This is a genomic window from Myxococcus eversor (assembly GCF_010894455.1).
GTDB lineage: Bacteria > Myxococcota > Myxococcia > Myxococcales > Myxococcaceae > Myxococcus > Myxococcus eversor.
This window is the reverse complement of record NZ_JAAIXY010000011.1, coordinates 288,357-346,027: the sequence shown is the minus strand read 5'-3', so window position 1 is coordinate 346,027 and position 57,671 is coordinate 288,357. Positions and strand designations below refer to the sequence as shown.

The window sequence follows — 57,671 nt, the reverse complement described above, 5'->3', positions numbered from 1 at the left end:
CGTCCGCCAGGCCCAGCGACTCACGACGCGGCTGTGCGAACAACTGGGCGCTCCGCTCGTGTGGAGCATCAACGGCGCCAATGGCGTCGAACGCGGCAACCCGATGGGCCACGGCTACATCTCCTTCGGCGGGAACGATGCGGCCATGGCGGTGTGGAAGAGCCTGGGCGAGGACGACGTGCTGCTCGTCCTCGGCGCCAGCCCGGATGAGTACACCGTGAATCTGGAGAAGTATCAGGCCGGGCAGACCTTCGTGCTCACCTCCGTGGAGGACGGGTACGGGCAACACCATGGAAGCTTCGCCCACCGCGCGCGCCATGGCTTCCGTCAATGGGTGACCCCCCTGGAGAGCGCGCTTCACGCTCTCGTCGAGCACCTGGAGCGCCATCCTGTACGCACGCTGAGGAGTCGCCCCGCCCCTCGCAACCTCAACACCTCCGAGCGCAAGCCCCCTCGCCCCGGCTTCGTGGACATGCGCCAGTTCTTCAACCAGCTCGACTCGCTGTGGGCCCCCGGTACGCTCGGCTTCGATGACGTCTGTCTTTCCTACAAGGATCGCCAGTACGTCACCCAGCGCCCCCATCCGAATGCACGCTTCTTCTCGCTCTACCGGGGCTCCGCGATGGGCAATGTCCTGGGCCTGGGCATCGGCGCCAAGCTGGCCTCTCCCGAGAGCCATGTCGTGGCCTTCACTGGTGATGGCTGCTTCCGCCTCTTCGCCGGATGTCTGTCCGAGGCGAGCGACCTGGACCTCCTGCTGTTCGTACTCGACAACGCGAGCTACGGCATCGTCGAGCAGGCCCTGCCCACCGTCCTCCCTGGCCTGGAGCCCTCCCGCCGCCACACCCGGCTCACGGCGATGGACTTTGGAGACATCGCTCGCGCGTGCGGCTGGTCGGCGTTCGACCTGAAGCCAGACCTCGCGAACCTCGGGGAGCTCCTCCGCCTGCATCAGGGGCAGCACGGCAAGTCCATCCTCGTCACGGTGCCCGTGGATACCGAGCAGCTCCTCGGACTCAATCCCCGCGCCAACAACCTCTGAGGTTCAGCCCTCCACCCCAAGGAGAACACCCGATGAGAGAACCGCGACTCGTCCTGCCCGTCCTCAAGATGATCGATGCGTCCTACCAACGACAGCGAGGCAAACCCCTGGGCAGCGGCTTCTGTCCTCCCCCTCTGGAAAAGGCACCGCAAGAGGCACGCTTGGAGTGGGTCCACGACCAGGCCCCCTTCATGCTGCTCGCCCAGGATGTGAGCGCGGACCCCGTCTTCATCTACACCAACGCCTCCGCCTCCCATCACTTCGGCTACACCCCCGAGGAGTTCCTCTCCCTGCCCTCCCGGCTCAGCGCCACCGCCGAAGGCCAGGAGGACCGCAACGCCGCGGTGAACGAGGTGCTCACGAAGGGCGCTCGCATCGGCTATGGCGGCGTCCGCATCACCAAGGCGGGAAAGCTCTTCCGCCTTCGCGACGGGGAGCTGTTCCTGCTGCACGACAAGGACGATGCGCGCATCGGCATGGGCGCCCTCGTCTGGCCCACCCCTTACTAGAGGAGCCCAGCAGTCCCGCGGCCCGAACAGGCCCCCCCAGCATTCAGCGACTTGAAGACCGTGGCGGATGCGCCCTCATCGCTCGCCGAGGGCGCATCCGCCAAAGAGCCTCTCCCGAAGCGCAGAGGCTCTTTGCCCTTCACTACCGCCGCGAGCCCCGATGAGAAGACGGCTCGCAACGACCTCGCCCGAATTCATTTCACCTGCACTCGAATGCGGCTCAATCAGGGACACTACCCAGTCCGCCCAATTCAACTGGGCGACCTGATTACGCCAAGAGCTACAAGGGATACCACTCCGCCATGAACCCGCCAGAGGTCACTTCGTTGAATCTGTCCATGCTGTCGTAGCTGATTGTAATTACCACACTCTCGGGAGGGGGACTTCCGGGACAACTGCCCGTACCGTACATGCGTCGTGTTCCCGTATATGTTCCTGTTGTGCTGTTGTAGGTGAGGCCGGTGAACTTTGTGTCGCCAACGAGCCAGCAGCCGTCACCTCCACTCACCATCTTCCCCGTGCCGTCTGCGTAGATCGTGATGCATCCCCAACTGCCGGCGCACCATGTCCCGATGAGCGGGTCCCCAGGAGAGAGAACGGCATCGGACCGATGTCCTATCAAGTCATCTGGATTGTCACTCAACTCACCGCCGCCACACGCGGTTGCGAGGCATACCAGGAACAGTGCGCGCATCCATTGCTTTGCCATGAGAAGTCCGTCCCGATGAGCTAGCCAGCCCGAATTGGCGGCCAACCAAGCCTCTCATTGCGCGGCGACTTTGGCAATGCGAACCACGTATTGCGATTACATATGACGAGGGTGAAGTATTTCACGCCCACAGAATGATAGACACGCATCTATCGCGCTCTGGAGTTCCGCAGGACAAGGCAATCTGCGGGCACCTTCATCTCTTGAGGTCCAGACACAGCCACCGGGTGGTGGCGTTGCGCGAGGCACGCGCGCCCCGGCGGATACCGCCCTACCTTTGCCCTCGGATTGAGCGCCTCGCTCTCAGGTTTCTGCGCACATAGAACCGAAGGGGAGAAAGGGGGGGGGCCCTGCTCCCGCTCCCCACTCATCCCGTGCCGGCGTGCTCCTCAACCTTCATGCGGGTCACGACCTCCCGCACAATCGCGCCGGAATTCGCACCAAGGAGCGCAACTATTTCCGGACTTCAGTGTTTCGGCCCTTGGGGGAGTCTCTTCCCCCTTCGCGAACCAACTGAAGGAGTACCTCCGGATGATTCGACGCCTCACTCTCACCCTCGCCGTGTGCGTGGCCGCATGCGCACCCGACGAGGGCCCACCCACACCCCACACCCCCACCCTCGACGCACCAGGACAGCAGGCGCAACGCGCCGAGCCACTCGATACGCCCACCGAGCCCAACGCCCTGCGGTTCCTGGAGCAGGCGACCTTCGGACCCCGGCAGGCCTTTGGCGCCCCGACGCCGCCCATCGACACCGTCGAGCACGTCATGACGGTGGGCATCCGTCAGGCCATCACCGACCAGATCGCCGCGCCGCGCTCCACCTTCGACGGCCTGGCGCCGAATGACCTGGGCTCGCAGTTCTTCTTCCACGCCATCAACGGACAGGATCAGCTCCGGCTGCGCGTCGCCTTCGCGCTGAGCCAGATTCTCGTCGTCTCCCAGAATGGCATCCCCAATGTCATGTCCACGCCGGAGCCCGAGCCGCGCCTGGCGATGGCCAGCTACCTCAACCTCCTGTCCCAGCGCGCGTTCGGCAACTTCCGCCAGCTCATGGAGGACGTGACGCTGCACCCCGCCATGGGCACCTACCTGGACATGGCCAACAACCGGGCCTTCAAGCCCAACGGCCAGCCCATCGAGCCCAACGAGAACTACGCGCGGGAGATGCTCCAGCTCTTCACCCTCGGCCTCCACAAGCTGAATGAGAACGGCACCCCGGTTCTCGACAACCTGGGCCGCACGACGCCCTCGTACACCGAGGCCCAGGTCCAGGCGTTCGCCCACGCGCTCTCCGGTTGGACCTATGCCGGCCCCACCTGCCCCACCGTCGGCCGGACGAATCCGCCTTCGTACGCGGCCCAGATGATGGACTGCGCGGTGAACCACGACGGCACGTCGAAGGAGCTGCTCCGGGGCGTGTGGACCACCCCCAACGGCACGCCTCGCCAGCACCTGAAGGAGGCGCTCGACAACGTCTTCGACGACCCGAACCTGCCCCCGTTCATCTGCAAGCAGCTCATCCAACACCTGGTCACCAGCAACCCCAGTCCCGAGTACGTCCAGGACGTGGTCAACATCTTCAAGAACAACGGCAGCGGCGCCCGGGGTGACCTGCGCGCGGTGATTCGTCGAATCCTCCAGCACGACGAGGCCCGCGGCCCCACGGCGCCCCCCACGCAACTGGCGACGTTCGGCCACCTGCGCTCCCCCGCGCTCCACGTCACCACGCTCGTCCGGGGCTTGAAGGGAACGCTCGACACTTCGGGCACGGTGGACCCCGGCGCGAAGCTGAACTCCTGGAGCCAGTCCATGGGCCAGTACGTGCCCCAGCCTCCGTCTGTCTTCAGCTACTACCCGCCCAACGCGCCCGCTCCGGGCGGTGGCGGCCTGCTCGGTCCCGAGTTCGCCATCCTGGACACCGCCACCATCACCGCGCGCGGCAATGTGACACATGACCTGCTCTTCGTGGGCGCCACGGCGACCGCGGGAGTCCTCATCGACTTGAGCGTCCTCCCCATCAGCTCCAGCGACACCGTGCAGTGGCTCAACCGCTACTTCCTGCACGGCACCATGTCGCCAGAGCTGCGGGACGTCGTCCTCAATGCCATCTCCCACCCCGATGCCGGCGACACCCTGCGCAGGAAGAAGCTCGCCGTCTACCTCACGTCCCTCGCTCCCGAATTCCAGATCCAGAGGTAGCCCATGAGCTTCTCACGACGAACATTCCTCCGAGGCACCTCGCTGGGCCTGGGATATCTCGCCGTCTCCTCCCCCATGCCCGGCTGGCTCGGCAACGCCGCCGCCGCGACGCTGTCTGGCTATGCCGGCTACCGCGCGACGGTGTGTGTCTTCCTGCTGGGTGGCAATGACACCAACAACGTCCTCGTCCCCCGGGACAGCACCGGCCACGCGCAGTACCTGGACGCGCGGTCCACGCTCGGCATTCCCCTGGCCGAGCTGCGCCCCATCAGCCCCGTGAACATGGCGGCGGGCGCGTATGGACTCCACCCCTCGCTCCAGAAGCTCCAGGCGCTGTTCGAGCAGGAGCGCGCGGCCTTCGTCTGCAACGTGGGACCGCTCACCCTGCCCATGCGCAAGGCGGACTACGAGAGCGGCGCCGTCCCCCGGCCCGACAACCTCTTCTCCCACAGCGACCAGCAGGACGCCTGGGCCAGCGGCATCTCCAACCCCTCCACCGTGGACCTGCCAGCGGCGCTCGAGGGCAAGGCCACCGGCTGGGGCGGACGCACCGCGGACCGCCTCCACACGCTCAACCCCGGCGACTACCCGGAGGTGACGTCCTTCGGCGGCAAGGCCCTGTACACCACGGGCGCCGAGCGCCAGGCGATGATGGTGTCCTCCTCGGGAATCCTCGAGATGAAGCAGACGTCCGACGCGGACTTCAACACCCTGCGCACGGAGGCGCTCGCGGACGTGGTGGCGCTCCACAACAACGTCACGCTGGAGGCGTCCTACGGCGGCGTCTTCACCACCGCGCAGACGTTCTCCGCCGCTCGCGCCGCCGCGCGCGACGCCGCCTGGAACGCGCTGCCCCTGGCGACGCGCGAGCACATCGACGGCCTCTTCACCGCGCCCCAGGGCGTGACGGGCTGGACGCTGCACACGCAGCTCTACCAGGTGGTCCGGGACCTCATCGCCGGCGCGGCGCCGTCCGCGAGCGGAGGCCTGGGTGTGCGCCGCCAGATGTTCTCCGTGGGGCTCGGCGGCTTCGACACGCACGTGGGCCAGGAGGCCACGCAGAACGCCCTGCTCCTCCAGGTCGACTTCGCGCTGGACGCCTTCCAGCAAGCGATGACCCGCTTGAAGACCGAGGGGCTCTTCGGCGTGAATCCTCCCCAGGCCACGCTCTTCACCATGAGCGACTTCGGGAGGACGCTGGCGGAGAACTCAGACAAGGGCTCCGACCACGGCTGGGGCAGCCACGCCATCGTCCTGGGAGATCGCGTCCAGGGCCGCCGGCTCCATGGCACCTTCCCCAGCCTGGACCTGTCCTCCGGCGCCGCGAGCAACCCGGACTCCGTCGACGCCAAGGGCCGCTGGTTGCCTTCACTCTCCGTGGACCAGTACGGCTTCACCCTGGCGACGTGGCTGGGACTGGGCGGCGTGGCTGATCGCGACCACGCCTTCCCCAACCTCACCAACTACGTCGCCGCCGCGACCTCCGGAGGCTTCCCCGCCGCCGCGCGCGCCTACCGGATTCCGTTCCTCCTGTCGGACCCCTGAGCGGCCGTTTCCAGAGGGGCGCGGGATCACTTCCCCCTTCATCCACCCCGCGCCCCTCGACCTCCTGCGTCACCTCACTCCGGTGTCAACAATGACAGCCCGAAAATGGTAGGGCCATTCCGCTGTTTCGGGCCCTACCTGATAAACCCTTGAAACCGGTGTGTTCGCTAACATACTGTGCGCATGCGTTCATGTTTCGCATGGGCGCACTCATTTTCACATGAGGGGGACATTCCATGGCAGCAGACGCAGCGACGAACGTTTCCGACGCCCTGGCCACGGTTGACAACATCGCCATCCAGGTCGAACAGGCGCTGTACAAACTGTATCTGGCGGTGAGCGGTACGGGTTTCAAGTCCATCACCGACAAGATTGCCGTCATCTGGACGCCGGTACGCAACGTGCTGAGCTCGGTGCTCAAACAAGTCGAAGGTCTCATCAAGCCGCTGATGGACCCGGCGGTCGTCACCTCCATCAAGGACGTGCTGGAGGCGGGCCGAGACCTGGTGAACTCCACGTTGGACTTGCTGCCGGACTCCGCGCGGAACCTGGCGCTGACGGGGCAGCGGTTCCTGAACATCATCGTCGACTTCGTGGGAGCCGGCGTCGAGCACATCGTCGCCATCGTCGACCTGCTGCTCAACGTGGGCAAGGCGATCATCGGCGAGGTCTCCACGCTGGCGGCCGCCACCATCGCCGCGCTCCGCAAGACGGGTGTGCAGATTCCCGCCACCAATCCCTGATTCAACCCCAGTCGTCTGTCACGGTTCCTGGTGTGTCGCGGGCGTCTTGGCTCGCCGCCAGTGTATTCAGCGTGTCGTCACGGCCCTGCGCACGCTTTTCTCAATCCAGTGTCTATGAATAGGACCGTGCCCCGCCAGGGGTGGGCGTGAGCCCAGGTACGCGGTCCAGGGAACCTGCACCCGGAGCAGGGTTTTCGACCCCCTCGCATGCGAGGGTCGGGGAGCGTATGGCCACAGGTCTCATCATTCCTGGTGTCCAGGTCACGGTCGTCAAGGAAGTGTTGCCCCAACAGCTTGCACCGTCTGGGGTTCTTGGAATCACAGGCTTCTTGGAGTCAGCCAACGGCACGGTCGTCCGCGCCAGCAGCTGGTCTCGCTTCCTGGAGGTGGCCGGACGCGCGAGCGCCTACAGCCTCCCGGAGGCGCGCCAGGCGTTGGACAATGGCGTCTCCGAGCTGGTGATTTCGCCCCTGCCCGCCACGGCCGGTGCTGTCGCGTCGATCGCCGTCGCGGCCGACAACAGCAAGTATCCGCCGGGGCACGTTGGCGACAAGTTCGGCGCCACGTTCATCGCGAGAGCTCCGGGCCTGTGGGCCAACGGAATCACGCTGAAGGTCACCTACCGGAACAACATCGACCTGACGGTTTCGTTCGACGTGGAGGTCACCCACCCCGCCAGCGGTTCGGTGGAGGTGCTGCGCAACGTCAACTCGGCGTCGCTGACGTCGACGCTGGACACCTCGTCGTTCATCAAGGTGGACACCACGAAGGGCGTGGGCTGGCCCACCGCGGGCACGTACACGCTCGCCACGGGCAAGGACGCCACGCCGGACGACTATGCCACCGCGCTGGGGCGCCTGAAGGACCAGCCGGACGTGGACCTGGTGCTCGCGGCGGTGCAGGACTTCTCCGACCGGGCCAAGCTGACGCGCATCTACGGCGACGTCATCAGCCACTGCAACACGCTGAGCGGCGAGAGCAAGGGCCGGCTCGGCTTCGGGCAGGTCCCGCCCGCCGGGACGCTGGTGGAGAACGCCCAGCTCGCCTCCAACCTGGTCAGCGACAGGTTCGTGCTCGTCGCGCCCCACGGCACGGTGGGCGCGGTCGCCGGCCTGGTGGGAAGCCTGGCGCCGCACCAGTCGCCCACGTTCAAGCGCGTCTCCGGCCTGAACGAGACGCTGGTGAGCGTGGAGGACCAGAAGGCGCTGTTGCGTGCCTTCACGGTCCCCGTCGTCACGGAGCGCGGCCGGGGCACCATCGTGGTGCGCGGCCTGACGACGGACGGCGACCAGATCAACGTCCGCCGCGTGGCGGACCGCGCGGTGCGCACGCTGAAGATGGTGGGTGACCTGTTCATCGGGTTGCTCAACAACGCCGACGGGCGCAGTGCCCTGAAGCAGAAGCTGGTGGAGGCGCTGGTGCAGATGCAGAAGGACGGCGCCATCGTCCCCTCCACCGACGGGAAGGATCCCGCCTTCAAGGTGGAGGTCTATTCCTCGCAGGCGGACTTCGCGCTCGGAATCGTCAGGGTCAACATGGCCGTCAGACCCGTGCGCGCCATCGACTACATCTACGCGACCATCACGGTCCAGGTCTGATGAAGGAACGCACCGATGCCAACGGTATTCTCTGCCAACCGTAGCAGCATCCTCGTCGACGGAGAGGCCGTGGACGGCCTCCAATCCATCGCATTCCGAGTGGTCACCGAGCGCGAGGACATCCGCGCCATCGGTTCCAACGAGCGCGTCGACGTCATCTTCGGCCTGCGCACCGTCATCGGTGAGCTGGTCATCCGCTCCGCGGCCGTGAAGCTGGACACCCTGCTCTCCGAGCGCGGCAAGTTCCAGCTCGTGGCGAACCTCAAGCGCACCGAGGGCACGGACGACACGCGCACCCTGTCCTTCGACGACTGCTTCGTCGAGGGCAAGTCGTTCCAGATGGACGCACACGGCAGCGCCGCCACGACGTACGCCTTCACGGCGACGCGCATCCGCGAGGAGTAGGCCGTGAGGGAGGCGCCCGCCAGCTCAAGCACGGAGTCCGGTGCGGCGCCGATCTCCCTGGAGATCGACGGCCGGACCTTCCACCTCCACCCCGGAGTCAGCTCCGGGGCGCTGGAGGTGGAGTGCTCCACCGGCGAGCGTCTCGCACTCCATCCGTGGAGCTTCGAGGCGCACCTGCGGGCGCTCGACCTGCACGCGCGGCTGGATGGCGCGGGCCTGGCCTTCGATACCGAGGGCTTCGCCTTCGATGTGCTGCGGGACTCGGGGGTGCCGGAGTCGCTCCACGCGGAGCTGGCACCGCTCGCGCTGTGGTGGGCCGTGGGTGGGGCGAAGGAGCCTTCCACCCAGGCGCCGCCGCCGGGTTGGGTGCGGGCGGGTGACGTGCGTGCCCGGCTGCGGCCCTGGACCTTCTCCGAGCGCTCCCGGGCGCTCGAGGACAGCCTCACCGCACAGCCAGATGGTTCGAAGGAGCTGAGCCTGGAGCGCTACCTGCGCTCGATGCTCGCCGTGTCCGTCGTGGAGCGGATTCCCTCGGCGCCACTGGAGACGCTGGATGGCGCGAGCACCGCCGCGCTGCTGGAGGCCGTGGTCGCGCTCAACGCGGGGGACGAGCGCGATGAAGACCGCACCCTGCGCGCCTCCGACAAGGAGTCCCGCGTCCTCGCTGAAGTGACGTTGAAGCTCTGTCGTGCCCTGGGGTGGACGCCTTCCCAGGTGTGGGCGACTCCCGCCGCCGAGGTGGACCGGTTGCTCGCGATGTTGCAGCTCACGGAGCCTCGTGCTCCCACCCCGGCCCCGACTCCGAGGCCGAGGGGACTCTCCGACTTTCCCGACGCGGTGGTCATTCAGGTGGAGGACGACTGATGCGCACGACGTTCACCACCTCCGAGCTGACCTCGCGACTCGCCCGCCCGGCGTTTCGAGCACTCGAAGGGGTCGCTCGACAGCTCGGCGTCAAGCTGCCCGCTCAAGCGCGGGACGCTGATTCGCATGAGGAGTCCTCGCGGGCGACTCCTGGCGGCGACGCCGCGCAGGGGCCCTCCGTGGAGGAGACGCGGGCCACGGCTTCGCATGGCCACGCGGCCTCGGGCCCGCTCGCGCCGCGGTCCTCTCCGGTGGTTCGGCCTGGAGCCGCCGGTGCCTCCACGGCACTCGCCGACACCGCGCCCAGGTCCGTCGTGTCTTCGCGCATCCCCGTCACGCCGAGTGCCCCGCGCGCTTCCGAGGTCAGTGGGTCCGTGAGTCCTGCGTCCGAGGAGTGGGTCGCATCACCTCTGGATCTGGCGCCTTCCTCGAAGCGGACCGGGCTGTCCTCGGCCAACGACCTCGCATCTTCCGCGAAGAGCCTCGCGCACGCTTCGGCCAGCGACCTGACGCCTTCCTCGAAGAGCCTCGCGCACCCGTCGGCGCCTTCCACGAACAGCATCGCGCCCGTTTCAGCCAGCGACCTCACGCCTTCTTCGACGAGCATCGGGCGGCATTTGGCCAGCGGCCCGCGCGACTCTGGACTGGCGCATGCGGCCGACGCGAGCCCCGAGACTTCTCAAGCGCCCCATCCGACGTGGCCCGAGTCGGGTGCTCGGCACGCGTCCTCGTTGCCCTCGGACTTCTCGGCGGGCGCCTCGCGACGTTCGGAGCTCCCGGACAAGGGCGCGCCTGCTTCGAGTCACACCGCCGAGACAGCGTCCGCGCCGTCACCGCACAGAGCGCCCGAGGAGCACTCCGCCACGAGCAGCGATGCGCCCTCCGGGCTCCGCGTCTCCGTCAAGTCCCCGGAGCCACGACCCCTCCAGAAGAAGGTCGTCCGATTGATGCAGCCGTTGCCGCCTCCCTCCGAGGCTCCAGCAACGGAGAGCGGCCCCACGGTCCAGCGCGTCGGTCCTCCCACCGCGCGCCTCGCGGACGCTCCGCGCCACGACGCTCCGGAAGCCGTGGTCGGCCCTCACTACGAGGGAGTCACCTCGACGAGCGCCACGCCACGCCCCCCCGCCTCGCCCGTCGAAGCCACCAACGAGACGCGCACGAGCATCGCGCCAGTGCTCCCCGTCTTGCGCGTGCTGTCCACGACGCCCGCCGCCCTCCATTCTCCGGCCGCCGTCCCGACGACACCCGCCGCGGCTCACGCTCCGGCAGAGGCCGTGGCGACGAGGCCCACGGTGCGCCCCGTCGCGCCCTCGGGTCCACGGCCCAAGGCCCGGCTCACCTTCACCCCGCCCGAGCCCGTGGCTCCCTCGTCGTCGCCCGAGCCGGAGCGCGCGGTGCCTCCGGCGTCGCTGGCCACGTCGCACGTCGCGCGGCAGGTCAACCAGGGCGTGACGCCCGTGCTCGAACGAGCGCAGCAGCTCACGCACGAGTCACTCACCATCGACCGCTCCTCGCGCTCCACCACCGCTCCGAGCGCGGACTCTGGCGCCAACGCGGCGGTTCGCAACACGTTCAACGTGAACGTGCAGGTGGGCACCGACACCGCGACGTCGGGCATGGACCGGCGCACGCTGGAAGACACGCTGGTGGACATCCTTCGCGAGACGGCACGCCGTCACGGACTGGAGGTCTGAGCCCATGGCCGGCATCGGATACTCCGTGACCATCGGCTCGCTCCGAGCCTCCAACAAGGCCCGCCAGGGGCAGGCCTTCATCCGCTCCATCACCAGCGAGCTGACCATGGACGGCGCGGGCGGCCGGTGCACCGTCGAGCTGGTGCCCTCCGACGCGGGCCTCCCCACGCCGGGCGACAAGACGACCATCGAAATGGATGGCGGCAACGGCGCCGTCACCGTCTTCACCGGCCTGGTGCTGGAAGCCCGAGGCTCGACGGATACGTCCCTCGTCATCGGCGGCGACGCCCTGGCGAAGCTCGCGCGGCTGGACGTGTCGGGCGCCTATGAGCAGATGTCCGCGGGCTCCATCGTCCGCGAGCTGGTGAACAAGGCAGGCGGCACACCGGGCACCATCGACGACGGCCCCAGCTTCCCAAGCTACGTACTCCATCGCGGCCCGCGCGCCCTGCGGCACATCCTCCGGCTCGCGGAGCAGAGCGGCTTCGACGTCTTCACGGACGGACAGGGCAAGGTGCACTTCACTGCGCCCAAGCAGGGCGGCGCGGACCACACCTTCGTCTACGACTCCCAGGTGCTGCGCACGCAGGTGGCGAAGCCGCTCGCCGCCATCGACGGCTTCGAGGTCTGGGGCGAAGGCGCGGCCAGCTCCCAGGGAGAGAAGAAGGCGCACTGGCTGGTGGACGACCTGGCCTCCATCCATGGCAAGGCCGCGCTGGGCACCACCGGCAAGGTGCAGGCGGGCTCCACGGGCAAGAGCTCGCGCGAAGTGAAGGACGGCTCGGTCCGCGCTGGAGCGGATGCGTCCGCGCAAGCCAAGGCCCGCGTGGGCGCGCTGGCCGCGCGTCCGCTGCATGGCTTCATCGAAGTGCTGGGGGCGCCAGCCGTGAAGCCAGGCGACCTCGTGAAGGTGGACGACATCCCGGAGGGCCACCCCGTGGAGGCCCTGCTGTCCGGGAAGGTGCTTCGCGTCCGCTCGGTGCGTCACACCCTGAATGCCCTCACGGGCTTCACCACCCGGATGGAACTCTGACATGCCCGTCCGTATCGGAAAAATCGAGCTCATCGGGCTCACGCAGATCTACACCGAGGACGCGCGCAACCTCGTGCAGCAGCGCGTGCCCGGTCAATCCGGCAGCGTCTTCCAGGACCTGGGCCGCGAGCCCGTCACCGTCGTCATGGAAGGCCTGCTGCTCGGCGACGACCCGCAGGCCGCATTGGAGGAGCTGCGACAGGCGCAGATGAAGGCGACGCCGATGTCGTTCGCCTCGGACGCCATCGCCGGCGCGGACCTCACCGACGTGCTCATCGCGGACTTCCAGGTCCGTCAGCTCGCCGGCCACCAGAACCGCTTCAGCTTCTTCCTGCGCGTCAAGGAGTACGTCGAGCCCCCCGCCACCCAGGACGCGGGCGTCGGCGCGGTGGACAACGCCGTGGCGGGCGACGCGCAGTCCTGGGCCAAGGGCTCCACGGACGCCGCGGGAGTGCTCCAGAACCCCGAGTCGCTGATGGACGCCGTCGGTGAGAATCCGGACCTGCTCAGCCACCTTTCACCAGACGAGCTGGGCTCGGTGGTCAACGGCACCAAGGGCTCGCTGTCGGGGAAGAGCTTCGGGAGCCTGATGGGAGCGCTCGGCAAGGTGAACCCCGGCGCCATCATCGGCTTCGTGCAGTCGCTCAGTCAGGCCGGCAGCCTGGGCGAGTTCATCGAGAAGCTCGCCACCGAGGGCATCAACATCCTGGAGCAGATGACGGGCCTGGACCTGGGCGCCGCGCTCGACATCGTCAAGGGCATCGCCGGCGCCGGGGACTTCCTCGCGAAGCTCCAGGCCGTGGGCAAGGAAGCCGGCGCCCTGGGCTCGGCCATCGGCAGTTTCGATCCGCTCGGGCCCTTCAAGGATTTGGAGAACCTCCCGTGAGCACGACCGCCGACATCGTCGACAGCATCACCCGACTCGTCATCGCCGTGGACAACCTGCTCAAGACGGACACGGTGAACGCCATCGTCAGCCTGGTGCGCAGGTTCGGCATCGGCGCCCCCGTGAAGGTGGGCGTCGACGCGCTGGGCAGCGCGCTGGAGCTCATCATCGGGTGGATCGCCAAGCTGGAGCAGGTCGCGGCCATCCCCGACCTGCTGGAGCAACTGGACCCCGCGCTGGAGGGCCTGAAGGCCATCGGCGACAAGTCCGAGGCGGAGATGCGCGACATGGGCATGGAGGCGCTCGCCCCGCTCGCTGGCGCGGCCCACGCGGCGCACCTGGTCCTCGAGAAGCTGCGCGCCGGCGCCGTCGTCATCCTCCAGGGCTACCTGCCCAAGCAGTCCCTCGCGTCCCTTCGCGAGTCCGTCGTCGCCGTCAAGGCGACGCTCAAGGCGCTCGGTGAGGCGCTGCTCGCCGCGCCGCCGGCCACGCCGTCCACCCCGTCGCTGGGTGCTGGGACGATGCCGCTGCTCGCGGGAGGCACGACGTGAGCGACCTGGTCACCATCATCCGTTCCATCATCCGGGACGAGCTGGCCTCGCTGCGCCTGGGCGACCTGGGCGTGGTGACGAGCGCCTTCCCTCACGCGGACGGCGACGCGAACAACCACGAGTGCCACGTGAAGCTGCGCGAGAGCGGCCTGGAGCTGCGCCGCGTCCCCATCGCCACGCCGCACATCGGCATGGTGAGCGCGCCGCACGCCGGGGACCTCGTCGTCATCACCTACCTGAACGGCGACCCCAACCGCCCGGTCATCACCGGACGCCTCTACTCGGACAAGCTCAACCCGCCCATCCACGAGGCGGACGAGTGGCGCGTCGTCTCGCCTCCGAATGGCAAGACGTCCATCGCCATCGACCAGGAGCAGTCGGTGGTCATCACCGCCGGTGAGACGGTGGTGACGGTGAAGCAGGACGACGTCATCACCATCAAGGGCAAGACGGACCTGACGCTGGAGGTGGAAGGCAACGTGCAGCTCAAGTGCACGGACTGCACGGTGGACGCGTCCGGGAAGATCGACCTGGGCAAGGGAGGCAGTGGCGTCATCACCGAGATGAGCCACAAGTGCTACTTCACCGGCGCTCCGCTTAAGGGCTCCAAGGACGTGAAGGCCAAGTAACCATGCCTGCACCGAGCGGAAGCGAAATAGGCGCCCTGGCGAAGAGCGCGATGCAGTCCGCGAGCCTCCGGGGAGAGAACGCCCCGGACCTGGCCACCGCGCTCGGTGACGCCTGCGGTCAGGCCTTCACGCTCTTCGCCTCCATGGCCATGGTGACGCCGGGTATCCCCGCCGCAGCGCCGCCGCCGCCGGGCGCGGGCAGCACCGCCGGGCCCGGAATGATGCTGCCTCCGCCCGCCGGTGGCCCCGGGGCGTCGCAGATAGAGCCCATCGCCAAGGGCCTGCTCGCGTCGAACAAGATCAACGGCGAGCAGCGGGACGCGCTGGCGAAGGCGATCGCGCAGACAGTGGAGCAGGCCCTCATCCTCTTCACCGTGCAGGTGATGGTGGCGCCGGGAATCGCCATCGCCGGCTTCGTGACGTCGTCGCCCGGCAGCCTCATGGGCGCCGCGCCCGCCAAGCCGATGCTCCAGCCGATTGCATTGGGCTTCCTCATGGCCGGCGGCATCCGGGGCGAGAACGCGCCGGACCTCGCGGGCGCCATGGCAGAGACGTTGTCCAACGCGCTCACGCAGATGATGACGCGCCTCAAGGTGTCCCCGGGCATTCCCAGCTCGCCCGGGGCGACGGCGGGCCCGGGGAGGTTGCTCTGATGGCGGACGAGCTCAAGACGGACCTGCGCCTGAAGTTCAGCGAATCGGGCGGCGTGGACCTGGACTGGTCCACCGACACCGGCGCGACGACGGTGAGCGGCAAGGACAACCTCATCCAGGCCCTGACGATGCGGCTCATCGTCTACCGGGGACACCTGGAGCAGTTGGGGCACCAGCGCTACGGCAGCCGCGTGGCGGACCTCATCGGCGAGCCGATGGACCGCGCCAATCTGGAGCTGCTGCGCCGGTACGTGCGGCAGGCCATCAAGGAAGACCCTCGCGTGGACGAGGTGACGCAGTTGAGCGTCACGGCCCGGCCGGATGTGCCGGGCGCGGTGGATGTGCGGGCCCGCATCAAGGCCATCACCGGTGAAGCGGTGGAGCTGGGACTGGCGCTCGACCTGGGTTGAGCGCGGCGGCGTGGGCAACGGGTACGGACACGACTTCGGGAGAGCGTGATGAACGGCAAGGAAAAGCAGGGCATGAACGGAGTGCTGACCCTCGAGCTGCTCAACCTGGATGGCTCGCTGATGGAGCGCCGTCGGGTCCCCAACCTCATCACCACCGCGGGCAAGCGGTTGGTGGCCGAGCTGCTGATGGGCCGGGTCAATGGGCTGCCCGTCAACTGGTCCATCGTCGTGGGCACGGGCACCGCGGCGCCGTCCACGGATGACATCGCGCTGAAGGGCCCGGCGGCCGAGGCCGTGGACCCGGCGCCCAAGGTGGAGGTCATCGACCAGGGCGACAACCCCAGCCTGGTGCGCGCCCTCGTGACCGCCACCCTGCCCGCCCTCACCGATGCCACGGTGCAGCCGCTCACCGAGGCCGGCATCCAGGTCACCCTGGGGGAGAACACCAAGATCCTCTTCAACCGGGTCCGCTTCGAGGAGGTCAATCGCGGCTCCAACATGGTCATGAAGATGACGTGGGAGATCTCCTTTTGAGCCTCATCCCTCCCGAGACAACCACCTTCAGCGCCATCGTCGAACGGCTGCTGGAGAACATGGGGCCGGGAACGGACCCCAACGCCGGTGGCATGGCGCGAACCCTGGCCGAAGCCTATGCACGGGAGATGGCGACCTTCTACGCCATGATGGAGCTGGCCCACCGCTCCGGCTACCTCGACACGGCGGAAGGCGCCGCGCTGGACAACGTCGTCGCCGTGCTGGGCCTGAAGCGCGCACGCGCTGGACGCCTCACCGGAGAGGTGGAGCTCAGCCGCGCCGCGCCCGCGCCAGAGGACATCGGCATCCCCGCGGGGCGGCAGTTGACGGGCCTCGCGGCGGACGGCAAGCCCCTGCCCCTCTTCGAGACGCTCGAGGACGCCACCCTGAGCAAGGGCGACACGCGGGTCCTCATCCCCGTGCAGGAGATCCAGGACGACTCGGGCGCCGCGGTCGAGTCGCCTCCCGTCATCAATCCCTTCCGGCTGACGCTGATGCCCAGGCCCATCCTGGGAATCGAGGCCGTCACCAACCCGGCGCCCCTGCGGCGCGGCTCGGACGATGAGACGGACGAGAACCTCCGCGCGCGCGCGCGCACGGCGCTGCGGGACGGCGAGAAGGGCACGCTGGAGTCCATCGCCGCCGCCGTGCGCCAGCAGGGCGTGCAGCAGGTCACGGTGAGGGAGCCCGCGGACGCGCCTCCGGGCGTGGTCGATGTCCTCGTCGGCGACACCGACTTCGAATCGGACGTCGAGGGCGTGCTCCGCGTCAAGGCCGCCATCCAGGAGACGAAGGCCGCCGGCATCCACGTCCGCATCCAGTACGCGAAGACCATCTTCTTCCAGTTGGACTTCCAGGTGGAGCCCACCAATCCGGAGATGGACGAGGCGACGTTCGACCGGCTCCGCCGCGAGCTCCAGCAGACGCTCGCGCTCTACATGCGGGAGCTGGCCGTGGGCGCTTCGGTGAGCCGTCGCAAGCTGGAGGCCCTCCTCTTCGGCAACCCCGCGGTGCGCCGGGTGAGCGAGCTGCTGGCGGCCACGTTTGTCTGGGGCACGGACTCCGAGACCTCCCTCCAGAAGGTCCTCGTGCTCGAGCCAGGGGGCCGCGAGTACGGCGCCAACCGCGACTGGAAGATGGAGCCCCTGGAGGCCGCGCGCATCGACCTGGACCTGAAGCCGCCGCGCATCACCCGCCTGCGCGCGCCGACGTGGCGGCTGAGCCTGGTCGTCTCGCTGTCCAATGGCGAGGCTCGCACGCCGGAGCAGGTGCGCGAGGCCCTGCGAGGCGCGCTGGAGGTGTATGCGGCGCGGCTCTCCGAGGACGCACAGCTGGGCCGCGAGGCGAAGCTCACCTTCGACTCCTTGCAGCAGAGCCTGAAGACCCAGGCGCGCATCGAGGCGCTGCTGGGCTGCGACGTCACCCTGGACACCGGCCTCACCGTGTCCCTGGTCGTGGCGCAGACGCCCGTCAACACCTTGCCCGCGCAGGTGACGCAGATCGCGGTGCGGGCCGGCGTCCAGCTGATGTTCGGCGGGGCGGAGCTGGTGGGTGTCGGATGAGCGCGGACCAACGCAGCCGTCGCATGGTGGGCTACCTCCCACCCGTTCTCCAGTCGGGAACGAAGATCAACCTCTTCTTCTCCACGCTCGCCCGTGAGCTGGAGCAGATGGAGGGAGGCCTGACGCGGCTGATGCGTTCGCGCTGGCATGCGCTCGCGCGGGGCTTCCCCGTCGAGGACTCACTGGAGGACAAGGAGGGCTCGGAGCTGGCGCGGCTCGCCGCGCTCTACGGCCTGGCGCCTCGACCGGGAGAGTCCTCCGACTATCTCCGTCAGCGGGTCGCCACGGTGGTGGAGTTGCACCGCACCGGCATGGCCTCCGCGCCCGCACTGCTGAGGCTCGTGTCGCTGGTCTACATGGCGCGGCAGCCTCCGGAGATCTTCTGGGAGAAAGACCTGGCGGTCGGCCTCTTCTCCGTGCCGCGCATGGACGGCACCTGGCGGACCATCCGCGTCGAGCTGGAGGACAACCCGTCGACGCCCTCGAGCGCGAGCTTCCGCAACGTGAGCGGCGGCCAGCGGGTGCTCGCCACCAACGGAGGGCTGAAGGTCGCATCGCCGGCCATCTCCCTCAAGGCGACGGAGCGGGAGATCGCCGTGCCCATCCTCCGCCACGAGCAGGCGGGGCTCGATCTCATCTTCCTGGGCAAGGTTCCCCTCGGCTCCACGCTGCTCCTGCGGCATGAGCGACCGGCTTTCATCGACGGAAGCCCCGTGGCGAATCCCGTCATCCGGGCCCACCCCACCCGCTTCTCCAGCCTGGAGGACCCGGGCGTCTTGACGCGCTTCGACACCCGCGACGCCCGCTTCTCCGTGTTCGAGAACAACCAGCGCGTCCCGGACCTGGTGCTGGGCGAGAACCACTGGCGCTACGACACGCTGGACCAGAACCAGGTCGCCTCCTATCTGACCAGCTGGTCCGCCGAGGAGCGCGCGGCCGCCGTGGCCCAGGCCCTTCCGCAACGAAACACGCCGCGCTCGGACCTGCGCCTCGACTGGACGGAGATAACGCCCGCGACCTGCACGCTGCGCATCCCCATCGACCATGTCCCGCCGCACCTTCAGGTGCCCAACGAGGACCAGGTGGTGCCCGGGCTGCCCGGACTGGTGAAGGAGCTCTCCGCGGCGCTGGAGTACGGCCGCTGCGCCGGAGTGCGCACGCGCATCGAGTTCACGCTCCCCCTGCCGCCCGAGACGCTCGTCGCGAGCGAGGGCACCCTCCGGATGGAGGTCGACATGTCCCTGGCCGAGAAGCTGGAGCCGAAGGACGCGCTCACCTCGTTCGGTTCCACCATCGAGTTGCACGAACAGTTCCCCGAACCCCAGGAGAAGCTCGCCTGGGACGGCGTCTTCTCCGCGACCCGCTTCGATACCTCGAGGTTCCAGTCATGAGTGATCCCTTCTACCCCGCGAAGTCCGGTGACCCCATCCTGGCGGACACCTGGAACAACATGCAGATCAAGACGCGCGACGAGATTCGCGCGCACACCCACAAGGGCTCCGACGACGGCCGGCAACTGGATGGCGACAGCATCTCCGCCACCGCCTGGCTGAAGGTGAGCCGGGTGGACGCGGCCGTCTCCCTGTCAGTGGCTGGCGTGGACCTGGCCAGCAAGCTGACCGCCCTGGACACCCAGAAGCTGGCCCTCGCGGGTGGCAACCTCACGGGCGCGCTGTCGGTGACGGCCAACGTGGGCATCGGAGCGGCGGCGGGGACCAAGCGACTGCTCGTCGTGGCGCCGGGAGGTGGCAACAACGCGGCGCTGGAGTTGAGGAACAGTGGCGATGCCGCGGGCTGGGGCATTGGCGCCGTCATCCGGACCACCGGCGGCACGGAGGGCGCGGGGCTGGTGCTCAGGAGCCGCGCCAAGAGCTGGCAGCTCCGCGGTGAGCAGGGCGCCGCCTCCACCGGTCTGCAAATCACCGAGGACGGAGGCGACGTGGACACGGGCTCGGGCCTGGGCACGCCGCGCATCCACATCAAGGCCGGCGGCAACGTGGGCCTCAACACGACGGACCCCCAGGGCGCGCTGGACATCCGCCTCTCCGGGGCCGCCGCCGGGTTCGACCGCTTCGTGGTGAACACGACGAATGACTGGGGCGCCGGGGGGCCGCATGTGACCATCGGCGCCGGCGGCGGCTCGGGCCTGATGGTCAACAACCCCCACGTCGTCTGGCACAAGACGGAGAACCGCGCGTCCATCCGCTACGGCCTGAGCGGCGGCGTCGCCACGGGCCTGTTCTGGGACGTGGGCGCCCGGGTGGGCAACGCGTTCTCCTTCATCGTGAACGGCACCCAGACGATGTGGATGGGCGCGGACGGCAGCGTCGGCATCGGCACCACGACCGCGACGCCGGGGGTCCGCCTGGACGTCCAGGGCGGCAGCCTGCGCGTCAGCGGCGCCATCATGCCCTCCATCGGCAACGCCAATGGCAATGGCATCCAGTTCCCCGAGGACGCGTGGGGCGGCACGGGAGACGCGGCCTTCATCCGCTACTACCGCGTGCCCAACCCGCTGCCGGGTGAGGAGGAGAACGGCCGGCTGGTCATCGCCTGCACGAACGAGCCGGGCGACTCCATCATCTTCAATCAATCCGGCGCGGACCGGATGACGATGGTCAATGGCTTCATCGGCATCGGGACGCCCCGCCCGTCCACGCCGTTGCACATCCTCCAGCAGGCCTCCAACTCGGGCCTGCGCATCCAGGAGAACGGCTCCGGACGCTTCATGGACATCTGCTACGAGGGCCAGGGCAACTTCCACCTGTTCCACAGCAACGGCCTTGGCCAGTGGATGCAGCAGGACGGCATCTGGCGCGGCCCGTCCGACGCGTCGCTGAAGGACAACATCACGTCGCTCCAGGACGTGCTCCCGCGCGTGCTGGCGCTGCGGCCGGTGAGCTTCAACTGGAAGAACACCGGGGACCTCAACCTGGGCCTGGTGGCGCAGGAGGTGGAGACCGTGTTCCCCGAGCTGGTCAGCGAGCTGAAGCTGGAGTCCGCGGGCGGCAAGGTCATCAAGGGCCTGGCCCACCAGGCCTTCAGCGTGCTCGCCATCGCGGCCCTCAAGGAACTCAAGCAGCAGTACGACGAACGGTTGGCGGCGCTCGAGCAGCGTCTCCAGAACCAGGAGCTGAAGTCATGATGGATGCGATTGAGAAGCGCCTCGCGGACCTCCGGGCCGAGCACGAAGCCGGACAGAAGATGATGGCGGAGCTGGAGGCGAAGCGCTCGCACCTGGTGCAGACGATGCTTCGAATCGAGGGCGCCATGCAGGTGCTCCAGGAGCTGCTGCCCGCGAAGAACGAGGGCGCCGCCGCCACGGTGACGGACATCAAGGAAGCGGCTCGCTGATTCCTCGCACGACGTCAGGACTTCCCCATGAGTGATACGCGCGTCGGTGCCACGCTGACCTATACCGGGACGGCCACGCCTCCCACGGCCGCACAGGTTCCGGTGGACACCGCCGGCCTCGTCGTCGGCCTGGACGTGCCGGCGGGCGTGGCGCTGGTGCGCGCGGCACTCACCGTCCGCGCGCCGTCGGATGACGTGACGGTGAACCTGGCGCCCACCGCCACGCTGGCCACCAGTAGCGGCCAGACGGTCCTGGACCCCGGGCAGTCCATCACCTGGCTCAGCCTGGACTGGGGGGCGCGGCGTCCCCTGTCCTCGGTGGACGTGCGGCTGCCGGCGACGCCCACGCAGACGGAGAAGAAGGGGCGCTTGAGCGTCGCGGAGGGTGGCGCCTGGTATCCCCCGACGCCGTCCGACACGGTGGCCGTGAACGCGGTGGCGCCGCTGCCCGGCATCCTCGCCAGTCGCCTGTTGGTGGAGTTCGTGGAGGCGAGCAGCGCGCCGCCTCCGGTGGGCACGCCGAAGACGCTGGCGGCGACCCAGGTGGCGAGCATCGCCCTGCGCGCGCCCGCGCGGCCTCCCGACCTCACCGCGACGGTGGGCGTGGGCGCGGGCGCGTTGTTCTTCCACCATGCGCTGCCCATGCTGCCCCGGCAGGAGCTGGTGCTGGAAGATGCGTTGAGCGACGCGCTCCAGCGCGCGTGGCCGGTGGAGCTCAAGTCCGGCGCGGTGGCGGTGGCGCTGCGCTCGTCGGGGCTGGGCATGTTCGACCGCGTCCAGCTCGTCCTGGACACGCTGGAGGTCATCCAGCGCTGGAGCGACGGCGCGGAGAGCCAGGCGCTGGCGGTGGACACGGACAGCCTGGTGTCCGCGCACGTCACCGTGCCCAGGGACCGCGCGCTCTCCGAGGTGCGCTTCCACGTCCGGCATCAACTGCGCGACGAGGACCTTCCCCTCGCGCCGCGGCCACCTTCGCTGCCGCCGCTGTCGCACCACTGCGGCTCCGGGTACTCCGCCGCGCAGGCCTTCCGCGCGACGCGCCCCACGGGCCCGCTCGCGGCCCTGGACCTTCACTTGCGGCCGCTGACCCGGCGCGTGGTGGGCACCCTCTCCTTCCATGCCGACGTGCATGACCGCCCCCATGACGCGCCCCTGGCTGGCGCCTCCATTCCCCTGTTGCTGGAGCAGGAGGGTGCCGCGCCGTGGGCCTCGCGCTGGGTCACCTTCACGCCTGGCAAGCCGCTCGCGCTCGGGACGGGCCCGTGGTGGGTCGTCCTCACGGTGGACGAAGGGGATGTGCTCTGGAGCCTCACGGACCATGCGGAGACCGCGCCCGCGCCGGGCACGCTGACGCCCGGCACCGCGCTGCATCGCACCGAGGCGATGGGGCCCTGGCTGCCTCGGGAGAATGGCCTCCCAGGAGCCGAAGAGGACGCGGAGCCGCTCTGGGGCTGCGCGCGTCCGCACCTGCGTCCCCTCACCACCGTGCCTCCGCCGCCGCCTCGCCTGCAACTGCGCTGGGGCACGAAGGTGCTGGAGGTGACAGCGGGCAGTGACGGCACCGTCGCGCTGGATGCCAAGGCCCTGGCCTCCCTCACGCCGCCTGGAGGCAGCACGGGAAGCCCACCGCCGCTGGAGGTCCTGGTCCAGTCGCGCGTGGCCGGCGACATCACCCTCTCCGGGCTCCAGGTGGTCATCCCCCGGCGGGACACCTATGCGCTCTTCCCGAGATAGCGAGACCCCTACCCCATGCTGCTCGCCATCGAGTCCTACTTCCACGATGCCCTGCGCCCCGCCGTCCCCGAGACGGTGGAGGTCTCAACGGGACCGTCCCGAGGGCCCGCCGCCGACGCGGAGGCGCTCGTCGAGGTCTATGCCTCTCGACTGAAGCTGGCGGTGCCCGAAGGCGATGACCTGGCGGCGCAGCGGCAGCCGTCCTACTTCGCACAGGTCCACCGCTGGGCTGGCAACGGGACGACGAAGGACTTCACGCTCCCCGCGAATGCGCGCGGACAGGTGGTCGAGGTGGAGTCACCTCCTGGGCACCCGCTGCGCCGGGGAGATGACTACGCGGTCGATGCGAGCACACTGCGTCTCTATCGCGCTCCAGCAGTGGCCAACGAGGCCGTGGTCGCCTTCCTGCGCGGAGACCGCGCCGAGGGGTTCCTGGAGCGACGTCGGTGCGAGCTGTCGCTCTCCATCCGCGCCTGGGTGAAGGCTCCGGGCAACGCCGCGCCGCTGCTCTCGCGCGCGCTGGCCGCGGCCCTGGCCGCCTCCGCGGACATGGGGAACCTGGAGGATGAGGACACGTATCCCGAGGAGTCGGGCGTGAGGATGCGCTTGCTTCAGCCCGTGGCGAGCCTCCTGGACATCCAGCGCGCCATGGAGCCCGCGGGCGAGACGCTCTTCAGCCGCGCCCAGGCGAACTTCATCGTCCGGGGCGAACTGGAGCAGCTCATCTCCCTGGGGACGCCGGAGCTGGAAGGCATCATCCTCGAGGTGCGGCGGGAGACGTAGAGGTCGAAGCTGGACGCGCGCGCTGCTCCGGAAGATGTGGACTCTGGACAACCACACTGCCTATGCCACCGAGCGGAACTGGATCCGAAAGGCACTTTCCGTGAGCAAGGACGACGTCCGAAAGCTGGTGGAGAACCTCATCGCGGCAAAGCGTGAATACAGCCTGCTCGTGGAAGACGAGGAGGAGCAACACGTCGGAGACCCGGCGAGCGCCAGGCAACTCGCCGCACTGGAGAAGAGGCTCGGCAGGCCGCTCCCTCCGAGCTACCGCGCGTTCCTCGAGCTCCATGATGGATGGGCCGATTTCGACGGCGACGGAGCCATCCTCTCCATCGAGGACCAGTCGAAGTCCTGGGTGAAGAAGCGTGTCGCGAGCCTCGGGGGACATTTCGAGGAAGAAGGAGACAGCGACCCATTCAAGGCAGGCGCCTTGCCCGTGATGATTGGGAAGACCATCCGCAACTACCTCGTCCTGGACCCATCGAAGACTCGCCGGACGGGAGAGATGGACTTCGTCCTGTTCGACCTGGCCAGGGAAGAGGAGCGGTTCAAGGACTTCACGAGCTATCTGAAGTGGGACCTCAAGCTCACGAAGCAGCTCATCAAAGAGGAGAAGTAAGGAACCGACGACGAGGGCTGAGCCGCCATGAGTCTCCGCCTACGAGCGAAGCTCACGCGGCCCGCCCTCGTCTCCTGCTCTCCACGCGTCTCCTCGCAGGTCAGGCTCGGAGCCGCAGGATTCGCCGCGTCGCCACGCACACCACGCGCCCCTCGAGCGCATGCAGCCCATGCCGCCGGCAGAGTTCGTCATAGGCGGAGGGGCGCTCGCTTTCGAGCGTGAAGAGGGCTCGCGGTAGCGGCACCTCCGCGAGCTCCGCGGAAGGCGTCAGGTCGAGGACTCCGAGCGTCTTCACGACGAGCTCCTCGACGCCATCCAGGCCTTCAACAGGGGGGCGCGAGAGCACGTAGGACAGCGCGCCCACCGTCTGGGTGGGCGACACGGGACGGAGGTTGTCCGCCGCGAGCAGCTCCTCCCAGACGACTTCATGCAAGTCCCTGGCGGCGGCGGCCAGCGTCATGGCCACCACGAGGCCCCCACTCACGACGATGCCATTCGCCTGGCCCAGGTCGTACCGGTGGTGGTCCAGGTGGATGGGGTGCGTCACCAGGAACTGGGTCGACAGCGCGAGATTGGCGGTGACGCCCATGGGGCGCGCGAAGCCGTGAAGGAGCAGCTCTCCCTCCAGGCAGGGACGCTCGGTTCCCGCTCCCGGTGGCACATCACTCACCCGCCGGAGGAGCTCCGCTCGGAAGGCCTGGGCCTTCTCCTGTTCCTCCAGGTCGCGCTGGTGGGCCGCCGGGGAGGCGGAGAAGGACTCGGGCTGGCGGCGATAGAGCTCCCGCTTGTCGACGGTGAAGACCGGCACGCCATCGCCCACGCGGATGAGCTGACGATGGGTCGTCACCACCGCGCGTTTCCCATCGCCCGTGTTGCGGACCTCGCGGACCTGGATGTCCTGCCGGTAGGTGTCACCCACGCGCAGCGGCGCGAGCTGGCGCGCGTTGCGGAACCCGAGATGGTAGATGGCGCCGTGGGTGGCCGACATGCGGACGGCGAGGTAGAGGCCCATCATGAACGGCACGGGCATCGTATTGGCAGAGGTGAGTCCGAGCCGGGCCGCGAAGGGGGCACTCGTCACGATGCGGTCGTGTGAGTAGAAGCACTGGACCCAGAGGTCGCGCATCCCCGACGTCGCCGTCATTTCGTAGGGATTGGGGAGCCGGTCGTCCACGCGGGTGGAGCTGTCGAGCGCGTGCGAGACGTGACGGCCGACGACGACCTGGCTCGCATCCGTGGACGGAAGCGTCGCGAGCGCGAGCAACCGGTGCGCCGCCTTCAGGTGAGGCGGGCCGATGAGCTGTCCATCCACGATGGCCATTCCCTCGTTCGGGGACGACGGGCCGGCCCGAGAAGACTCCGCCCTTCAAGGCTTCCATGAGACCGGCCCGAGCGGCGGCCTTGGCGGCCAGCGGCACGGCATCCTGCAGGTCGATGATGAAACAGTCCGCTGGCAACGAGGCCGCGCGCGAGAAAGCGAACTGGGGAATGAACAGCAGACTGCGCCAGGCCGATGGAGCCCGCGGGGTCGGAGATGCTTCCCCAATCCAATAGACATCCACACCACAGCCATTGAATCACCCTCTCCAATGACTCGGATCAGGCTTGAAACACCGGGTCAATTACGATTGATTGAGGATGTATCAATATTTGAATCCAAGAAATCAGAGCAGCCCATGCGCAGCCACACTCACTACGTCGAACCAAGTCTCAGGAGGACTTCGGCGACTCCATCCGGATGATCCTGGGTCTCGTCGACGACGGTCTGGAAGCCACACTTCTCGAGGACGCGGATCGACGCGACGTTGTGGAGCGCGACCCACGCGTGAAGCGGCCGTGCGGGCTCGACCCCAAGAAACTCAGAGAGGGCCCGGGTGGCGAGTCCTTTGCCCCAGTGCTCGCGACCGATCCAATAGCCGACGAGGCGTTTGCCATCCTGCTCCCAACTGCCGATGTTCCCGACGACCACGCCGCCCACGACGATGGCGCGGGAGAGATTTCCAGGGCGGAGAACGTTGGTGCGCCAGTGGGTCATGAACGCATCGCGCTCCCGCGATGAAAACGCGGCCATGCGCAGCGCTTCCGGGTCGCGCTGGTGTTCGAAGAAGATCGGGAGGTCTTCATCTGTGACAGTGCGGAGGATCATTCCGAAAAGGCTCAGTTCTGTGCGCGCTGCGCGGGAGGTCGCGAGGCGATTTGGCGGATGGCTTCTATCATGTCAACGGCCGTCCCCGCCCGCCATGGACACCCATCTGCAGTTGGAGCGAGTAGACGCCCCCGTCTCCATGTTCGCTGCTTCGCGTCCATTGGGGCTCGCCGGTATCCGCCGCGAACGCCACGAGGACCTCATGGTAGGAGACGATGACCTGTCCCGCATCGACCAGTACCACCGCGCTCGTGAAGTCCGGCGCATGGGCCGCCGCCACGCGCTGAGTCCAAAGCGGGCGCCCGCTCTCATGGTCGAGCGCGTGGACATCGACGAAGACGCGCTTCTTCAATACGCCTTCGGAGCCGGCCGCGAACACGAACACCCGCCCATCATGCACCTCCACGTGTGTCGGGCGCGGCCGAACACCTGGGACTGACTTGCCAGGGACGGAGAAGGTCCACGCGGTGCCGCCGCTCGCGCGGTCATAGGCGACGACCAGTCCATTGAACGCAGTGACGAGCAGCGCGCTGGGATGAGGCAGTGAGTTCATCCCACCACCCGTTACCACAAGGTGAATCCTCGGAGCCTCGTGCCGATCGCCGAGGTCCCCACACGGATTCGAGCGCATCGGTCAACCGTCGCATCAGCGGAAAGGTGGGCGAAACTCCTCCATCCCACCTCCGATAAACCCTTTGTACGCAGCAATTGCATTCACGGAGAGACACCATGGGCCGAATCAACGGACCGAAGACGGGCGCTGTTGTCATGGAGTCGTTGGACCGGACGATGAACGCGGTCGCGCTCGAGGCCAATGCCGCCAAGAGCGTGGGCAACAAGAACACGGCGCCCGCGCCGGTGAAGACGCCGCAGCAGGTGCTGGAGAAGGTCGGCAGCCTGTCTGGCACGGCGGGCAATATCGTCAGCGTGGCGGACACCTTCGAGAGCGGTGGCCGCGCGGTGGCGAAGCTGGCGGGCGGCGTGGTTCCCACTTCGATGCCCAGCACGTTCGTCGGCAAGACGCTGGGCCGGTTCGTGCCCGGGCTGAACATCGCCAGCGCGGTGGCCTCCGCCTCCAACGCGCACGGCGTCTTCAGCAACCCGGCATCCACGCCGGCGCAGAAGACCCGCGCCGCCATCGACGCCTCCTCGGCGTTCGTCGCGGCCCTGCCCGTGCCCTTCGTCGCCCAGGGCGCCGCGGTGGTCAACACGGTCAACAGCCTGCTCACGCCGGCGTCGAAGTAGACATGGGACACGGGCTCCCCTTACGGGGAACTCCAGGCCTCACGGACCATCGCAGCACTTGTGTGTGATTGGATTGCGATGAGAACTGACGACGGTGGGGCCGAGTGCCCTGAAAGCGCTCGGCCCCGCTGCCCGTCAGGGGCAGTAGGTGCAGTAGAAGAAATCAGAGTGCGAGGCGTACGGCCCATCCCCTCCCGGGCCAAAACACTCCGTGACGCAGTTGTCGTCCGTATAGCAGGAGGCCACCCACCCCTCCTCGCTGTAGGGGAGCGAGTTGTAATAGGAGCTGTACCGGGGGCGGTAGAGCTGCACACAGGCCTGGGCTGACACGTCGCCAGCGGTGCCCTCCGTGGGCGCTCCTTCGGAGACGACCGGAGGCGCGGACTCGTCCGAGGGCAACTGGGGCTCAGCGCCACACGCCATCAGGAAGCCCGCGGCCAGCACGGCGAAACCACTCAGGGTGGTCTTCATGGTGTCACTCCTTCCACAAGGGGAGCCTGAATGAGAGCACATTCCCTCTCGGACCTTGGTGTGGGAATGCGCCCTCCCCCTTCGACCCGTGGCGTCACGCCCGTCCGGGCATCCATGTCCCTGTGAATTTCCCGTGCGCATGGTGCACCTTGGGGCTCGAAAGAATTGATGCGACCTCACCAGACACGCTCCGTTCAATCCTCGAACGGGCGGACTTACTTGCCGTTTGAAGGTCATCTCGCGCCCTTCCGACACCGGTCGAAATTGAGTTGCACCAGTTTCACATTTGCAAGTATCTCCCAGGCCCCCGGGAGTTCCCGGCTGGCGGCACGCGTGAGTGCCTGACTGACAACCATTGGAGAGAACATGGCGTCCCGTCTCGGCGATGCTTCTGTGAAGGGTTTGCGTTGGGGTGTGGTGGTGCTCGCGGGACTGGTGGGCTGTGGGCCCACCACCCCGAAGGAGCCCGCGGCGAATCAGGAGGAGGTGGGCTCCATCGAGGAGCAGGCCAAATCCCTGACGCCGCCCCCAGGCTGTACCGAAATCACGCTGGGAGACCTGAGCAACGGCATGGAGCTGACGCCGGTGATGTACTCGCAGCAGCCGACGTACCGGGGCACGTTCCACAACCCGGCCGCCCCCACCGCCGAGAACCTGGCGTACCTCCGGCTGGACGTGAACACTGCGCCCGGGCTGTATGACTTGTCCGTGGGTGGAGGCAACACCTTCACGTGTGATCGCTGCGTGATGGCCTACCAGGACTCCGGTGCGCCGACGGAGAAGTACCTCGTCGCCGACTCCGGGACGATGCTCCTGGCGCTGAAGGTGTCTCCGGACCAGACGATTGGAGCGCTGGCGAACGTGACGCTCCGCGAGTCCGTGGACGCCCCGCCGCTCAACGCGCCCTACTGGGGCAGCGCCGTGGTTCCGGGCGGCGAGTGCAAGTGGATCCGCTTCGCGACGTGGAACACCGTGCGCCCCGGAGGCTGTGATCCGCGCGAGGGCTCGCTGACGGCGAACCTGCCGGACACCACCTGCGTGCCCGACAACTACGCCGCCAGCGACGGCACACTGGAGCGCGCGCTGGGCACCAAGACGCAGGGCCAGGCGTGCACCACCACCCCCGCGGCGAGCGAGTACGAGCTCGCCTCGACGGACTGCGAGCAGGGCTTCACCTGCACGGACCTGCTCTCCGACGATGCCCAGTGCCTGAAGACGTGTGACTTCATGGCGGCCAACCCGGGCTGCCCCTCGGGCACCCTCTGCGGCGTCTACGGTCTGTGCATCGAGCAGTCCGTGCTCCAGCCGCTCGGCTTCGACTTCGACTCCGCCCAGATTGGCGAACAGTGCAGCGTGGGCTACGCCGAGTTCTGCGGCACCGAGGGCGCGCGCGGCGCGTGCCTGGACCTGTCCCGCACGGGCAAGGGCACCTGCTACGCATACGAGCGCGCTCGCAGCAACTGCGGCCCGGGCGAGGAGCTGGGCTACATGAGCTACGGCCGCGCCGGTGGCGGCTTCGACCGCACCTACGGCTTCTGCTACCCCGACGGCCTGTAACAAACGTGAGTCGGGGCGTTCGCTGCCCGGGGTCCCTCCAGCCCGGGCAGCTGCGTTTCAACGCGCCGCGCGTCCACCGATGCGCGAACCCGCGTCCTCCGGCAACCGGCTGAACAGCGGCCCCGCCAACGAAGACACCACGCCCACGGCGAGGAACGGCAACAGGAAGCGGTCCGGGGTCAGCGGCGCATCCCCACTGCCTCGCGCCAGGTGCAGCATGAGCGCGCCCAGGCTGATGCCCACGCTCAGCGCCATCTGCTGCGTCACCACCGCCACCGTGGAGGCCTGGCTCATCTTTTCCCGGGGGATGTCCGCATAGGCCACGGCGTTGATGGCGGTGAACTGCAGCGAGCGCACGAAGCCGCTGATCATCAGCGTGGCGACGATGAGCGGAATGGGCGTGGAGTTGCGGAAGAGCGCTGGCAGCGCCGTCAGCACCGCCGCCGCCAGGTTGGAGCCCACCAGCGTCGTCCGGAAGCCCAGCCGCCTGATGACCCAGGGCGCCACGGGCTTGCAGGACATGGCCCCCAGCCCCGTGCCAATCGTGACCAGGCCCGCCTCGAACGGCCCCCACCCCAGGCCCACCTGGAGCAGGAGGGGCAGGAGGAACGGCGTCGCGCCCAACCCCATCCGCACCAGCCCGCCCCCCGCCGTGCTGGCCCTGAACGTCGACAGCGTCAAGAGCCGCACGTCCAACACCGGCTTCTTCATCCGCAGCGCGTGCGACACGTAGAGCGCAATCGCCCCCACGGCCACCAGCGCCATGCCCATCTGGATGTGGACGGGCACCAGCCCCACGCCCAGCGTCTCCGCCGCGCCAATCGTCAGGGTGATGGCCACCGCGGCGATGGCATACCCCCGCCAGTCGAACGGGCCCGGGTGCGGCTGGGGCAGCTCCGGCACGAAGCGCGACACCGCGAGCATGCCCAACAGGCCCACCGGCACGTTGATGAAGAAGATCCACGGCCAGTCCGCCACGCCGAGGATGAGGCCCGCCAGCGGTGGACCGATGAGCGGCCCCACCAGCGCCGGCATCGTGAACCAGCTCAGCGCCGACACCAGCTGATCCCTGGGCGCCGAGCCCACCACGATGAGCCGCCCCACCGGCGTCATCAGCGCGCCCCCCAGGCCCTGGAGTGTGCGGAAGATGACGAGCTGGGGCAGCGTCCGGGAGAAGCCGCACAGCACCGAGGCGATGAGGAACACCCCCATCGCGAGCATGAAGACGCGGCGGGGACCGAAGCGGTCGGCAATCCAGCCACTCGCGGGCGCGAGCACCGCCAGCGCCAGGATGTAGGACGTCAGCGCGAGCTTGAGGTGGATGGGGTCCGTGCCGAAGGCCACGGACAGCGTCGGCAGCGCGGTGGACAGCGCGGTGGAGTCGACGAACTCCATGAACAGCGCGCTCGCCACGGCGATGGACGCGAGCCGGGAGCCTCTGTTGGCGGACGCGGGCGGCGAGCCAGGTGGAGAGGAGCCAGGGGAGTCGGACACCCCTCTTCTATGCACATGTGGCCCCGCGCCTGTCACGCTCGACGACACTCCGTCCGGGGGCCCCCCTGCTCCCGAAGGAGCCAGGGAGGCGGGCATCGGGCCCTGGCTCGCTGGGGCAACGGCCAGGGCGCGAGGGACTCGTCAGGCCGGTCGCTCCAGTTTCCCATCCGCGTGGCGCGCGAAGCGGCCTTCCTCGCGAGGGTGCACCGGGTCGTCGCTCTTCCACGGCCACCCGCCGAAGCCCGTGCGCTGGTAGTCGCTGAACGCCTGTTGAATCTCCTGGCGGGAGTTCATGACGAAGGGGCCGTGCTGCACCACCGGCTCGGCGATGGGCCGGCCCTGGAGCATCAGCAACTCCGTCTCGTCGGGGCCGTTCTCCAGCACCGCGTCCACCTCCGGACGGAGCTGCACGACATGCGAGGCGGGGATGGCGCGGCCCCCCACCTTCAGCGCGGAGCCCTTGAAGAAGTACAGGAAGCGGTTGCTCCCGCGCGCGGCGGCGGGCAGCGTCCAGCGCGCGCCCGGGGCCAGCTTCAGCGTCCAGATGGCCACGTCCGTGTCGGCCCGCGCGGCCCACGACCTGGGCGGCGGTGGCGGGGCCTTCACGTCGCCCAGCGTTCCGGCGACGAGGGTGACTTCGGTGGTGCGCCCCGCCTCATCCCGCGCGACGTGCCGGGGAATGACATTGTTCCACAGCATGGAGAAGTGCGGCGTCACCAGCTTGTCGACGCTCGGCAGGTTGAGCCAGATTTGAAACAGCTCCACCGGGTTGGGCTGGTCCTTCTTCAAGAGCGGGAACATCTCCGAGTGCAGCACGCCGCTACCCGCCGTGAGCCACTGCACGTCCCCGCCCCCGAAGCGCGCCGCCGCGCCCAGCGAGTCCGAGTGGTCCAACAGCCCGCTGCGGACGACAGTCACCGTCTCGAAGCCCCGGTGCGGGTGCTGCGGGAAGCCGGGGACGACGGTGCCGTGGTACATGTTCCAGCCGTCCCGGCCGTCGAAGTCCTGGCCGAGCTGGCGGCCCGCGAGCGACACGGTGGGTCCCATCCGCTCGTTGCCCGTCGGGTAGGCGTCCACGTGGTGCACGCAGAACAGGAAGGGGTCTGGCGTGGGCCAGGGCATCCCCCTGAGCGGGCTCAGGGCCATGACGGCGGGTTGCTCACTTCCCTGCTGCTGACTCATCCCCTGCTCCTCTGACTTTCCGTTGCTCCGCGAGCAGCTCGCGGCCGACGTGGCCCCCGCCACCGCGAGCACCTTCAGCGCCGCTCTCCGACTGACCTCATCACCCAAGGGCCACCTCACGCATGACGCCGTCTCCAGGCTGTAATCCTGGCATGAACGGGGCGCATCCTTTCATGTCCCCGGGCCCGCCAGCCCGCTCATCCCTCCTCCCCATACACGCGGGCCCGGACTTGCCGTAGGGTGCGCCCGCCTTGACCCCCTCCCCGTCCCTCCCCGTGTCCCAAGAGCGCGTGCGCGCCATCGACTGGCTGCGCGGCATCGCCGTGCTGTTCATGGTCCAGACGCACTCGCTGGCGCTGCTCACCCCGGAGCTGCGCAAGAGCGTCTGGGTGGGCCGCCTGCTCAAGGTGGACGGGCTGGTCGCCCCCGCGTTCATCTTCTCCGCCGGCTTCGCGCTCGCGCTCGTCATGGTGCGCAGCGCCGCCAGCGGTCGCCTGCGCGAGCGCGTGCCCAAGAACTTCCGCCGCACCTGCGAGGTCCTCCTCGTCGCATCCCTGGTCAACTGGGCGTGGTTCCCGTTGCTGAGCGAGCCGAAGTGGCTCTTCCGCATGGACATCCTCCAGTGCGTGGGCCTGTGCCTGATGCTCATGCTGCCAGGGGTCTCCGCGCTGGCCTCGCGGCCTCGGGGACTGGCGGGGCTGAGCCTGGCGCTGGCCTTCATCGTCTTCGCCGTGGCGCCCTTCGGTGAGCACGTGCCCGAGCCCTTGGCCACGCTCACCAACAAGTCCTCCTTCGCGCCCTTCCCCCTGCTGCCATGGATGGGCTTCGCGTGGCTGGGCGCGTTCGCCGGGAGCCTCGCGGGCGCATGGGGCCGGCGTCCCCTGGCCGTGGCGCTGCTCATGCTCGTCGCGGTGGGCGCCATCGCTGCGGCGTCGGGAGACTTCCTCTTCCAGCTCTACCCGCACCACCGCTTCTTCGTCTCCAACCCGTCGAACTCGGCGGCCCGCTTCGCGTGGGTCTGCGCCGTGCTGCTCGGGCTGATGGCGCTGGAGGCCCGGGTGCCCGGGGACCATGCGCCCTCGCGGCTGCGGCGGTTCATCGAGGTCTTCGGGACGTCGTCGCTCTCCGCCTACTTCTTCCACGAGATGCTGCTGTTCTACCGGATTGGAGGCGTCTTCTCGTTCCAGCGCTTCTGGGGAGACCGCAGTGGCTGGGGCCAGTACTGGCTGCTCACCGCGGCGCTCATCGTCGCCACGTGGATGTTGTGCCTGGCGTGGGACCGGCTGGAGCACCTCGTGCGCACGGCGCTCCGGAGCCTGGGCAGGAGGCTGCGTCCCGCCGTGCCTCAGTGAGCGTCGGTTGAGAGGCGCTCGAACGCGGAGATGACCTCCGGCGGAGCCTGGACCAGTTCGATGAGCACGCCCTCGCCGCCGTAGGGGAACTGCTCGTTGCCCTTGGGGTGCACGAAGCAGATGTCGAAGCCCGCGGCGCCCTTGCGGATGCCTCCGGGGGCGAAGCGCAGGCCCTGCGCTTCCAGCCACTTCACCGCGACGGGCAGGTCGTCGACCCACAGGCCCACGTGGTTGAGCGGCGTCTCGTGGACCCGGGGCTTGCCCTCCAGATTGACGGGCTGCATCAGGTCCACCTCCACCTTGAAGGGCCCCGCGCCGGCGGTGACGATGTCCTCGTCCACGTTCTCCCGCTCGCTGCGGTAGGTGCCGTGCGGCGTCAGGCCCAGCAGGTCCACCCAGAGCTTGCGGAGCGGGGCCTTGTCGGCGCCGCCGATGGCGATCTGCTGGATGCCCAGGATTCGGAAGGGTCTCGAGGTCTGCATGGGCCTGGAACCTACCGGGAAAAATCGCGGGAATAGACCCATTTGTCAGGTCGTGCGTTTCGATGCGGCGCCTGTTGATTCCGTCCCCCGGAGAACACATGTCCCAGACCTTCCTGAAGCGCCGTTTGACCCAGTGGGGAAGTGCCCTGCTCGTCGCCTGTGTCCTGCCGGCATGCTCCTCCTCATCCCAGAACGAGAAGCAGGGCCTGAGGGCCGCCGAAGCGCGCCCCACCGCCCAGGCCAACGCCGAGGCGGCCCCGCCTCCGAGCGCCTCGCCCCAGGACTTCGCCGCCGACGAGGGGAGCACGGACCAGAGGAAGACCGTGGCCGCGCAGCCCAAAGAGGACCGGGCCATGAAGGCGCCCCGAGGCATCGAGGCGGAGATGATGCGTGAGGCACCCGCCCCCGAGCCCATGATGGCCGCGCCCGCCACCGCCACGCTGGGAGGAGGCGCGGTGGCCGGTGGCGTCATCGGAAGTGTCCAGGGTCCTCCGCCGGCGAAGCCCTCCCGGATGGCCCCCACGAAGAAGCTCGAGGCCAGCGCCCGCCTCACGGAGAAGGACCTGGACGGGGTGGACACCGGTGGCCCGCGGCAGGGCAACACCTTCGAGGCCTGGAAGCCCAACAGCTTCACCGAGACGAGCAAGGACCCGCTGTCCACGTTCGCCGCGGACGTCGACACCGCGTCGTACACGGTGGCCCGCCGCTACCTCCAGAACGGCAACCTGCCGCCCTCCTCCGCCGTGCGCGTCGAGGAGTTCGTCAACTACTTCAAGTACCGCTACACCCCGCCGGAGACGGGCGCCTTCACGGTGCACCTGGAGGCCGCGCCGTCGCCCTTCGACTCGAAGCGCCACTTCGTGCGCGTGGGCGTGCAGGGCAAGGTCGTCTCGCGCTCGCAGCGCAAGCAGGCGCACCTGGTGTTCCTGGTGGACACCAGCGGCTCCATGGCGTCGCAGGACAAGCTGCCGCTCGCCAAGGAGGCCATCAAGATCGCCGTGAAGAACCTCAACGAGAACGACACGGTGGCCATCGTCACCTACGCGGGCTCCACGCGTGAGGTGCTGGCGCCGACGCCGGCCACGGACGTGAAGACCATCCACGCCGCGCTGGACACGCTCCAGTCCGGTGGCGGCACCGCGATGGGCACCGGCATGGAGCTGGCCTACAAGCACGCGGTGAAGAAGGCCTCTGGCAAGGTCGTCTCCCGAGTCATCGTCCTCACCGACGGCGACGCCAACATCGGCCCCACGCTGAGCCCGCAGGCGATGCTGGAGAGCATCCACAAGTACGTGGCCGAGGGCGTCACCCTCACCGCCGTGGGCTTCGGCATGGGCAACTACCGCGACGACATGATGGAGAAGCTCGCGGACAAGGGGAACGGCAACTGCTTCTACGTGGACAGCTTCAAGGAGGCGAAGAAGGTCTTCGAGACGCAGCTCACCGGCACGCTGGAGGTCATCGCCAAGGACGTGAAGCTCCAGGTGGAGTTCAACCCCGCCGCCGTGCGCCGCTACCGCCTGATGGGCTACGAGAACCGGGACGTGGCGGACAACGACTTCCGCAACGACAAGGTGGACGCGGGTGAGATTGGCGCGGGCCACAACGTCACCGCGCTGTACGAGGTGGAGCTGGTGAAGGACTCGAAGGAGTCGCTCGCCACCGTGCGAGTGCGCGCCAAGGCGCCCAACGGCACCGAGGCCGCCGAGCAGTCCTTCCCCTTCGAGCGCTCGTTGCTGCGCGCCTCGGTGGAGGCCTCCTCGCCTGACTTCCGCTTCGCCCTGGCCGTCGCCTCCACCGCGGACATCCTCCGGGGCAACCCGGCCGCCGAGGGCTGGAGCCTGGCCACCACGCAGAAGCTCGCCGAGGGCGCCGCCGCTGGTGACGCGGACCGCAACGAGTTCGTCAAGCTGGTGTCGCAGGCCCGCGCGCTGTCCGGCGCTTCCGCCCGCGGCGAGTAGGCAGGCCCAAGCAGGTTGCAGGGGGAATGGGGTGGAAGGCCCGGGGGGCGCCTTCCACCCCATCGTTTTTTCGGACCGGTCCGAGGGACGCGCTCAGTACGCGACGACGGTGGGCGCCGTGGTGCTGGTGAAGAAGTCCGGGAAGGTGGCCACGTAGTTGCCGCCAGTGCCCGTCTCCCCGCCGATGCGGCCCGACTTCGACCCACCCACCGTCAGCGTCGTGCCATCCACCTGGATGCTCAGATAGGACAGGAAGACGCTTCCCGTGCCCAGGTACACCGCGAGGCCGGAGGTCCGCACCACCGTCATCAGCTCCGGGTCCACGTTCCTGAGGCCCACCGTCACGGGCGAGCTGCCGCTGTAGTTGTTCTTCATCGTGTACCCCACGGCCACGCCCAGGTCATTGGCCGCCAGCGCCAGGCTGGGAGTGACATTGACGGAGCTGCCTACCCACGCACTCGCCGCGGGCCAGCGGCACGACTCCGTCGCGAGCCGGGACAAGGTGATATCGTGAATGGGCGGAATCGTGCCCGCCCGGACCGCCGAGGTGAGCTCGAAGGTGCAGCCTCGGGACACCGCCAGGACCAACGCCGACTCCTGGGTGCCAGGCACCTCCTCCACTCCGCCCGGGGACTCCTCGCCACCACACGCCGGGAGGACCACCGCTGCACAAAGACAGACAGCGCGCCTGAAGGATTTCATGACGTGACGACCCCCTTGTTCGTTTGAAAGCGGCGGCACGCTAACAGTCCTGCAAGTCATTGCATCGACATTTCCGTGAACGAGGGCCAGGCACCGCGCGGACGCGTTGCGGTATCCTTCGGGACGTATGCGCCCATCCCACCTGCCCTCCCGACGTCTGCTCGTTCCCATGGCCACGCTCTTCCTCGCGTGTGGCGGATGCAGTGATGACCCCAGCGGCGGAGGTGTGCCCCTGGGCGAGGAGCAGAAGGGCATCGCGACGTACTACGACGCCACGGGCGCGGGGAATTGCAGCTACGACGCCAGCCCCAACGACTTGATGGTGGCCGCGATGAACACCCCGCAGTACGCCAACAGCGCGGCGTGTGGCCAGTGCGTGGACATCCAGGGCCCCAGCGGCAACGTGCGGGTTCGAATCGTCGACAGGTGTCCGGAGTGCGAGGCCGGCCACCTGGACCTGAGCCGCGAGGCCTTCGCGAAGATCGCCGAGATGCGCCTGGGCCGCGTGGACATCACCTGGAAGGTGGTCTCCTGCGACGTGGCCGGTGGCCTGGAGTACCACTTCAAGAACGGCAGCAACCCGTGGTGGACCGCCATCCAGGTGCGCAACCACCGCGTGCCCATCTCCAAGCTGGAGTGGCGTCGCGGCGACGGCGCGTGGAAGGACGTCCCGCGCCAGGACTACAACTACTTCGTCAACGACAGCGGCATGGGCGAAGGCTCCTTCACCGTGCGCGTGACGTCGACCACCGGTGAGCAGGTGGAGGACACCCTGCCCCGCGTCATGGACGACGATACCTTCGAGGGCTCCGCCCAGTTCCGCTGACCTGGACCTTCTTCTGGAGGGCCGAGGCTCGACACACCGTCGAGCCCCGGCCTCGAGAAGGCCCGGCGACTACCGACGCAGCATGGAGCGCAGCAGCTCCAGCGCCTCGGTGACGTTCTGCCAGACCTGGAGCGACTTCACGTTCTCACCCTCGCCCTGCACCGCGCGACGGGAGGCCCGCTCCAGGGGCAACAGCACGCCCTCCACCAATTCAATCTGCCGACTCAGCTCCGCCGGAGACGGCCCGGCTACGGCGGCGCGCTGGAGCGCCTCCGCGGGCATCTGCGCGGACACGTTCACCGGCCGGTCCGCCAGCGCGGCGAGCGCCCGGGAGAGCTGCTCCATGTACGGCCCGAAGTCCTGGGCCGGCGCCTGCTGGACCACGGGCGCCTGGGAGGCCGTCGCCACGCGTTCGGTGAGCGCCTTGAGGAGCTGGGCCAGGTGCTTGAGGTACGGCGCCAGGTCCTGCGCCGGCGCGGGCGGGGCCACCGGAAGAGGCGCAGGCGTGTCCTTCACCTCGCGCCCCACCTTCGCCACTTCCAGCACCGCGTCGCGCAGGGCCTCCAGGTACGGCAGCGCCTCGGCCGTCGGGTCCTCGTTCCGATCCGCCGAGCCCTGCTGCACCAGGGTGGCCGCGTCCCGCACCGCGTCTCGCACGGCGCCGAGCTGCTCCTCGATTCCGCTGAGCTGGCCGGTGACGCGGGCCACGGGGTCGTCCTCCTTGCCCCCCATGCGCTTGACGCGCGCGAAGCCCTGCTTGATGTCCTCCCACCGCTTCGCCTTCTCCGGCGTCAGGCGTCCGCGCATCTCCGCCAGCTTGAGCAGGTTCTGCTCGGCCGCGGTGGTGAGCGTCTGGGACTCGCCCTGGTAGTGGTCGTCGATCAGCCGCTCCAGCTCCGCGTCCGTCATGGCCGCGACGAGCTTCTCCGACAGCTTGTTCATGTTGCGGTAGGAGCCCTGGAGCTTGAAGGCGGGCTCCGCGCGGAAGCGCTCATCCTGCGCCGCCGAGGCGATGTACTGCATGTTCACCTTCAGCAGCACCGACTGCACCCGGAACATCCGCTGGAAGATGGCGATGATCTCCTGCAGCTCCGCCGCCGCGTAGCCGTGCTTCAGCTCGCCCGCGGGCACCTCCTCGCCCTGCGCCATGCGGAGGAGGCGGTGCGTGTCCGCCGCGTCACGCGTGGCCAGCGGCGCCGTCACCGGGTTGGAGGTCAGCGCGTTCTCCAGATAGCTCAGCGCGAACAGGTGCTCCTTCCCATCGAGAATCTCACCCAGGTTGTAGGTGTCCGCGCGGTTGGCGAGCATGTCCGGAATGCGGAAGCGCTCACCCGTCTCCGTGTAGGGATTGCCGGCCATGACCACGCAGAACTTCTTGCCGCGCAGGTCATAGGTGCGCGTCCGGCCGTTCCACACGCCCTCCACGCGGCGCTGGCCGTCGCAGAGCGAGATGAACTTCTGGAGCAGCTCCGGGTCCGTGTGCTGGATGTCGTCGAGGTAGAGCATCACGTTGTTGCCCATCTCGAAGGACAGGTTGATGCGCTCCACCTCCTGCCGCGACGTGGCGTTGGGCGCCTCCGCCGGGTCCAGCGACTTCACCGAGTGGCCCAGCGCGGGGCCGTTCACCTTGACGAAGGTGAGGCCGAGCCGGCTCGCCACGTACTCCATCAACGTCGTCTTGCCGTAGCCCGGAGGCGACATGAGCAGCAGCATGCCCATCCGGTCCGTGCGCTTGCCCTCGCCCGCCGCGCCCAACTGCTTGGCCAGGTTGGCGCCGATGAGCGGCAGGTACACCTCGTCGATGAGGCGGTTGCGCACGAACGACGACAGCACCTTCGGCGTCAGCTCCTCCAGGCGCAGCTTGCGGCGCTCGCGCTCCAGCAAGTCCCGGAGCAGCCCCCGGTATGTCTGGTATTGCGGCACGCGGAGCTGACGGAACTCGCCCAGGCGCGCCAGGAACTCATCCAGGCGCAAGGACAGCTTCCGGTCGTGCACGCGCGAGTGACTGCCCAACAGGCCTGACACCTCGGCCGCTGTCAGCGCGCCCGCGGGCTCACGGTCAAGCTTGCGCTCGGTGAGCAGCAGCACCGCCGTCTCCAGTGCGAAGTAGCCCGCGTCACCGGGGCCGCCTTCGCGCTGGGCCAGATACGCCTCCACCCACGCCTTGGCGATGAGCAGCCGCGCGGACAGGTCCTTCTCCAGCCCGCGCAGGTCCTCCTCGAAGGCGGTCCGCGTGCCCTGCCGCTCCAACTGCGCCAGGAACGCGTCGCGCAGCACCACCGCCTCGCCGCTCGTGGTGAAGCGGGGCCGGTCCACGGCCAGCTCCTCCACCAGGTAGCGCCCGGCCTGGCGCGCCTCCGCCGGCGAGTGCGCCAGCCCCTGCGCCTTGAGGAACGCCTCCACGGCCTCGCCCAGCGCGAGCCCCAGCTCGGACAGGCTTCCGACGGAGGAGAACGTCTGCCGCAGCCGCGCCAGGCTTCGCGCCCGACGGTGCAACAGCGTCCGCGCGGCCTCGTCGGTATCGAAGGCCCAGTACAACGAGGCCCACGCCCGAGGCACCGGCGCGAAGCGCAGGAGGCCCGCGCCCTGGTGCAGCGTCAGGAGCTTCTCCAGCACCGCCGCCGCGTCCACGTCATGCACGCCGCGCTCGTAGCCCTCGTCGAAGCGGTCCGCCGCGTAGGCGCGCACCTTCTCCAGCAGCGTGCCTGCAATCACCGCCTCGTGCAGCGAGGACAGCGTCAGCCCGCCCTTGCCGTCCTCCGCGTCGGAGAGGATGCAGGAGGCCAGGTACTCCACGCGGTACACGTCCCGCGTCTCGGAGACGAGGTGCTGCTCCCAGAGGCCCTGGTGCTTGAGCAGCTCCGGGTCCTCCAGCTTCTGCGCGTAGTCGGAGCCGGTGAGCTGGAGGTAGAGCGCGCCGTCGCGCGGCACCAGCGTCAGGTCCAGTGGCTGCGTGTTGACGTTGAAGCGGTAGGTGCCCAGCTTGATGAGCGAATCGCCATCCGCGAACAGGTCCTGCTTGTCGCGCAGCGCCCGCAGCGCGTCCTGCTTGGCGGACTTGAGCCGCGACAGCACCTCGTCCGAGCGCACGCTGTCCTGGAGTCCCAGGAGCTGCTCGGAGAGCTGGCGCAGCTTGAGGATCATCGCGTCGGTGGCGAAGTACCCGTTCAGCTCGTCATCCGACTTGAACGTCTTGGAGCGGCGCTGCACGCCCTGGAGGATGCGCTCCGCCGCGCCGAAGAGGCTCTGCGCCCGACGCTGCCGCTCGTCCACCAGCGTCTGCTTGCGGGCGCCGAACGCCTCCAGCAATTCCTCGCGCTTCTGGGTGATCTGCCCGAGGAACTCGTCGAACTCCCCGAAGCGCCCTTCCAGCTCCTCCAACTGCACCGTGAGGCGCGATAGCCCCTCGTCGCACTTCTCCGGCAGGTCCGCCTGGGCCAGCGCGTTTTCAATCGCCTGCCCCAACAGCTTGAACTGGGCGCCGAACTCCGCGCGCTTCTCCCGGCTGGACAGCTCCTTGCGCTTGGCGGCGAGGCTCGCGCGCACGCGGTTGAGCCGACCGAACAGCTCGGAGATGCCCTCCAGGATGCGGGCGCGCGCCAGCGGGTCTCCCACCTGGAGCCCACCCACGACTTCACCCAGCACCGTGAGGCCCTGGGCCGTCTTCTCGATGTCCTCGCCCAGCGGCGCCAGCTCCACCGTGGTCTTCACCGGCTCCAGCTTCGCGAGCAGCTCGTCCAGGCGCGCGGCCAGGGGCTGCAGCGCCTCGCCCTTCTGGAGGAAGTCCACGCAGCCGGAGCTGGTGTTGTCGGACGCCTCCACCACCGCCTTCTCCAGGGCGTCCACGCGCCCCAGGTCCATGTAGCGGATGTCCTTCAGCGTGATGAGGTGGCCGCGCTGCTGGCGCAGCTCCGCCAGCACGTGCATGAACTCCTCGGCCGAGGTGAGCAGCTCCGGCTGCACGCGCCCCAGCAGCTTCGTCTGCGCCTTCTCCGCCTCCGCCAGCGACTCGAACGCGCGCTTCTGGAGGGCGAGCACCTTCTCGAACTCATCGATGATGAGCTCGGACGTCCGGCGCAGGAGCTCCACGGGCTCCTGCAGACCCGTCTCCGCGTGGCCCAGCCAGTAGTACGCATCCAGCGCGCGCGTGGCCGCGGCGACCAGGTCCTCGTACGTGCGGCGGTTGGGCTTGTCCGTCTTCGCGACGCGCTGAATCGTCAGCGCGTCGGAGATGCCGCGCACCAACTCCGCGTTGCCCACCTTGCCCAGGTAGCCGGGCGCCGCGGGCACCGACGCCGCGTGCTCGTCCGACACGAAGGGCGTCTGCCACACCTGCATGGGGTGCACGCGCGTGGGCTCCTGCGACGTCTCGCGGAACACCACCAGCCCGCCGTCCGCGAAGAGGCTGTAGCCGTTGCACACCAGCGGGTTCTGCACCTCCTTGCGCACCAGGTTGTACGGGAAGAGCAGGTACCGGCCCTCCTCGCGCTGGTGGAAGATGTAGAGCACGTCTTCTCCGTTCGGCGAGCGGATGACGTGCTTGAACTCCATCCCCGAGCCGGTGGCCTCACCGTCGAAGACCTTGTAGTCGCCCGTCTGGAGGTAGTACCCGCCGGGGAAGATGATGCCCTGGTCCTCGGGCAGCCGGATGCAGGCCTGGCCGATGGCGTCGATGCGCAGCACGTGCTGCGTGCGCGAGTTGAACACCAGGTAGCGCTGGGCCTTCTCGCGGAAGGGCAGCACGCGAATGAGGATGAGCGTGCCCACCTTGGCCCAGGCGAACCGCGCGTCGTCCAGCGACTGGTTCGCGTCCTCCACCGGCTCGCTGTAGATACCAAGGCCGGACGAGGTGTTGTTCTCCACCTTGACGGTGAGGTCGCCCTTCACCGTCTCCACGAACACCTGGTCCAACACGTTGACGTGCGGGTGCTGGCCCAGCACGTAGTTCTCGCGCGTGGCCACCGTCCACTCGAAGTCGTGGGACGGGGGGAAGACGTGGTCCTTCTCTCCCTGGTTGTCCAGGTAGGTGGCGCGCCCTTCCGTGTCCAGGTTGAAGCGGAACACCTTCAAGTCACGAGCCGTCTGGCCCGTCTGGAAGATGGCCAACAGGCGAGCGTCCTTGCGCCGCAGCTGCAGGAGCTTCGCGTCCTTGTAGTACCGGTACAGCTCGCTGAAGTCCTTGATGAAGCGCGGGTCCGCCAGGAAGCCGCCCGCCTCCGTGTGCGGCACCGCGGACAAATCAAACCCGTCGGCCGTCTTCTCGAAGCGGTGCAGCGAGAAGACATCCGCGACGGACGTCTCCTTCTTCAATCCGATGAAGACGTTGTAGCCGAAGAGCAGGTACTTGCCGACGCTGACGATGTCGCGCGCCACGCAGTTGTTCTCGGTGCGCACCCGCTCGTTGCCGGTGACCGCCAGCTCCGAGCCGCCGAAGAACGCCTTGCGCCGCGCATTGAGGTCGTTCGCCTTCGCGCCCAGCACGTCCGCCTGTGCCAGGAGGCGCGTCCGGATGACCTCGTAGCTCCCCCCCTCTAGCGCCGTCTCGCCCGTGGGCGCCGCGCCCTTGCCACCGTCAGTTGCCATGAGTGCTCACCGGAAATTTAGCGGGGACCCCGCCCCCGTCCCGCCCGATGGGAGGGACGCGCGCCCCGGAAGGCCTGGGGGCGAGGTCGTCGTGACGCCATGCCCGCCCTCGCGCTCGCGCGAAGGCGGACCCTGTGCTGCTGCCGCCCGAATCAGCCCTGCTTGTCGGTGGTGGACGACTTGCCCTCGGCGCCCACGAGCGCCTTCAGGTTCGCCCCCACGTCCGCCGGGCCGGGCGTCATGCGGTGCAGCAGCGCCGCCACCGCCAGGTTCTGCGCGTCGTTGCTCAGACCCGGCTTGGAGAGGATCTCCTTGAGGTCCGCCGGCAGGTCCTTCTCGCCGTTGAGGTAGCCCCCCAGCGCCGTCTTCAGGGCCTCGCCATGGTCCAACGCGCCGTCCACCGCGGTGCCGAACGACACCGCCTTGACGAAGCGCTCGAAGAACTGGCCGTCGCCACCGACGATGTTGAACTTCGCGTTGGCGAACGCCTTGGCCAGCACCTCGGCCTGCGCGTGGGCGATGTCCTTGCGCACGCGGATGGTCTCCAGCTCGATGTCGCGCTCCTTGTTGAGCTTGAGGCGGAACTCCTCGTGCTCGCGGCCCACGCCGTCCATCAGCTTCATGGACGCCGCCTTCTCCGCGAGGCCCCGGGCCTCGGCGAACAGCTTCTCCTGGATGGCCGACGCCTCGGCGAGCTGCATCTCCTTCTTGGCGAAGGCCTCCGCCTCGCCGCGCTTGTGGATGGCCACCGCCTCGGCCTCCTGCACGCGAGCCCGGGAGATGCCCTTCTCCTGCTCACCCGCGGCCTCCGCCAGCAGCCGCTCGCGGACGACCTGCGCCTGCGCGTGGCCCTGCTTTTCAATCGCGCCGGCCTCCGCCTCCTTCACGCGCACCTGCGCCATGCCCAGCTTCTCCGTGGCCGCGGCGTCCGCTTCCTTCACGCGGATGCCCGCCAGGCCCTCGGCGGCGGACTCGGCCTGGATGCCGTCGGCCAGCCGCATCTTCGCCTTGGCCGTCTTGTCGGCGGCCTCGAGGTCCGCCTCGGCGAGGGTGAGCTTCTCCTTCGCCATGAACACCGCCATCTCGCTGTTGGCCTTGGCGCCGTTCACGTCCTTGACGGTCTTCTCCTGCGCCTGGGCCTCGGCGTTGATGATGATCGCCTGCTTCTTGCGAAGGGCGTCGGACTCCACGCGCAGGTCCTTGATGCGCTCCTCCTCCTGCGCCACCGTCTTCTCCACGGCGATGCGGGCGCGCACCACGTCGGCGATGTTCTTCTTCTGCTCCTCGAGCGCCTTCTCCTTGTCGATGCGCTCCAGCTCCGTCTCACGCTCCCGGCTGATGGCCGCCAGCGAGCGGGCGCGCTCCACGTTCTCCGCCTCGACTCCCACTTCGCGCTCGCGGTGCTTCTGGGCCACTTCCACGTCGCGCGACTTGTTCTGCTCCTGGACGAGGATCTCCTGCTCCGCCTTGATGCGGGCGAGCTGCGCCTTGGAGTACTGCTCCTGCTTCACGCGCTCCGTCTCCGCGGACTCCTCGGCCTGCACCGTTTCAATGGCGCGCCGCTGCTTCGCGGAGGCCTCTTCACGCTGACGCTCCAGCTCGAAGATGCTCTGGTCGGCTTCCACATTGCGCTTCGTCACCGCCTGGCGCTCCGTCTGGCGCAGCTCGTTGGTGACGATGTTCTGCTCGGTGGTGAGCTTGGTGATCTTCCGGATGCCCTCGGCGTCGAGGATGTTGTCCTTGTCGAGCATCTCGACCGGGGTCTGCTCCAGATAGTCGATGGCGCAGTCCTCCAGCATGTAGCCGTTGAGGTCCCGGCCAATCACCTCCACCACGTTGTCCTTGATCTCCGCGCGCTTCGTGTAGAGGTCCACGAAGTTGAAGTTCTTGCCCACCGTCTTGAGGGCCTCGGAGAACTTGGCCTCGAAGAGCTTCTCGAGCGTCTCCTGGTCGCTGGCGCGCACGCAGCCGATGGACTGGGCGACCTTGAGCACGTCCTCACGCGTCTTGTTCACGCGCACGAAGAAGGTGACCTTGATGTCCGCGCGGATGTTGTCCTGGCAGATGAGGCCTTCCTTGCCGCGACGGTCGATTTCAACCGTCTTCAGCGCGATGTCCATCACCTCGGCCCGGTTGATGATGGGGAAGACCACCGCGCCGGTGAACGTCACCAGGGGCTCGGTCTTCAACGTGTTGACGATGAGCACCTTGCCCTGATCCACCTGCCGGTACAGGCGGACGATGGTCAGGACGATGCCCGTGAGGAGGATGACGCCTCCGCCGACGGCGGCTACCAAGGTGATGGGATCCATGGCCTTTTTCCTGTGAAGTATTGACAGCGGGCCTTGTATCAGGCGCCAGAGATCCCCCGCGAAAGCCCTCTGGCGTCGAATCCACACACGGTCCGCCCCCCTGAGCGGACCGCGCCTCGACTCAAGTCATGTGCGCGCTCGCGAGCGGGCCAGCGCCGCGGCCCGCGTGGGGTCGCGAAGCTGGTCCATCTCTTCCGGCAACAGCCAGTCCACGGGCTCCACCTCGTAGACATCCCGCTGGGCGTCGTACGACAGCACCAGCGCGGGATCTCCCCGCTTGAGCCCGTTCTTCTTCGAGCAGACCACGTTCAGGATGAAGCCCGCCTCGCCGTCCTCGAACGTCGCGTGGCCGTTGCGGTCCGTGACGCCGCCGCTGGAGATGGTGCACACCCGGCCCATCAGCGAGTCGCGCCCCGGCGCCTTGCGCGCCACGAAGACGGGGCGCAGGGGCCGCACGGCGACGCCCGAAATCACCAGCCCCGCGATGAAGCAGAGAATCCCCACCGTGCTGTTGAGCAGCCACGAAGGCAGCACGCCACCCAGCAGCGCGTGCGCGGGAGGCGTGGCCAGGAGCGACAGGAACCACGAGAAGAACGAGACGAGGCTCACTGAGACCGTGAGCGGAATGCCCGCGAAGCCCAGCGTGGAGAGGATGCCGCCCTCCATGTGCGCGTCGTGGTCATGCGCGCCCATGGCCTTGCCGCCGCCCTGGATGGCCTCGCCCGCCGCCTTCGCTCCACCTTCCAGCGTCCCGGCCAGGGCCTTGCCCCCGCCCTCGAACGCCGCGCCCAGTGCCTTTCCGCCAGATTCGAAGTCGACGTGACCGCCATCGAGCAGGTCGATACCCACCGCTCCGATGATGACGAACAGCCAATATGTGAGCACCACGCCCATTGCCGTGGTGAAGATCGCGGTCGGAAACGCGAGGATGGCGTCGAAGAAGGGCGTCATCGTCGCCCCGGACTCTAATCGAGCCTGATTCCCTCCGAAAACCGCCCCCGTCGATTTCCTGGCCGGCCGCTCGCCGGGCCACCGAGCGAAGCCCGCATTGCCTTCCGGTGCGCGCCTCGACGTCGTGTCCGGGGTCCACCCCCACCCGGACCGTGGAACGATGCCACCCTCGGGGCAACGGCCCGGCGCGAAATGCAACGCCGGGCCGCGGGCCGTTGGACTCAGGCGGGGACGACCTCCACCACGCTGGGCGGCATGTACGTCGGCAGCACGCGGTGGATGCGCAGCCCGGCCTTCTCCACCAGCGCGGTGTACTCCGCTCCAGTGCGCTCCTGGCCGCCCACCAGCACCAGCATGGCCATGTCGTAGAGGTTGCCGAAGTGCTGCACGTTGTCGCCCGGCAGCACCGTCTCCACGATGAGCAGCTTCGCTCCGGGGTGCATCGCCTCGCGCATGTTGGTGAGGATCTTCAGGCTGCGCTCGTCGTCCCAGTCGTGGAGGATCTGCGACAGGATGTAGATGTCGTGGCCCGACGGAATCTTCTCGAAGAAGTTGCCCTCCAGCACCTCGGCGCGCGGCGCCACGCCCAGGTTCGACAGGCGCGCGGTGGCCTCCGCCTTGACGTGCGGCAGCTCGAAGAGCGCGCCCCGGAGGTTCGGATGGGACTGGAGGATGTGCGCCAGCAACGTGCCCGTTCCACCGCCCACGTCCACCACGGACTTCGCGGTGGAGAAGTCATACGCGCCCACCACCGCCGGAGCATTGAGGCTCTGATACGCGGCCATGCTGCCGTTGAAGATGGCCGCGTCCTCCGGATGCTTGGACATGTAGCCGAAGAAGCTGTCCCCCATGAACTTCTCCACCGAGGGCTGGCCCGTCTTCAGCGACGACGCCAGGTCTCCCCACGCCTGCCACGACAGCAGGTGGCCGTGCGCGCGCAGTGAGCCGTACACCGAGCCGGGGCTGTCCTTGCGCAGCATGTGGCCCAGCTCCGTGAGCCCGAAGCGCTGGCTCTGCTCGTCCTTGACCAGCACCCCCAGGCCGGTCAGGAGTCGGAGCATGCGTCGGAGCGCCGGAGCATGGGTGCCGCTGGCCTGCGCGAGTTCCTCCACTGTCTTCGGCACCTCACCAATGGTGTCCGCGATACCAAGCTCCGCCATGATCTGCAGGCTGCGGGAGACCCAGAAGCCGTAGACCATCTGGGTCATCACGACCGCGGGCGGAGGAGACGGGCTGGGAGCGACAGGAGCGGTGTTGACGGGACGAGGTTGCTGGCTCATGCAGGGGGGGACCTTGCGCGGGGGGAGTGAGACGCGGCAATTCTGAAACCTAAAAGGTAGGCTGTAAAAGCACTATTGGTCAGTTCCCTCGCAATCCCCGCCTTTTGTCGTGCGCGCATACATCACCCACCGTCAAGCCCTTCCGTCCGTGGAGTTGGAGTCACTGCGAGACGCCCTGCTGGGCTCACGTTTCGTGGCTCGCAGCCCGCTCATGGGCACGTTCCAGGCGAGTCGGGGCTTCGCCTTCATCTTCACACATGAAGGCAGGAGCACCCTGGAGGCGCGCTTCCCGTTCCTGCGCGCATACCTCGCGCGGGTGCTGGAACCGGACAGCGCGCGCGGCCTCTGGCCATGGCGGGAGCGACTGTTCGGCTCGAAACAACCGAGACCCAACGCGTTCTATCTGAACCTGCTGTTGCTCGATGCCGGCAAGAGCGTGGGCCGACACATCGATGCGACCTTGCAGGGCCCCAGCGGCGTCCCTGACGCGACGCCTCGCCATGTGAGCGTCCTGTATCTCCAGATGCCTCGCGGCGCGCGGGGCGGCGCGCTGCGTCTGCTCCACGACAATCACCGCGTGGGTGAAGTGCGGCCGCGGCCCGGGCTGCTGGTCCACTTCCAGGGCCACCTCCAGCACGAGGTGCAGCCGTTCCTCGGCGCCCAGGATGACTCGCAGCGCGCAAGCCTCGTCTGCGAGCAGTACGTCTTCCCTCCAGAGGCCCTGGCCCGACTGCCGGCCTTTCGCATCCAGTCCAAGGCCGGCTTCGCCGCGTACCTGGACGCGCAGCGCGAGCGCACCGATACCTGAGACAAAAATGAGAGACCGACACGGCGAGCGCTCGGGCGCTTGTCTATCGGCTTGTTCATGTCTTTCTCGTCCTGTGCGCCGTGGGTGGTGGGTGCCCCAGTAATGGGGGATGCCGGGTCTGTCCTGTGCCGGGTTCACCGCACGGTGAGACTGAGGGACAATGACCTGCCGTCTCGATGGGGGCGGACGACCGATTCGTTTTTCAGGAGGCACCGTGGCTGTCGATCCGCAGGGCACCGACGTTCAGCGCTTCATCCAGGAAGACCCCGGGGGGCCGCTGGTGATGATGAACCTGGTGCGGTTCAAGGAAGGGGGCCGGGCTTCGTTCGCGGAGTACGCGAGCGCCATCATGCCCTTCATGATCAAGGCGGGCGCGCAGCCCCTCTATGCGGGCGACGGCTCCACCGCGCTGGTCGCCGAGCCGGGGCAGACGTGGGACGCGGTCATGCTGGTGCGCTACCCGAGCCGCGCCGCGTTCCTCCAGATGGTGAACGACCCGGACTACCAGCGCTTCAGTCACCTGCGCACGGCCGCGCTGCACGAGGCGGTGATGCAGGCGACGCTGCCCTGGGCGGCCTCGCCTCCCTGAATCTGGCGTGTCCTTCAGCGCCCGGCGACGAGGCGCAGGTCCGCGGTGGGCACGAAGCCAGGCGGACGTCGGTGCCGCGTGGCCTGCTCATAGGCATGAGCGAGCTTGAGCAACGTGGGCTCGCTCCATGCTCGACCGATGAACGACAGCCCCACGGGAAGTCCACGCACGTAGCCCGCGGGCACCGTGAGGGTGGCATAGCCGGAGACGGCCGCGGGCGTGGAGCTGCTGCCCAGCCAGTGGTCTCCGTTCACCAGGTCGATGAGCCCCGGAGGCGCCTGCGTGGGCGCGACGAGCGCGTCCAACTGGTGCTTGCGCATCACCGCGTCGATGCCCTGCTCGCGTGACAGCTTGCGACTGGAGGCCAGGGCCTTGAGGTACTTCGCGTCGGAGAGCGAGCCGCGCGCCTGCGCCTGACGCAGCAGCTCCTGGCCGAAGTACGGCATCTCCACGTCCTGGTGCTCCTCGTTGAAGCGGATGAGGTCCGCGAGCGTGCGCAGCTTCGTCCTGTCCCCCAGGCTCGCGAGCCACGCCTCGGTTCCGGCCTTGAACTCGTACAGGAGGACTTCGAACTCGGGGTCATCCAGCTTGGGCGCGTTGGGAATGGAGGCCGGGTCCACGAGGATGGCGCCCTTGGACTTCATGACCTCCAGCGCCTGCTCCACCAGCGCGTCCGTGGCGGCGTGGTAGCCGAAGAAGCGCTCGCGTGCGACGCCGATGCGCGCGCCCTTCAGCCCGTCCGCGTCCAGGAACTTCGTGTAGTCGAGCCCCGTGCGGCCCTGGCTCGCGGCCGTCGCCACGTCGGCGGCGTCGATTCCCGCGAGCACGGTGAGCAGCGCGGCGGCATCCGCCACGGTGCGAGTCATGGGGCCCGCGGTGTCCTGGCTGTGGGAGATGGGGATGATGCCTGAGCGGCTGACCAGCCCCACCGTCGGCTTGAGCCCCACCAGCGAGCACGCCGCGGAGGGCGACACGATGGAGCCGTCAGTCTCCGTGCCCACGGCCACGACACACAGGTTCGCGGCCGTCGCCGCGCCCGAGCCCGAGCTGGAGCCCGAGGGCGACCGGTCCAGCGCATAGGGATTGCGACACTGGCCGCCGCGTCCACTCCAGCCGCTGGCGGAGCGCGTGGAGCGGAAGTTGGCCCACTCGCTGAGGTTCGTCTTGCCGAGGATGACGGCACCCGCCGCGCGCAGCCGCTCCACCACGAACGCATCCCGCGAGGGCACGGCGCCGACGAGCGCGAGCGAGCCCGCGGTGGTCTGCATCCGGTCCGCCGTGGCGATGTTGTCCTTGATGAGCACGGGGATGCCATGCAGCGGACCGCGCGCGCCCTTCTCCTTGCGCTCCTTGTCCAACGCCTGGGCAATGGCGAGCGCGTCCGGGTTCAGCTCGATGACGGACAGCAACGGCAGCGAGCCGGTGCGGTCCGTTGCCGCGATGCGCGCCAGGTAGCGCTCCGTGAGGCCGTGCGCGGTGTACTTCCCTTCCCCCATGCCCGCCTGAAGCTCGGCGATGGTGGTCTCCTCCAACTCGAAGGGACGGGCGGAAGGCGCGGGCTGTCCCTCTGGATTGCCAGAGGCCTCCAGGGAGGCCATGGCCGTGACAGCGGCCGTGCCACCGAGGAAGGCGCGACGACTCATTTCCCAGGAGCGATGACCGGGAGGCGTGGGCTTTTTCATGGGGTCGTGCGCAGTACAGCAGTGGCGCATGGCTTGTCGCAAGCGAGGCGGGGCGCACATGCGGAAGTCCCGCGCGACTCGCACGCACCTGTTACGGTTCCACACCGACATGGCCTCGAATCTGACGCTTCTGGCGGGACCTGACGCGCTGCGGCTCCTGCGCGCGCGAGGGCTGCGCGGGGATGACGTGGACGTCGTTCCTGGAGCTTCCGGTGGTCCCAAGTGGTTGGTGCTCGCGGGCTTGGATCGCGCCCTCTTCGGCGAGCTGTTCAAGGGGCGCACCCGTCCCCTGCATCTGATTGGAAGCTCCATCGGGAGCTGGCGGCTGGCGTGTCTGGCGCAGAACGACCCTGTGTCCGCGCTGCGCCGCTTCGAGGCGGCGTACATCGACCAGCGCTATCCACCCAAGCCCTCGCCAGCCCTGGTGAGCGAGACGAGTGAGCGCATCCTCGACGCGCTCCTGGGCGACGACGGGATGAAGGAGATCCTCCACCACCCCTGGGCGCGGCTGCACATCGTCACCGCGCTGTGTCGTGGCCCCATGGGCGCGGAGCATCCCCGCGTGCAGCTCCTCGGGTTGGCGCTGTGCGCCATGGGCAACGTGGTGAGTCGCAAGAGCCTGAGCCTCCACCTGCGCCGCGTCGTCTTCGACACGGCGGGCGACACCAGTCCGTTCAGGGCCCAGAAGGACCTGCCCTCCGTCCACCTGCCCTTGACGGAGGAGAACCTGAAGCCGGCGCTCATCGCCTCGGGCTCGATTCCGCTGGTGCTCAGCGGCGTGCGCATCCCCGGCGCGCATCCGGGCGTGTACCGGGATGGTGGCGTCATCGACTACCACCTGGACCTGGACTTCGGGCCCGGTGAGGGCCTGGTGCTGTACCCGCACTTCTATCCGTACGTGGTGCCCGGCTGGTTCGACAAGGCCCTGCGCTGGCGAAGGGCGAAGCCGGAGAACTTCCGGAGGGCACTGCTCATCTCCCCTTCCCCCGAGCTGGTCGCGAGGCTCCCCGGTGGCAAGATTCCGGACCGCGTCGACTTCGAGCGGATGACGGACACCGCGCGCATCCGCGCCTGGAACCAGGTGGTCTCCGAGAGCGAGCGGATGGGAGACGAGCTCCAGGAGCTCATCGCCACGGGCCAGCTCGCCGAGCATGTCCGGCCCCTCTGAGCGTGGCGCCTCAAGGGCGTGACGGTGGGGACTCGTCCTCCAACTGGACCTGGTCGACGTAGCACCAGCCCCAGTACTCACCGGGCTCCAGCGAGCGGATGAGCGGATGTGCCGTCCCGTGGAAGTGTCCCGTGGCGTGCTTGTTCTTCGAGTCGTCGCAGCACCCCACGTGGCCGCACGTCATGCACAGCCGCAGGTGCACCCAGGTGTCGTGGAGCTTGAGGCACTCCTCGCAGCCCTTCGTCCGGGCCCGCACGGGACGAAGCTGGTCCAGGTGGCCACACGGGCCCGTGCCTTCCTTCGGGTGGAACTCGATGGTGGCCTGCGGGTCGATGAGCTCCGCCGCCGTACGCGGCGTGGCGGGCGCGGGTGCCGGCAGGTCCACTTGGAGTCCCTCTGGAGGCGGCGCGCGGAACAGCTCGGCGCCGCGCTCGAAGACCGAGACGGAGCCCTTGAGGACCAGCTCGTCCCCCACCTCGAAGCGCGTGTGGGGACCCAGTTGCGACAGCAGCTCTCCGTCCCTTCGCAGCGACAGGACCTGGAACGGGCCGTCCGCGCGTTCAACCAACGCCTCCATCGTCATGCCCACGACGGGCGCACCGGAGCGGACCGTCACGCGCCGCGAGCCGAGGCAGTCATCCTCCAGCGCGCACACGAGCAGCGGCTTCTCCAGCGAGCCCGACAGGCGCAGCGCCGCGTAGCCCGAGCGCCGCACGGCCTCCTCGTGGTCTTCAATCTCCTCCGCCGACTGACGGTAGTCCTCCAAGACAGAGGACAGCACTGCCACCAGGCTCTCCAGTTCCTCGCACACGACGACATCCGCGCCGGCCGTGCTCATCGGCTCCACATCGGCGACGGTGCGGACGCGCGCCACCAGTCGCAGCGTGGGGTTCTCCATCCGCGCCACGGCCACCACGCGGTGGGCCATGGCGACCTCGTCGTCGACCACCATCAGGAGTTTGGCGCGTTGGACGCCCGCGACGCGCAGCGTGCGCTGACGCGCGTAGTCGCCGCGCAGCACCACCATGCCCTCGGCCTCCGCTTCGTTCGCCCCCTGGGGGCTCAGGGTGGTGACGAGGAACGGAACGCCCGAGCCGCGCAGCACGCGCGACAGCCTGCGCGCCCCGTCTCCATAGCCCGCGACGATGACGTGGTTCTCGAAGCGCGCGAAGGACTCGGCCGCCAGCGCCTCCGACTCGTCCGTGGTGGGGCTCTCCTGCGCCAGCGCGCTGCGCCCTCTGCGGGTGAGCCGACCGCCTGCCCAGATGCCCAGCCGGGACAGCGCCGGCGTGAGCACCATCAACATCACCGTGGCCGCGATGAAGGCCTGGGAGCCCGCGGGGACTCCCGCTGGGAACAGCCCCAGCTTCCGTCCGCTGCGCTCCAGCACGAAGGAGAACTCCCCCACCTGGGCCAGGAGCAGCGCGCTCTCCACCACCACGGGCGGTCGATAGCCGAGCGCCAGCACGCTGATGCCCGTCGTCACCGCCTTCACGACGAGCACCGCGACGATGGCCAGCAACACCTCCGGCAGGTGGGCCACCAGGAAGCCCACGTCGAGCAACATGCCCACGGAGACGAAGAACGTGGCGCTGAAGAGAATCTGGAGCGGGAGGATTTCTCCGAAGGCGTGCTCGCTGAAGCGGCTCTCGCTGACGACGAGGCCCGCGAGGAAGGCCCCCAGGGACACGCTGACGCCCGCGAGGCTGGTGAGGTACGCGGTGCCGAAGCACACGGCGATGACGGTGAGCAGGAACAGCTCTGGCGAGCACGTGCGGGCCACCACCTCCAGCAACCTGGGCATCAGCCGTCGCGCCACCACCAGCACCGCGATGATGATGCCGAGCGCCTTGGCGAACGCCCACACGAAGTGGAGCGGCGTGTCCCCCTTCCCCGCCAGCACGGGGACGAGCAGCACCATCATCACCACCGCGAGGTCCTGGAAGATGAGCAGCCCCAGGGACACCTGCCCCACGTCGGACGAAGTCCCGCCCCGGTCTCCGAGCAGCTTGAGGACGATGGCGGTGGAGGACAGCGCCACCAGGAAGCCAGTGAACAGCGCGGGCCTCCACGCCACGCCGAACAGCATCAAGAGCCCCATCATCCCCACGGAGGCCAGCCCCACCTGGAGCCCTCCGCCTCCGAACAGGAGCGTCTTGAGCCGGGACAGTTTCTCCAGGCTGAACTCCAGCCCGATGCTGAACAGCAGCAGGATGACGCCCAGCTCCGCGGCGGAGTTGACCAGCTCCAGGTCCTTCACCAGGGCCAGGGAGTTGGGGCCAATCACCGCGCCCGCGAGCAGGAAGCCGACGATGGGCACCAGCCGGAAGCGGTGGCCCACGTAGGCCATCACCGCGCCCGCGGCGATGAGGATGACGATCTCCTGCAGGAACGGCGGCGAGGAGGCGGAGGCGAGAGGGAACATGGACGGAAGGGCGGCGGTCCGACCGGGCCACACGCGAGCCGAGCCTGCCCCAGCATGAGAGTCCGCCAGCGCGACGCGCCCCGGATTCGTGCACCAGTCACCGTCACCGCCCCTCCCATGGCGCCGGAATGAGCAACGGCCGACACCCTCGCGAGAGGATGCCGGCCGTCTGACTTCAAGAGCACTCAGGACCGCTGAAGCGAGTGGAGCACCTCCGGGTCCGGGCCTGTGAGGCACCCGTCCCCGGAAGCGAACCGCCTCTCCGAGAAGAGAGGCGGCGGTCCGACTAGTTCAGGCGGCGACGACGGTGCAGCAGGCTGAGGAGCGCCAGGGCGAGCATGCCCGCCGGAGCACCCGCGCCCGTGGACGAGCAACCACCCCCATCATCCGGGGTGGCCGTGGCCTCCACCGTGACGCTGTGGGTGGCACCCGCGGGGTCCTTCACCGTCAGCTTGAACGTGAACGTGGCGCTGTCGTCATCCAGCTCCGGAACGTCCACGCTGAGCACCGCCTTGGTCGACTCGTTGAGCGTGACGCCCGGGCCGCCCGTCTGCTCCCACTTGTAGGTCAGGGCATCGCCATTCGCGTCGGTGGAAGCCGAGCCGTCGAGGGTCATCGACGTCTGGCTGCCATTGAGGATGATGCGGGCCTTGGCCACCGGCGCGGTGTTCTCCACCGGCGCCGCCGTCACGGTGATGACCACCAGGGAGGCCGTGCTGCTCGCCGCCCCGTCGCTCACCACCAGGCTGAACACCAGGTCACGCTCCGCCGTCACCGTCGGAGCGGTGAAGGAGGGCTGGGCCGCCGTGGCGTCGGACAGCGTCACGGACGGGCCGCTGACCTGGGTCCACGCATACGTCACCGCCGTGCCGTCGGCATCGCTGCTCGCGGTGCCATCCAGCGTCACGGTGGCGCCGGACTGGGCGGTAGCCGCCGCGCCCGCGTTCGCCGTGGGAGCACGGTTCACGTTGCGCACCGTCACCGCCACGACCTTCGTGGTGGTGGTCTTGCCGTCGCCCACCGTCACGCGGAACGTGAGTTCCGCGTTGGCATCCACCTCGCCCGCGTCGAACGTCGCGGTCGCGGTGTTGGCGTTCTGGAGGGTCACCGTGGTGCCCGTCAGCTGCGTCCACACGTAGGTCAGCGTGTCGCCGTCCTCATCCGTGGCCTCGGCAACGAGGGAGACAGTGCTCCGCTCGTCGGCCGTCACCGCGGACGCCGACACCACCGGAGCCCGGTTCGGAATGTTCGTCGGGTTGATGGTGATGACCACCAGGGAGGCCGCGCTGCTCGCGACCCCGTCACTCACGACCAGGCTGAACACCAGGTCGCGCTGCGCCTGCACCGAAGGAGCGGTGAAGGTCGGCTGGGCGGACGTCGCATTGGACAGCGTCACGGACGGGCCGCTGACCTGGGTCCACGCGTAGGACAGCGCGGTGCCATCGGCATCGCTGCTCGCGCTGCCATCGAGCGTCACGGTGGTGCCGGACACGGCGGAGGCCGCCGTACCCGCGTTCGCCGTGGGAGCACGGTTCACGTTGCGCAGCGTCACCGTCACGTCCTGGGTCGCCTCGACGGTGCCATCGGACACCGTCACGCGGAACGTGAGCTCCTCGTCGGCGTCCACGTCACCCGCGTCGAAGTCCGCGGTCGCCGAGTCGGCGTTCGCGAGCGTCACCGGCGTGCCCGTCAGCTGCGTCCACGCGTAGGTCAGCGTGTCGCCATCCGGGTCGGTGCCCTGGGCCACGAGGGAGACGGTGCTCCGCTCGTCGGCCGTCACGTCGGACGCCGTCACCGCCGGGGCGCGGTTCACCGGGTTGACCACCACGTTGACCGTGTCGCTGGCGGTGGAGCTGCCGTCGCTCACCGTCAGGCGGAAGGTCAGCGTCTCACCGGTCGCCGTCTCCGGCGCGGTGAAGGTGGCGATGGCCGAGGTGGCGTTGGTGATGCCCACCGGCGTACCGGCCGTCTGCACCCAGGTGTACGTCAGGGTGTCGCCGTCCGCGTCGCTCGCCGAGCCGCTCAGCGTGGCCACGGCGCGCTCGTCCACGGCACCATCCAGGCCCGCGTTCACCGTCGGAGCGCGGTTGATGTGCAGCACGTTCACCGTCACGTCCTGGGTCGCCTCGGCGGTGCCATCGGACACCGTCACCCGGAAGGTGAGGATGGCGGTGGCGGCCACTTCGCCCGTCGCGAAGGAAGCGTTCGCGGTGTTGGCACCGGACAACGTCACCGCCGTGCCGGACAGCTGCGTCCAGGCGTACGTCAGCGTGTCACCGTCCGCATCCGAGGCCGTGGCCGCGAGGGTGGCGGTGCTGCGCTCGTCGACCGTCACCGACGAGGCGGTGACGACGGGGGCGCGGTTCACGTCGTTGATGACCACGTCCACGGTGTCGTTCACGCTGACCTTGCCGTCGGAGACGGTGAGGCGGAACGTGAGCGTCGTGGCGAAGTCCACCTCGGGGGTCGCGAACGTGGCGGAGGCCGCCGTGTAGCCCGTCAGCGCCACCGGCGTGCCGGACACCTGCGTCCAGAGGTAGGTGATGCTGTCGCCGTCCGCGTCGCTCGCGGAGCCGGACAGCGTGAAGCTGCCACGCTCATCCGCGGAGCCGTCCAGGCCCGCGTTCACCGTGGGAGCGCGGTTGACGTTGAGGATGCGCACCGTCACGTAGTCCGTGGAGGTCAGGCTGCCGTCACTGACCACCAGGCGAAGGACGATGTCGCGGTCCGACGCCACTTCAGGAGCCGTGAAGGTCACCGTGGCGGTGTTGGCACCGGCCAGCGTGACCGCCGTGCCGGAGAACTGCGTCCAGGAGTACGTCAGGGCGTCGCCGTCGGCGTCCGTCCCGCTGCCCGTCACCGACACCGCGGTGCGCTCGTTGACGATCTGATCCGCACCGGCATTGGCGACCGGAGAACGGTTCAGACACACGTTGTCGTCCGCCGCCAGTGCGGTGAACGGGGTGTTGGTGATGCCGCTGAAGGACAGGTTGTCCAGCGCCCAGCCCGTCGCTCCGACGAAGTTGTCGGTACCGATGCGGAAGCGGATCTGCACCGTCTGGCCAGCGTACGTGGTGCCCAGGTCCAGGGTCGCGGGGTTGAGCGTGGGGAAGTTCGCGCTCGTGCCGACGATGGCCTGACGACCCTGCAGCGGGTTCAGCACGCCCGGGGCGGTATCCAGCACGCCGCCGTACAGCGGCCCGCCGATGTCGATCCACGTCTGACCGTTGTCATTGGTGAGCTCGATGACGGCACCGTCGTAGTTGAAGCTGGCGTCGTGCTCGAAGTCGTAGGCGTGGGTGAAGTTGACGATGAACGGCCCGGTGGTGCCCACCTGGAGCGGCGGCGTCCTCAGCCAGAAGTCCGTGGGGAACTCCCGGTTCTCGCCGAAGAAGG

Annotated in this window: 46 protein-coding genes (2 of these 46 cut by a window edge); 31 read left to right on the top strand and 15 right to left on the bottom strand. The window is 68.6% G+C overall.

Features of this window, described 5'->3' with window-relative positions:
• From G4D83_RS23555 to G4D83_RS23445, 23 genes are all read left to right on the top strand, one after another.
• Positions 1 to 1,042, top strand: partial view of a thiamine pyrophosphate-dependent enzyme gene (locus G4D83_RS23555; protein ID WP_205522697.1) — the 3' portion only. Its footprint begins 674 nt before the window's first position; 1,042 of the gene's 1,716 nt are visible here — the last part of the coding sequence; the start codon falls outside the window, past its left edge; its stop codon occupies positions 1,040 to 1,042.
• Between the two features lie 32 nt (positions 1,043 to 1,074).
• A complete protein-coding gene (locus G4D83_RS23550; RefSeq protein WP_163867048.1) occupies positions 1,075 to 1,551 on the top strand; it encodes an MEKHLA domain-containing protein in 477 nt (158 codons plus the stop codon).
• A 1,240-nt stretch (positions 1,552 to 2,791) separates the two neighbouring features.
• Entirely contained in the window at positions 2,792 to 4,462 is a 1,671-nt protein-coding gene (locus G4D83_RS23545) for a DUF1800 domain-containing protein (RefSeq protein WP_163867047.1), read from the top strand.
• A gap of 3 nt (positions 4,463 to 4,465) precedes the next feature.
• Positions 4,466 to 6,007: a DUF1501 domain-containing protein gene (locus G4D83_RS23540; RefSeq protein ID WP_163867046.1), complete on the top strand. Its 1,542-nt coding sequence runs from the start codon at positions 4,466 to 4,468 to the stop codon at positions 6,005 to 6,007.
• Between the two features lie 236 nt (positions 6,008 to 6,243).
• A complete protein-coding gene (locus tag G4D83_RS23535; RefSeq protein ID WP_163867045.1) occupies positions 6,244 to 6,750 on the top strand; it encodes a hypothetical protein in 507 nt (168 codons plus the stop codon).
• 329 nt (positions 6,751 to 7,079) lie between these two features.
• Complete coding sequence (locus G4D83_RS23530; protein WP_240356518.1) at positions 7,080 to 8,348, top strand: phage tail sheath C-terminal domain-containing protein; 1,269 nt, start codon at positions 7,080 to 7,082, stop codon at positions 8,346 to 8,348.
• Positions 8,349 to 8,363: 15 nt separating this feature from the next.
• Positions 8,364 to 8,753 carry a hypothetical protein gene (locus G4D83_RS23525; RefSeq protein WP_141640601.1) on the top strand — a complete coding sequence of 130 codons (390 nt, stop codon included), beginning with the start codon at positions 8,364 to 8,366 and terminating at the stop codon, positions 8,751 to 8,753.
• 3 nt (positions 8,754 to 8,756) lie between these two features.
• Positions 8,757 to 9,617 (top strand): hypothetical protein, encoded by an 861-nt coding sequence (locus tag G4D83_RS23520; protein WP_163867043.1) that lies wholly within the window; start codon positions 8,757 to 8,759, stop codon positions 9,615 to 9,617.
• On the top strand, positions 9,617 to 11,311 hold the full coding sequence (locus tag G4D83_RS23515; protein WP_163867042.1) for a hypothetical protein: 1,695 nt from the start codon (positions 9,617 to 9,619) through the stop codon (positions 11,309 to 11,311). The genes G4D83_RS23520 and G4D83_RS23515 overlap by 1 nt, the downstream gene beginning before the upstream one ends.
• A 4-nt stretch (positions 11,312 to 11,315) precedes the next feature.
• Positions 11,316 to 12,344 carry a hypothetical protein gene (locus tag G4D83_RS23510; protein ID WP_163867041.1) on the top strand — a complete coding sequence of 343 codons (1,029 nt, stop codon included), beginning with the start codon at positions 11,316 to 11,318 and terminating at the stop codon, positions 12,342 to 12,344.
• 1 nt (position 12,345) lies between these two features.
• On the top strand, positions 12,346 to 13,230 hold the full coding sequence (locus G4D83_RS23505) for a hypothetical protein (protein WP_163867040.1): 885 nt from the start codon (positions 12,346 to 12,348) through the stop codon (positions 13,228 to 13,230).
• Entirely contained in the window at positions 13,227 to 13,781 is a 555-nt protein-coding gene (locus tag G4D83_RS23500) for a hypothetical protein (protein WP_163867039.1), read from the top strand. Before G4D83_RS23505 ends, G4D83_RS23500 begins: the two co-directional genes overlap by 4 nt.
• Complete coding sequence (locus G4D83_RS23495) at positions 13,778 to 14,410, top strand: phage baseplate assembly protein V (protein ID WP_163867038.1); 633 nt, start codon at positions 13,778 to 13,780, stop codon at positions 14,408 to 14,410. The genes G4D83_RS23500 and G4D83_RS23495 overlap by 4 nt, the downstream gene beginning before the upstream one ends.
• Before the next feature lie 2 nt (positions 14,411 to 14,412).
• Positions 14,413 to 15,063, top strand: a complete 651-nt coding sequence (locus G4D83_RS23490; RefSeq protein ID WP_141640594.1) for a hypothetical protein — start codon at positions 14,413 to 14,415, stop codon at positions 15,061 to 15,063.
• Entirely contained in the window at positions 15,063 to 15,473 is a 411-nt protein-coding gene (locus G4D83_RS23485) for a GPW/gp25 family protein (protein WP_163867037.1), read from the top strand. The genes G4D83_RS23490 and G4D83_RS23485 overlap by 1 nt, the downstream gene beginning before the upstream one ends.
• A gap of 48 nt (positions 15,474 to 15,521) precedes the next feature.
• Complete coding sequence (locus G4D83_RS23480; RefSeq protein ID WP_163867036.1) at positions 15,522 to 16,007, top strand: hypothetical protein; 486 nt, start codon at positions 15,522 to 15,524, stop codon at positions 16,005 to 16,007.
• Entirely contained in the window at positions 15,989 to 17,569 is a 1,581-nt protein-coding gene (locus G4D83_RS23475; RefSeq protein ID WP_240356517.1) for a baseplate J/gp47 family protein, read from the top strand. Before G4D83_RS23480 ends, G4D83_RS23475 begins: the two co-directional genes overlap by 19 nt.
• Positions 17,566 to 18,960: a hypothetical protein gene (locus G4D83_RS23470; RefSeq protein ID WP_163867035.1), complete on the top strand. Its 1,395-nt coding sequence runs from the start codon at positions 17,566 to 17,568 to the stop codon at positions 18,958 to 18,960. The genes G4D83_RS23475 and G4D83_RS23470 overlap by 4 nt, the downstream gene beginning before the upstream one ends.
• Positions 18,957 to 20,714, top strand: coding sequence for a tail fiber domain-containing protein (locus tag G4D83_RS23465; protein WP_163867034.1), 1,758 nt, complete (start codon positions 18,957 to 18,959; stop codon positions 20,712 to 20,714). The genes G4D83_RS23470 and G4D83_RS23465 overlap by 4 nt, the downstream gene beginning before the upstream one ends.
• Positions 20,711 to 20,923, top strand: a complete 213-nt coding sequence (locus G4D83_RS23460) for a hypothetical protein (protein ID WP_163867033.1) — start codon at positions 20,711 to 20,713, stop codon at positions 20,921 to 20,923. The genes G4D83_RS23465 and G4D83_RS23460 overlap by 4 nt, the downstream gene beginning before the upstream one ends.
• A 27-nt stretch (positions 20,924 to 20,950) precedes the next feature.
• Positions 20,951 to 22,657: a hypothetical protein gene (locus G4D83_RS23455; RefSeq protein WP_163867032.1), complete on the top strand. Its 1,707-nt coding sequence runs from the start codon at positions 20,951 to 20,953 to the stop codon at positions 22,655 to 22,657.
• A gap of 15 nt (positions 22,658 to 22,672) precedes the next feature.
• A complete protein-coding gene (locus G4D83_RS23450; RefSeq protein ID WP_163867031.1) occupies positions 22,673 to 23,440 on the top strand; it encodes a hypothetical protein in 768 nt (255 codons plus the stop codon).
• A gap of 100 nt (positions 23,441 to 23,540) precedes the next feature.
• Positions 23,541 to 24,059 (top strand): SMI1/KNR4 family protein, encoded by a 519-nt coding sequence (locus G4D83_RS23445; RefSeq protein WP_163867030.1) that lies wholly within the window; start codon positions 23,541 to 23,543, stop codon positions 24,057 to 24,059.
• 100 nt (positions 24,060 to 24,159) lie between these two features.
• On the opposite strand, the gene G4D83_RS23440 is transcribed toward G4D83_RS23445, so the two are convergent.
• The 3 genes from G4D83_RS23440 to G4D83_RS23430 all read right to left on the bottom strand — a co-directional run bounded on the left by G4D83_RS23440 (position 24,160) and on the right by G4D83_RS23430 (position 26,758).
• On the bottom strand, positions 24,160 to 25,380 hold the full coding sequence (locus G4D83_RS23440) for a hypothetical protein (protein WP_163867029.1): 1,221 nt from the start codon (positions 25,378 to 25,380) through the stop codon (positions 24,160 to 24,162).
• 372 nt (positions 25,381 to 25,752) lie between these two features.
• Positions 25,753 to 26,205: a GNAT family N-acetyltransferase gene (locus G4D83_RS23435; protein WP_163867028.1), complete on the bottom strand. Its 453-nt coding sequence runs from the start codon at positions 26,203 to 26,205 to the stop codon at positions 25,753 to 25,755.
• Between the two features lie 67 nt (positions 26,206 to 26,272).
• Positions 26,273 to 26,758, bottom strand: a complete 486-nt coding sequence (locus G4D83_RS23430) for an outer membrane protein assembly factor BamB family protein (RefSeq protein WP_163867027.1) — start codon at positions 26,756 to 26,758, stop codon at positions 26,273 to 26,275.
• Positions 26,759 to 26,934: 176 nt separating this feature from the next.
• On the opposite strand from G4D83_RS23430, the gene G4D83_RS23425 reads away from it, so the two are divergent.
• Complete coding sequence (locus G4D83_RS23425; RefSeq protein WP_163867026.1) at positions 26,935 to 27,450, top strand: hypothetical protein; 516 nt, start codon at positions 26,935 to 26,937, stop codon at positions 27,448 to 27,450.
• Between the two features lie 135 nt (positions 27,451 to 27,585).
• Here G4D83_RS23425 and G4D83_RS23420 read toward each other — a convergent pair whose 3' ends face one another.
• Complete coding sequence (locus G4D83_RS23420; RefSeq protein ID WP_163867025.1) at positions 27,586 to 27,921, bottom strand: hypothetical protein; 336 nt, start codon at positions 27,919 to 27,921, stop codon at positions 27,586 to 27,588.
• A 366-nt stretch (positions 27,922 to 28,287) separates the two neighbouring features.
• Between G4D83_RS23420 and G4D83_RS23415 the strand changes: the two genes are divergently transcribed.
• Positions 28,288 to 29,478: a hypothetical protein gene (locus tag G4D83_RS23415; RefSeq protein WP_163867024.1), complete on the top strand. Its 1,191-nt coding sequence runs from the start codon at positions 28,288 to 28,290 to the stop codon at positions 29,476 to 29,478.
• Positions 29,479 to 29,535: 57 nt separating this feature from the next.
• Here G4D83_RS23415 and G4D83_RS23410 read toward each other — a convergent pair whose 3' ends face one another.
• Together G4D83_RS23410 and G4D83_RS23405 are read right to left on the bottom strand one after the other, a co-directional pair.
• Positions 29,536 to 30,891 carry an MFS transporter gene (locus G4D83_RS23410; protein ID WP_275902390.1) on the bottom strand — a complete coding sequence of 452 codons (1,356 nt, stop codon included), beginning with the start codon at positions 30,889 to 30,891 and terminating at the stop codon, positions 29,536 to 29,538.
• A 222-nt stretch (positions 30,892 to 31,113) separates the two neighbouring features.
• Complete coding sequence (locus G4D83_RS23405; protein WP_163867087.1) at positions 31,114 to 32,154, bottom strand: pirin family protein; 1,041 nt, start codon at positions 32,152 to 32,154, stop codon at positions 31,114 to 31,116.
• A gap of 251 nt (positions 32,155 to 32,405) precedes the next feature.
• On the opposite strand from G4D83_RS23405, the gene G4D83_RS23400 reads away from it, so the two are divergent.
• A complete protein-coding gene (locus G4D83_RS23400; protein ID WP_163867023.1) occupies positions 32,406 to 33,506 on the top strand; it encodes a heparan-alpha-glucosaminide N-acetyltransferase domain-containing protein in 1,101 nt (366 codons plus the stop codon).
• Here the strand turns inward: G4D83_RS23400 and G4D83_RS23395 are convergent.
• Positions 33,500 to 33,988, bottom strand: a complete 489-nt coding sequence (locus G4D83_RS23395) for a VOC family protein (protein ID WP_163867022.1) — start codon at positions 33,986 to 33,988, stop codon at positions 33,500 to 33,502. The genes G4D83_RS23400 and G4D83_RS23395 overlap by 7 nt on opposite strands.
• A 98-nt stretch (positions 33,989 to 34,086) precedes the next feature.
• Here G4D83_RS23395 and G4D83_RS23390 point away from each other — a divergent pair, with 98 nt between their 5' ends.
• Positions 34,087 to 35,949 carry a YfbK domain-containing protein gene (locus G4D83_RS23390; protein WP_163867021.1) on the top strand — a complete coding sequence of 621 codons (1,863 nt, stop codon included), beginning with the start codon at positions 34,087 to 34,089 and terminating at the stop codon, positions 35,947 to 35,949.
• Positions 35,950 to 36,042: 93 nt separating this feature from the next.
• Here G4D83_RS23390 and G4D83_RS23385 read toward each other — a convergent pair whose 3' ends face one another.
• On the bottom strand, positions 36,043 to 36,570 hold the full coding sequence (locus G4D83_RS23385; RefSeq protein WP_240356516.1) for a hypothetical protein: 528 nt from the start codon (positions 36,568 to 36,570) through the stop codon (positions 36,043 to 36,045).
• 208 nt (positions 36,571 to 36,778) lie between these two features.
• Between G4D83_RS23385 and G4D83_RS23380 the strand changes: the two genes are divergently transcribed.
• Complete coding sequence (locus tag G4D83_RS23380) at positions 36,779 to 37,477, top strand: expansin EXLX1 family cellulose-binding protein (protein ID WP_163867019.1); 699 nt, start codon at positions 36,779 to 36,781, stop codon at positions 37,475 to 37,477.
• A 69-nt stretch (positions 37,478 to 37,546) separates the two neighbouring features.
• Here the strand turns inward: G4D83_RS23380 and G4D83_RS23375 are convergent, their stop codons facing one another.
• The 4 genes from G4D83_RS23375 to G4D83_RS23360 form a co-directional block, all read right to left on the bottom strand.
• Positions 37,547 to 43,060: a DNA repair ATPase gene (locus G4D83_RS23375; RefSeq protein ID WP_163867018.1), complete on the bottom strand. Its 5,514-nt coding sequence runs from the start codon at positions 43,058 to 43,060 to the stop codon at positions 37,547 to 37,549.
• A 152-nt stretch (positions 43,061 to 43,212) separates the two neighbouring features.
• The gene (locus G4D83_RS23370; protein ID WP_163867017.1) at positions 43,213 to 45,372 is read right to left on the bottom strand and encodes a flotillin family protein; all 2,160 of its coding nucleotides are present in this window, start codon (positions 45,370 to 45,372) and stop codon (positions 43,213 to 43,215) included.
• A gap of 126 nt (positions 45,373 to 45,498) precedes the next feature.
• Positions 45,499 to 46,323, bottom strand: coding sequence for a hypothetical protein (locus G4D83_RS23365; RefSeq protein WP_163867016.1), 825 nt, complete (start codon positions 46,321 to 46,323; stop codon positions 45,499 to 45,501).
• Positions 46,324 to 46,544: 221 nt separating this feature from the next.
• Positions 46,545 to 47,603, bottom strand: coding sequence for an acetylserotonin O-methyltransferase (locus tag G4D83_RS23360; protein WP_240356515.1), 1,059 nt, complete (start codon positions 47,601 to 47,603; stop codon positions 46,545 to 46,547).
• 109 nt (positions 47,604 to 47,712) lie between these two features.
• Here G4D83_RS23360 and G4D83_RS23355 point away from each other — a divergent pair, with 109 nt between their 5' ends.
• Together G4D83_RS23355 and G4D83_RS23350 are read left to right on the top strand one after the other, a co-directional pair.
• The gene (locus tag G4D83_RS23355; RefSeq protein ID WP_163867015.1) at positions 47,713 to 48,411 is read left to right on the top strand and encodes a 2OG-Fe(II) oxygenase family protein; all 699 of its coding nucleotides are present in this window, start codon (positions 47,713 to 47,715) and stop codon (positions 48,409 to 48,411) included.
• A gap of 214 nt (positions 48,412 to 48,625) precedes the next feature.
• A complete protein-coding gene (locus G4D83_RS23350; protein ID WP_163867014.1) occupies positions 48,626 to 49,000 on the top strand; it encodes a DUF1330 domain-containing protein in 375 nt (124 codons plus the stop codon).
• 14 nt (positions 49,001 to 49,014) lie between these two features.
• On the opposite strand, the gene G4D83_RS23345 is transcribed toward G4D83_RS23350, so the two are convergent.
• Positions 49,015 to 50,682, bottom strand: a complete 1,668-nt coding sequence (locus G4D83_RS23345) for an amidase (RefSeq protein WP_163867013.1) — start codon at positions 50,680 to 50,682, stop codon at positions 49,015 to 49,017.
• A gap of 109 nt (positions 50,683 to 50,791) precedes the next feature.
• Here G4D83_RS23345 and G4D83_RS23340 point away from each other — a divergent pair, with 109 nt between their 5' ends.
• The gene (locus G4D83_RS23340) at positions 50,792 to 51,850 is read left to right on the top strand and encodes a patatin-like phospholipase family protein (RefSeq protein WP_163867085.1); all 1,059 of its coding nucleotides are present in this window, start codon (positions 50,792 to 50,794) and stop codon (positions 51,848 to 51,850) included.
• 10 nt (positions 51,851 to 51,860) lie between these two features.
• Here G4D83_RS23340 and G4D83_RS23335 read toward each other — a convergent pair whose 3' ends face one another.
• Together G4D83_RS23335 and G4D83_RS23330 are read right to left on the bottom strand one after the other, a co-directional pair.
• The gene (locus G4D83_RS23335; RefSeq protein ID WP_163867012.1) at positions 51,861 to 54,275 is read right to left on the bottom strand and encodes a cation:proton antiporter domain-containing protein; all 2,415 of its coding nucleotides are present in this window, start codon (positions 54,273 to 54,275) and stop codon (positions 51,861 to 51,863) included.
• Positions 54,276 to 54,561: 286 nt separating this feature from the next.
• Positions 54,562 to 57,671 carry the 3' portion of a myxosortase-dependent M36 family metallopeptidase gene (locus tag G4D83_RS23330; protein ID WP_163867011.1) on the bottom strand. It continues 3,091 nt past the right edge of the window, so only the last 3,110 of its 6,201 coding nucleotides appear in the window; the start codon falls outside the window, past its right edge — the gene reads right to left on this strand; its stop codon occupies positions 54,562 to 54,564.

What these genes read in the sequence shown, in the direction of transcription:
- G4D83_RS23440 (WP_163867029.1), bottom strand. Translation starts at nt 25,380, where the DNA reads ATGGCCATCGTGGATGGACAGCTCATCGGCCCGCCTCACCTGAAGGCG.
- G4D83_RS23365 (WP_163867016.1), bottom strand. Translation starts at nt 46,323, where the DNA reads ATGACGCCCTTCTTCGACGCCATCCTCGCGTTTCCGACCGCGATCTTC.
- G4D83_RS23420 (WP_163867025.1), bottom strand. Translation starts at nt 27,921, where the DNA reads ATGAAGACCACCCTGAGTGGTTTCGCCGTGCTGGCCGCGGGCTTCCTG.
- G4D83_RS23505 (WP_163867040.1), top strand. Translation starts at nt 12,346, where the DNA reads ATGCCCGTCCGTATCGGAAAAATCGAGCTCATCGGGCTCACGCAGATC.
- G4D83_RS23450 (WP_163867031.1), top strand. Translation starts at nt 22,673, where the DNA reads ATGCTGCTCGCCATCGAGTCCTACTTCCACGATGCCCTGCGCCCCGCC.
- G4D83_RS23485 (WP_163867037.1), top strand. Translation starts at nt 15,063, where the DNA reads ATGGCGGACGAGCTCAAGACGGACCTGCGCCTGAAGTTCAGCGAATCG.
- G4D83_RS23395 (WP_163867022.1), bottom strand. Translation starts at nt 33,988, where the DNA reads ATGCAGACCTCGAGACCCTTCCGAATCCTGGGCATCCAGCAGATCGCC.
- G4D83_RS23540 (WP_163867046.1), top strand. Translation starts at nt 4,466, where the DNA reads ATGAGCTTCTCACGACGAACATTCCTCCGAGGCACCTCGCTGGGCCTG.
- G4D83_RS23360 (WP_240356515.1), bottom strand. Translation starts at nt 47,603, where the DNA reads ATGAGCCAGCAACCTCGTCCCGTCAACACCGCTCCTGTCGCTCCCAGC.
- G4D83_RS23415 (WP_163867024.1), top strand. Translation starts at nt 28,288, where the DNA reads ATGGCGTCCCGTCTCGGCGATGCTTCTGTGAAGGGTTTGCGTTGGGGT.
- G4D83_RS23460 (WP_163867033.1), top strand. Translation starts at nt 20,711, where the DNA reads ATGATGGATGCGATTGAGAAGCGCCTCGCGGACCTCCGGGCCGAGCAC.
- G4D83_RS23455 (WP_163867032.1), top strand. Translation starts at nt 20,951, where the DNA reads ATGAGTGATACGCGCGTCGGTGCCACGCTGACCTATACCGGGACGGCC.
- G4D83_RS23405 (WP_163867087.1), bottom strand. Translation starts at nt 32,154, where the DNA reads ATGAGTCAGCAGCAGGGAAGTGAGCAACCCGCCGTCATGGCCCTGAGC.
- G4D83_RS23480 (WP_163867036.1), top strand. Translation starts at nt 15,522, where the DNA reads ATGAACGGCAAGGAAAAGCAGGGCATGAACGGAGTGCTGACCCTCGAG.
- G4D83_RS23515 (WP_163867042.1), top strand. Translation starts at nt 9,617, where the DNA reads ATGCGCACGACGTTCACCACCTCCGAGCTGACCTCGCGACTCGCCCGC.
- G4D83_RS23465 (WP_163867034.1), top strand. Translation starts at nt 18,957, where the DNA reads ATGAGTGATCCCTTCTACCCCGCGAAGTCCGGTGACCCCATCCTGGCG.
- G4D83_RS23545 (WP_163867047.1), top strand. Translation starts at nt 2,792, where the DNA reads ATGATTCGACGCCTCACTCTCACCCTCGCCGTGTGCGTGGCCGCATGC.
- G4D83_RS23375 (WP_163867018.1), bottom strand. Translation starts at nt 43,060, where the DNA reads ATGGCAACTGACGGTGGCAAGGGCGCGGCGCCCACGGGCGAGACGGCG.
- G4D83_RS23435 (WP_163867028.1), bottom strand. Translation starts at nt 26,205, where the DNA reads ATGATCCTCCGCACTGTCACAGATGAAGACCTCCCGATCTTCTTCGAA.
- G4D83_RS23425 (WP_163867026.1), top strand. Translation starts at nt 26,935, where the DNA reads ATGGGCCGAATCAACGGACCGAAGACGGGCGCTGTTGTCATGGAGTCG.
- G4D83_RS23340 (WP_163867085.1), top strand. Translation starts at nt 50,792, where the DNA reads ATGGCCTCGAATCTGACGCTTCTGGCGGGACCTGACGCGCTGCGGCTC.
- G4D83_RS23430 (WP_163867027.1), bottom strand. Translation starts at nt 26,758, where the DNA reads ATGAACTCACTGCCTCATCCCAGCGCGCTGCTCGTCACTGCGTTCAAT.
- G4D83_RS23390 (WP_163867021.1), top strand. Translation starts at nt 34,087, where the DNA reads ATGTCCCAGACCTTCCTGAAGCGCCGTTTGACCCAGTGGGGAAGTGCC.
- G4D83_RS23525 (WP_141640601.1), top strand. Translation starts at nt 8,364, where the DNA reads ATGCCAACGGTATTCTCTGCCAACCGTAGCAGCATCCTCGTCGACGGA.
- G4D83_RS23550 (WP_163867048.1), top strand. Translation starts at nt 1,075, where the DNA reads ATGAGAGAACCGCGACTCGTCCTGCCCGTCCTCAAGATGATCGATGCG.
- G4D83_RS23490 (WP_141640594.1), top strand. Translation starts at nt 14,413, where the DNA reads ATGCCTGCACCGAGCGGAAGCGAAATAGGCGCCCTGGCGAAGAGCGCG.
- G4D83_RS23535 (WP_163867045.1), top strand. Translation starts at nt 6,244, where the DNA reads ATGGCAGCAGACGCAGCGACGAACGTTTCCGACGCCCTGGCCACGGTT.
- G4D83_RS23510 (WP_163867041.1), top strand. Translation starts at nt 11,316, where the DNA reads ATGGCCGGCATCGGATACTCCGTGACCATCGGCTCGCTCCGAGCCTCC.
- G4D83_RS23335 (WP_163867012.1), bottom strand. Translation starts at nt 54,275, where the DNA reads ATGTTCCCTCTCGCCTCCGCCTCCTCGCCGCCGTTCCTGCAGGAGATC.
- G4D83_RS23370 (WP_163867017.1), bottom strand. Translation starts at nt 45,372, where the DNA reads ATGGATCCCATCACCTTGGTAGCCGCCGTCGGCGGAGGCGTCATCCTC.
- G4D83_RS23345 (WP_163867013.1), bottom strand. Translation starts at nt 50,682, where the DNA reads ATGAAAAAGCCCACGCCTCCCGGTCATCGCTCCTGGGAAATGAGTCGT.
- G4D83_RS23380 (WP_163867019.1), top strand. Translation starts at nt 36,779, where the DNA reads ATGCGCCCATCCCACCTGCCCTCCCGACGTCTGCTCGTTCCCATGGCC.
- G4D83_RS23470 (WP_163867035.1), top strand. Translation starts at nt 17,566, where the DNA reads ATGAGCGCGGACCAACGCAGCCGTCGCATGGTGGGCTACCTCCCACCC.